At 73.0% G+C, this 54304-nt stretch carries 57 protein-coding genes (1 of these 57 cut by a window edge); 17 read left to right on the top strand and 40 right to left on the bottom strand.

Annotation, left to right across the window (positions count from 1 at the left end; translation table 11 throughout):
• The 17 genes in view from glgB to ACWCSU_RS29885 are tightly spaced (at most 19 nt apart) and all read right to left on the bottom strand, a layout consistent with a single transcriptional unit that may run on beyond the window.
• Positions 1–222, bottom strand: partial view of a 1,4-alpha-glucan branching protein GlgB gene (gene glgB / locus ACWCSU_RS29965; protein ID WP_449939437.1) — the start only. 1674 nt of this gene lie to the left of the window's left edge; only the first 222 of its 1896 coding nucleotides appear in the window; its start codon is at positions 220–222; its stop codon lies off the left edge, out of view.
• On the bottom strand, positions 222–2204 hold the full coding sequence (locus tag ACWCSU_RS29960) for an alpha-1,4-glucan--maltose-1-phosphate maltosyltransferase (RefSeq protein WP_449939435.1): 1983 nt from the start codon (positions 2202–2204) through the stop codon (positions 222–224). Before ACWCSU_RS29960 ends, glgB begins: the two co-directional genes overlap by 1 nt.
• A 3-nt stretch (positions 2205–2207) precedes the next feature.
• On the bottom strand, positions 2208–3515 hold the full coding sequence (locus ACWCSU_RS29955) for a sugar phosphate nucleotidyltransferase (RefSeq protein WP_449939433.1): 1308 nt from the start codon (positions 3513–3515) through the stop codon (positions 2208–2210).
• Complete coding sequence (locus ACWCSU_RS29950) at positions 3512–4684, bottom strand: PP2C family protein-serine/threonine phosphatase (protein WP_357697053.1); 1173 nt, start codon at positions 4682–4684, stop codon at positions 3512–3514. The genes ACWCSU_RS29955 and ACWCSU_RS29950 overlap by 4 nt, the downstream gene beginning before the upstream one ends.
• A 9-nt stretch (positions 4685–4693) precedes the next feature.
• Complete coding sequence (locus tag ACWCSU_RS29945; protein WP_357697055.1) at positions 4694–5125, bottom strand: ATP-binding protein; 432 nt, start codon at positions 5123–5125, stop codon at positions 4694–4696.
• Positions 5109–5429 (bottom strand): anti-sigma factor antagonist, encoded by a 321-nt coding sequence (locus ACWCSU_RS29940; RefSeq protein ID WP_352329001.1) that lies wholly within the window; start codon positions 5427–5429, stop codon positions 5109–5111. The genes ACWCSU_RS29945 and ACWCSU_RS29940 overlap by 17 nt, the downstream gene beginning before the upstream one ends.
• Positions 5430–5448: 19 nt before the next feature.
• Positions 5449–7581, bottom strand: coding sequence for a glycogen debranching protein GlgX (gene glgX, locus ACWCSU_RS29935; protein WP_449939428.1), 2133 nt, complete (start codon positions 7579–7581; stop codon positions 5449–5451).
• Positions 7578–7937 carry an STAS domain-containing protein gene (locus ACWCSU_RS29930; RefSeq protein ID WP_357697059.1) on the bottom strand — a complete coding sequence of 120 codons (360 nt, stop codon included), beginning with the start codon at positions 7935–7937 and terminating at the stop codon, positions 7578–7580. The genes glgX and ACWCSU_RS29930 overlap by 4 nt, the downstream gene beginning before the upstream one ends.
• Positions 7938–7948: 11 nt before the next feature.
• On the bottom strand, positions 7949–9751 hold the full coding sequence (locus ACWCSU_RS29925; RefSeq protein WP_449939425.1) for an AGE family epimerase/isomerase: 1803 nt from the start codon (positions 9749–9751) through the stop codon (positions 7949–7951).
• A gap of 8 nt (positions 9752–9759) precedes the next feature.
• A complete protein-coding gene (locus tag ACWCSU_RS29920) occupies positions 9760–10359 on the bottom strand; it encodes a DJ-1/PfpI family protein (protein WP_449939423.1) in 600 nt (199 codons plus the stop codon).
• Positions 10356–11996, bottom strand: coding sequence for a thiamine pyrophosphate-binding protein (locus ACWCSU_RS29915; RefSeq protein ID WP_449939421.1), 1641 nt, complete (start codon positions 11994–11996; stop codon positions 10356–10358). The genes ACWCSU_RS29920 and ACWCSU_RS29915 overlap by 4 nt, the downstream gene beginning before the upstream one ends.
• A 9-nt stretch (positions 11997–12005) precedes the next feature.
• Entirely contained in the window at positions 12006–12833 is an 828-nt protein-coding gene (locus ACWCSU_RS29910; protein ID WP_449939419.1) for a type 1 glutamine amidotransferase domain-containing protein, read from the bottom strand.
• A complete protein-coding gene (locus ACWCSU_RS29905; RefSeq protein WP_357697069.1) occupies positions 12830–13531 on the bottom strand; it encodes an EthD domain-containing protein in 702 nt (233 codons plus the stop codon). Before ACWCSU_RS29905 ends, ACWCSU_RS29910 begins: the two co-directional genes overlap by 4 nt.
• The gene (locus ACWCSU_RS29900; RefSeq protein WP_449939416.1) at positions 13528–15135 is read right to left on the bottom strand and encodes a GMC family oxidoreductase; all 1608 of its coding nucleotides are present in this window, start codon (positions 15133–15135) and stop codon (positions 13528–13530) included. The genes ACWCSU_RS29905 and ACWCSU_RS29900 overlap by 4 nt, the downstream gene beginning before the upstream one ends.
• A 6-nt stretch (positions 15136–15141) precedes the next feature.
• Positions 15142–16671: a GMC family oxidoreductase gene (locus ACWCSU_RS29895; RefSeq protein WP_449939414.1), complete on the bottom strand. Its 1530-nt coding sequence runs from the start codon at positions 16669–16671 to the stop codon at positions 15142–15144.
• Positions 16668–16976, bottom strand: coding sequence for a Nif11-like leader peptide family natural product precursor (locus ACWCSU_RS29890; protein WP_357697077.1), 309 nt, complete (start codon positions 16974–16976; stop codon positions 16668–16670). Before ACWCSU_RS29890 ends, ACWCSU_RS29895 begins: the two co-directional genes overlap by 4 nt.
• A complete protein-coding gene (locus tag ACWCSU_RS29885; RefSeq protein ID WP_364087616.1) occupies positions 16973–17218 on the bottom strand; it encodes a hypothetical protein in 246 nt (81 codons plus the stop codon). The genes ACWCSU_RS29890 and ACWCSU_RS29885 overlap by 4 nt, the downstream gene beginning before the upstream one ends.
• Before the next feature lie 284 nt (positions 17219–17502).
• On the opposite strand from ACWCSU_RS29885, the gene ACWCSU_RS29880 reads away from it, so the two are divergent.
• Together ACWCSU_RS29880 and ACWCSU_RS29875 are read left to right on the top strand one after the other, a co-directional pair.
• On the top strand, positions 17503–17883 hold the full coding sequence (locus tag ACWCSU_RS29880) for a MerR family transcriptional regulator (RefSeq protein WP_449939410.1): 381 nt from the start codon (positions 17503–17505) through the stop codon (positions 17881–17883).
• A complete protein-coding gene (locus tag ACWCSU_RS29875; protein ID WP_449939409.1) occupies positions 17880–19136 on the top strand; it encodes an MFS transporter in 1257 nt (418 codons plus the stop codon). The genes ACWCSU_RS29880 and ACWCSU_RS29875 overlap by 4 nt, the downstream gene beginning before the upstream one ends.
• A 51-nt stretch (positions 19137–19187) precedes the next feature.
• Here ACWCSU_RS29875 and ACWCSU_RS29870 read toward each other — a convergent pair whose 3' ends face one another.
• The 4 genes from ACWCSU_RS29870 to ACWCSU_RS29855 form a co-directional block, all read right to left on the bottom strand.
• On the bottom strand, positions 19188–20273 hold the full coding sequence (locus ACWCSU_RS29870) for a hypothetical protein (RefSeq protein ID WP_449939407.1): 1086 nt from the start codon (positions 20271–20273) through the stop codon (positions 19188–19190).
• Between the two features lie 109 nt (positions 20274–20382).
• Positions 20383–20844 (bottom strand): nuclear transport factor 2 family protein, encoded by a 462-nt coding sequence (locus ACWCSU_RS29865; RefSeq protein ID WP_357697088.1) that lies wholly within the window; start codon positions 20842–20844, stop codon positions 20383–20385.
• A 25-nt stretch (positions 20845–20869) separates the two neighbouring features.
• Positions 20870–21766 carry an alpha/beta fold hydrolase gene (locus tag ACWCSU_RS29860; protein WP_357697090.1) on the bottom strand — a complete coding sequence of 299 codons (897 nt, stop codon included), beginning with the start codon at positions 21764–21766 and terminating at the stop codon, positions 20870–20872.
• A gap of 174 nt (positions 21767–21940) precedes the next feature.
• A complete protein-coding gene (locus ACWCSU_RS29855; protein ID WP_357697092.1) occupies positions 21941–22432 on the bottom strand; it encodes a GNAT family N-acetyltransferase in 492 nt (163 codons plus the stop codon).
• Positions 22433–22707: 275 nt separating this feature from the next.
• Between ACWCSU_RS29855 and ACWCSU_RS29850 the strand changes: the two genes are divergently transcribed.
• Positions 22708–23394: a 4'-phosphopantetheinyl transferase family protein gene (locus ACWCSU_RS29850; protein ID WP_357697095.1), complete on the top strand. Its 687-nt coding sequence runs from the start codon at positions 22708–22710 to the stop codon at positions 23392–23394.
• Between the two features lie 14 nt (positions 23395–23408).
• On the opposite strand, the gene ACWCSU_RS29845 is transcribed toward ACWCSU_RS29850, so the two are convergent.
• Positions 23409–24032, bottom strand: coding sequence for a flavin reductase family protein (locus ACWCSU_RS29845; protein WP_364087604.1), 624 nt, complete (start codon positions 24030–24032; stop codon positions 23409–23411).
• A 59-nt stretch (positions 24033–24091) separates the two neighbouring features.
• Positions 24092–25261 (bottom strand): mannose-6-phosphate isomerase, class I, encoded by a 1170-nt coding sequence (gene manA / locus ACWCSU_RS29840; protein WP_449939403.1) that lies wholly within the window; start codon positions 25259–25261, stop codon positions 24092–24094.
• Between the two features lie 245 nt (positions 25262–25506).
• Here manA and ACWCSU_RS29835 point away from each other — a divergent pair, with 245 nt between their 5' ends.
• On the top strand, positions 25507–26112 hold the full coding sequence (locus tag ACWCSU_RS29835) for a TetR/AcrR family transcriptional regulator (RefSeq protein ID WP_449939402.1): 606 nt from the start codon (positions 25507–25509) through the stop codon (positions 26110–26112).
• Here the strand turns inward: ACWCSU_RS29835 and ACWCSU_RS29830 are convergent.
• Positions 26052–27140 (bottom strand): hypothetical protein, encoded by a 1089-nt coding sequence (locus ACWCSU_RS29830; protein WP_357697103.1) that lies wholly within the window; start codon positions 27138–27140, stop codon positions 26052–26054. The genes ACWCSU_RS29835 and ACWCSU_RS29830 overlap by 61 nt on opposite strands.
• A 167-nt stretch (positions 27141–27307) precedes the next feature.
• On the opposite strand from ACWCSU_RS29830, the gene ACWCSU_RS29825 reads away from it, so the two are divergent.
• Positions 27308–28036 carry a ThuA domain-containing protein gene (locus ACWCSU_RS29825; RefSeq protein WP_449939398.1) on the top strand — a complete coding sequence of 243 codons (729 nt, stop codon included), beginning with the start codon at positions 27308–27310 and terminating at the stop codon, positions 28034–28036.
• Between the two features lies 1 nt (position 28037).
• Here the strand turns inward: ACWCSU_RS29825 and ACWCSU_RS29820 are convergent, their stop codons facing one another.
• A complete protein-coding gene (locus ACWCSU_RS29820) occupies positions 28038–29012 on the bottom strand; it encodes an NAD(P)-dependent alcohol dehydrogenase (RefSeq protein WP_449939397.1) in 975 nt (324 codons plus the stop codon).
• Between the two features lie 318 nt (positions 29013–29330).
• Between ACWCSU_RS29820 and ACWCSU_RS29815 the strand changes: the two genes are divergently transcribed.
• Together ACWCSU_RS29815 and ACWCSU_RS29810 are read left to right on the top strand one after the other, a co-directional pair.
• Complete coding sequence (locus ACWCSU_RS29815) at positions 29331–31190, top strand: trypsin-like peptidase domain-containing protein (RefSeq protein ID WP_449939394.1); 1860 nt, start codon at positions 29331–29333, stop codon at positions 31188–31190.
• 117 nt (positions 31191–31307) lie between these two features.
• Positions 31308–32360 carry a Glu/Leu/Phe/Val dehydrogenase dimerization domain-containing protein gene (locus ACWCSU_RS29810; RefSeq protein WP_357697111.1) on the top strand — a complete coding sequence of 351 codons (1053 nt, stop codon included), beginning with the start codon at positions 31308–31310 and terminating at the stop codon, positions 32358–32360.
• 27 nt (positions 32361–32387) lie between these two features.
• Here ACWCSU_RS29810 and ACWCSU_RS29805 read toward each other — a convergent pair whose 3' ends face one another.
• From ACWCSU_RS29805 to ACWCSU_RS29785, 5 genes are all read right to left on the bottom strand, one after another.
• Positions 32388–33176 carry an alpha/beta fold hydrolase gene (locus ACWCSU_RS29805; RefSeq protein ID WP_357697113.1) on the bottom strand — a complete coding sequence of 263 codons (789 nt, stop codon included), beginning with the start codon at positions 33174–33176 and terminating at the stop codon, positions 32388–32390.
• 136 nt (positions 33177–33312) lie between these two features.
• Positions 33313–33969 carry a response regulator transcription factor gene (locus ACWCSU_RS29800; protein WP_357697115.1) on the bottom strand — a complete coding sequence of 219 codons (657 nt, stop codon included), beginning with the start codon at positions 33967–33969 and terminating at the stop codon, positions 33313–33315.
• Entirely contained in the window at positions 33966–35117 is a 1152-nt protein-coding gene (locus ACWCSU_RS29795) for a sensor histidine kinase (protein WP_449939391.1), read from the bottom strand. Before ACWCSU_RS29795 ends, ACWCSU_RS29800 begins: the two co-directional genes overlap by 4 nt.
• Positions 35118–35220: 103 nt before the next feature.
• The gene (locus ACWCSU_RS29790; RefSeq protein ID WP_449939389.1) at positions 35221–36039 is read right to left on the bottom strand and encodes an SDR family NAD(P)-dependent oxidoreductase; all 819 of its coding nucleotides are present in this window, start codon (positions 36037–36039) and stop codon (positions 35221–35223) included.
• A gap of 103 nt (positions 36040–36142) precedes the next feature.
• Positions 36143–36619: an NUDIX hydrolase gene (locus tag ACWCSU_RS29785; protein WP_449939388.1), complete on the bottom strand. Its 477-nt coding sequence runs from the start codon at positions 36617–36619 to the stop codon at positions 36143–36145.
• 209 nt (positions 36620–36828) lie between these two features.
• Here ACWCSU_RS29785 and ACWCSU_RS29780 point away from each other — a divergent pair, with 209 nt between their 5' ends.
• On the top strand, positions 36829–37734 hold the full coding sequence (locus ACWCSU_RS29780; RefSeq protein WP_364087582.1) for a glycoside hydrolase family protein: 906 nt from the start codon (positions 36829–36831) through the stop codon (positions 37732–37734).
• Between the two features lie 98 nt (positions 37735–37832).
• Here the strand turns inward: ACWCSU_RS29780 and ACWCSU_RS29775 are convergent, their stop codons facing one another.
• Positions 37833–38783: a sulfotransferase family protein gene (locus ACWCSU_RS29775; RefSeq protein WP_357697124.1), complete on the bottom strand. Its 951-nt coding sequence runs from the start codon at positions 38781–38783 to the stop codon at positions 37833–37835.
• A 217-nt stretch (positions 38784–39000) separates the two neighbouring features.
• Here ACWCSU_RS29775 and ACWCSU_RS29770 point away from each other — a divergent pair, with 217 nt between their 5' ends.
• On the top strand, positions 39001–40026 hold the full coding sequence (locus ACWCSU_RS29770) for a phage baseplate protein (RefSeq protein ID WP_357697126.1): 1026 nt from the start codon (positions 39001–39003) through the stop codon (positions 40024–40026).
• A gap of 57 nt (positions 40027–40083) precedes the next feature.
• On the opposite strand, the gene ACWCSU_RS29765 is transcribed toward ACWCSU_RS29770, so the two are convergent.
• Complete coding sequence (locus ACWCSU_RS29765) at positions 40084–41538, bottom strand: MFS transporter (RefSeq protein ID WP_397039395.1); 1455 nt, start codon at positions 41536–41538, stop codon at positions 40084–40086.
• A gap of 98 nt (positions 41539–41636) precedes the next feature.
• On the opposite strand from ACWCSU_RS29765, the gene ACWCSU_RS29760 reads away from it, so the two are divergent.
• On the top strand, positions 41637–42056 hold the full coding sequence (locus ACWCSU_RS29760) for a MarR family winged helix-turn-helix transcriptional regulator (RefSeq protein ID WP_357697131.1): 420 nt from the start codon (positions 41637–41639) through the stop codon (positions 42054–42056).
• Between the two features lie 225 nt (positions 42057–42281).
• Here the strand turns inward: ACWCSU_RS29760 and ACWCSU_RS29755 are convergent, their stop codons facing one another.
• Positions 42282–42458, bottom strand: a complete 177-nt coding sequence (locus ACWCSU_RS29755) for a hypothetical protein (protein ID WP_189650423.1) — start codon at positions 42456–42458, stop codon at positions 42282–42284.
• A 114-nt stretch (positions 42459–42572) separates the two neighbouring features.
• Between ACWCSU_RS29755 and ACWCSU_RS29750 the strand changes: the two genes are divergently transcribed.
• Both ACWCSU_RS29750 and ACWCSU_RS29745 read left to right on the top strand, forming a co-directional pair.
• A complete protein-coding gene (locus ACWCSU_RS29750) occupies positions 42573–43025 on the top strand; it encodes a MarR family winged helix-turn-helix transcriptional regulator (RefSeq protein WP_387682213.1) in 453 nt (150 codons plus the stop codon).
• A gap of 118 nt (positions 43026–43143) precedes the next feature.
• Positions 43144–44145, top strand: coding sequence for a serine hydrolase domain-containing protein (locus tag ACWCSU_RS29745; RefSeq protein WP_357697134.1), 1002 nt, complete (start codon positions 43144–43146; stop codon positions 44143–44145).
• A gap of 31 nt (positions 44146–44176) precedes the next feature.
• Here ACWCSU_RS29745 and ACWCSU_RS29740 read toward each other — a convergent pair whose 3' ends face one another.
• From ACWCSU_RS29740 to ACWCSU_RS29730, 3 genes are read right to left on the bottom strand one after another with little or no spacing between them, the layout of a single operon-like run.
• Positions 44177–45013 carry an SMP-30/gluconolactonase/LRE family protein gene (locus ACWCSU_RS29740; protein ID WP_449939380.1) on the bottom strand — a complete coding sequence of 279 codons (837 nt, stop codon included), beginning with the start codon at positions 45011–45013 and terminating at the stop codon, positions 44177–44179.
• 60 nt (positions 45014–45073) lie between these two features.
• Positions 45074–45538, bottom strand: a complete 465-nt coding sequence (locus ACWCSU_RS29735) for a Clp protease N-terminal domain-containing protein (RefSeq protein ID WP_449939377.1) — start codon at positions 45536–45538, stop codon at positions 45074–45076.
• Entirely contained in the window at positions 45535–45750 is a 216-nt protein-coding gene (locus ACWCSU_RS29730) for a hypothetical protein (RefSeq protein ID WP_357697141.1), read from the bottom strand. The genes ACWCSU_RS29735 and ACWCSU_RS29730 overlap by 4 nt, the downstream gene beginning before the upstream one ends.
• A 99-nt stretch (positions 45751–45849) precedes the next feature.
• Here ACWCSU_RS29730 and ACWCSU_RS29725 point away from each other — a divergent pair, with 99 nt between their 5' ends.
• Positions 45850–46947: an enolase C-terminal domain-like protein gene (locus ACWCSU_RS29725; protein WP_397039390.1), complete on the top strand. Its 1098-nt coding sequence runs from the start codon at positions 45850–45852 to the stop codon at positions 46945–46947.
• Between the two features lie 18 nt (positions 46948–46965).
• A complete protein-coding gene (locus tag ACWCSU_RS29720) occupies positions 46966–48762 on the top strand; it encodes a glycoside hydrolase family 15 protein (protein ID WP_449939373.1) in 1797 nt (598 codons plus the stop codon).
• Here ACWCSU_RS29720 and ACWCSU_RS29715 read toward each other — a convergent pair.
• Both ACWCSU_RS29715 and ACWCSU_RS29710 read right to left on the bottom strand, forming a co-directional pair.
• Positions 48728–49204, bottom strand: a complete 477-nt coding sequence (locus tag ACWCSU_RS29715) for a hypothetical protein (RefSeq protein ID WP_357697146.1) — start codon at positions 49202–49204, stop codon at positions 48728–48730. The two genes, ACWCSU_RS29720 and ACWCSU_RS29715, sit on opposite strands and share 35 nt — an antisense overlap.
• A 173-nt stretch (positions 49205–49377) precedes the next feature.
• On the bottom strand, positions 49378–49707 hold the full coding sequence (locus tag ACWCSU_RS29710) for a cupin domain-containing protein (RefSeq protein ID WP_357697148.1): 330 nt from the start codon (positions 49705–49707) through the stop codon (positions 49378–49380).
• 112 nt (positions 49708–49819) lie between these two features.
• Here ACWCSU_RS29710 and ACWCSU_RS29705 point away from each other — a divergent pair, with 112 nt between their 5' ends.
• Together ACWCSU_RS29705 and ACWCSU_RS29700 are read left to right on the top strand one after the other, a co-directional pair.
• The gene (locus ACWCSU_RS29705; RefSeq protein WP_449939369.1) at positions 49820–50989 is read left to right on the top strand and encodes an FUSC family protein; all 1170 of its coding nucleotides are present in this window, start codon (positions 49820–49822) and stop codon (positions 50987–50989) included.
• Positions 50990–51052: 63 nt separating this feature from the next.
• On the top strand, positions 51053–51634 hold the full coding sequence (locus ACWCSU_RS29700; RefSeq protein WP_449939366.1) for a GNAT family N-acetyltransferase: 582 nt from the start codon (positions 51053–51055) through the stop codon (positions 51632–51634).
• 7 nt (positions 51635–51641) lie between these two features.
• Here ACWCSU_RS29700 and ACWCSU_RS29695 read toward each other — a convergent pair whose 3' ends face one another.
• On the bottom strand, positions 51642–52238 hold the full coding sequence (locus tag ACWCSU_RS29695) for a TetR/AcrR family transcriptional regulator (RefSeq protein ID WP_357697152.1): 597 nt from the start codon (positions 52236–52238) through the stop codon (positions 51642–51644).
• Positions 52239–52324: 86 nt separating this feature from the next.
• Between ACWCSU_RS29695 and ACWCSU_RS29690 the strand changes: the two genes are divergently transcribed.
• Positions 52325–53350 carry a hypothetical protein gene (locus tag ACWCSU_RS29690; RefSeq protein WP_449939363.1) on the top strand — a complete coding sequence of 342 codons (1026 nt, stop codon included), beginning with the start codon at positions 52325–52327 and terminating at the stop codon, positions 53348–53350.
• Positions 53351–53352: 2 nt separating this feature from the next.
• Here the strand turns inward: ACWCSU_RS29690 and ACWCSU_RS29685 are convergent, their stop codons facing one another.
• Positions 53353–53955: a TetR/AcrR family transcriptional regulator gene (locus ACWCSU_RS29685; protein WP_449939362.1), complete on the bottom strand. Its 603-nt coding sequence runs from the start codon at positions 53953–53955 to the stop codon at positions 53353–53355.
• Positions 53956–54304: the final 349 nt, after the last annotated feature.

Below are 54304 nucleotides of genomic sequence, written 5' to 3'. Positions count from 1 at the left end.
GCGCAGCGCGTGCCCGGCGCCGTCCCAGCCGTTCAGGTCGCCCACGAGGCGCACCTCGCGCGCGCCCGGCGCCCACACGGCGAACGACACGCCCGCCACGCCGTCCACGGTGCGGACGCGCCCGCCCAGCGCCCGCCACAGCTCCTCGTGCCTGCCCTCGCCGATGAGGTGCAGGTCCAGCTCGCCCAGCACGGACGGGCCCCCGCCGGTCAGCACGTCCATCACCTCTCCACCGTCAGGATGTGGGCGGGCTGCCGGGACGGGTCCAGCCGCACGTAGTTGCGCGCCCCCCACTGGTAGACCTCGCCGGTCAGCTCGTCGCGCACCCGGAAGGAGGGCCCGAGGTCGGGCAGGTCCAGCGTCACCGTGGCCTGCCGCACGTGGTGCGGGTCGAGGTTGACCACCACGATCACGGTGTCCTCCCCGGCCTGCTTGGCGAAGCACAGCACGGCGTCGTCGTCGGCGTGCTGGAAACGCAGGTTGCGCAGCAGGCGCAGGGCCGGATGGCGGCGCCGGACCCGGTTCAGCGCGGTCAGGAAGGGCGCCAGCGTGCCGTCCGCCGACCAGTCGCGCGGCCGGTACTGGTACTTCTCCGAGTCCTTGTACTCCTCGCTGCCCGGCGCGGCCGGCTCGCGCTCGCACAGCTCGAACCCGGCGTACACGCCCCAGGTGGGGGAGGCCGTCGCGGCCAGCGCGGCCCGCACCCGGAACGCGGCCGGCCCGCCCTCCTGGAGGTAGGCGTGCAGGATGTCGGGCGTGTTGACGAACAGGTTCGGCCGCATGTACGCCGCCGCCTCCCCGGCCAGCTCGCCCAGGTAGCTCTCCAGCTCCGGCTTGGCGTTGCGCCAGGTGAAGTAGGTGTAGGACTGCTGGAAGCCGACGGCGGCCAGCGTGTGCATGATCGCCGGGCGGGTGAACGCCTCGGCCAGGAAGAGCACGTCCGGGTCGGTGCGGTTGACCTCGGCGATCAGGCGTTCCCAGAAGAACACCGGCTTGGTGTGCGGGTTGTCCACCCGGAAGATCCGCACTCCGTGGCCCATCCAGTGCCGCAGCACCCGCAGCGACTCGGCCAGGATGCCGCCGGGGTCGGCGTCGAAGGAGACGGGGTAGATGTCCTGGTACTTCTTGGGCGGGTTCTCGGCGTAGGCGATGCTGCCGTCGGGCCGGTGCTCGAACCACCGCGGGTGCTCCCGTACCCACGGGTGGTCGGGCGAGCACTGCAACGCGAAGTCCAGCGCCACCTCAAGGCCCAGCTCGCCGGCCCTGGCCACGAAGAAGTCGAAGTCGTCGATCGTCCCCAGGTCGGGGTGGACGGCGTCGTGCCCGCCCGCGGCCGAGCCGATCGCCCACGGCGAGCCGGGGTCGTGCGGCCCGGCGATCGGCGAGTTGCCCGGCCCCTTGCGGTTGGTCAGGCCGATCGGGTGGATCGGCGGCAGGTAGACGACGTCGAAGCCCATCGCGGCCACGGCGGGCAGCCGCGCGGCCGCGGTCCTGAAGGTGCCCGAGCGCGGCGGGTGACACCCCGTGGGGTCGACCACGGCGCCCTCGGAGCGGGGGAAGAACTCGTACCAGGCCCCGAACAGCGCCCGCTCGCGCTCCACCAGCAGCGGCAGCTCCTCCCCGACGGTCACGTGGTCGCGCAGCGGCCGGCGGGCCAGCGTCCGCAGCACCGGCTCGGCCAGCGCGATCGCCAGCCGCGCCTCGGGGTCCAGCTCGCCGTCGCGCAGCGTCGCGGCGGCCACCCGCAGCAGCCGGGCGTCGGCGGGCGGCACCTCGGGCTGGGCGGCGGCCCTGGTCAGCAGCCGGGCGCCGGCCTCCATCGTCACGGCCACGTCGATCGCGGCGGGGATCTTCACCTCGGCCACGTGCAGCCAGGTCGCGACCGGGTCGCTCCACGCCTCCACCCGGAACGTCCACTCGCCCTCCCGGTGCGCCGCCACCTCGGCCGCGTACCGGTCGGAGCCCTGGGACAGGGCCGCCATCGGGATCCAGGCGGCCTGCTTGCCGTCGGGGTCGGTGAGCACGACGTTCGCGCCCACCACGCCGTGCCCCTCCCTGAACAGCGTCGCCGACACCTCGAACGGCTCGCCCGGCACCGCGCGCGCGGGCCGGCACCCGCCCGCCACGACGGGACGGACCCCCACGACGGGCACGCGGCCCGCGACGATCTCGGAGATCTCGGTCAGCACCAGCGTCTCAGTCATGTGTCACGCGTCCTGGAGGTCGGCGAGCGTCTCGATCGAGGTGCCGGCGGCGGCCTCGCAGTGCGCCGGCACGGTCAGCCCCGGGTACACCGTCACCCCGGACAGCCGCACGCCGGCCTGGACCGTCACCCCGTTGCCCAGCGCGCTGTAGCCGCTCAGCACGGTCACGCAGTCCACGAACGACTCCACCGTGGCCATCGTCCCCACGTGGGTGTCGGTGAGCCGGGCCCACGGCCCGATGATCGCGCCGTCCAGGCAGGCCACCCGTTGCAGCCGGCACCCGGTGTGCAGGTCCACGCCGTCGCCGATCGCGGAGTCGGAGACGACCACGCCGGGGCCGATCTCGACGTCCCGGCCGATGTGCACGTTCGGGCCGATCCTGACCAGCCCGGCGCTCATCTTCTCGGCCAGCGTCATGCCCGACGTCGCGTCCCGCTGGCGCAGGGAGGACTCGTGGATGCGCACGTTGCCCGGGTAGGCCCGCAGCATGCCCTTGAGCACGTGCGGGTAGCCGCCGCTCAGCGCGTCGGTCAGCGTGTCGAGGTAGTCGCGCAGGTTGCCCAGGTCGCCCAGCTTGGCGATGGGCGCGATGCCGACCCGGTGCCCGGCGCCCACCAGCCACGGGAGCAGGTCGTGCCCCCAGTCGAGCCGGTCGCGGGCCAGCTCGGCCAGCGCCGGCTCCCCGGCCAGCTTCCGCAGCCGCCCGCAGTCGACCAGGTAGAGCCCGGCGTTGACGGGCACCCGGGCCGGGTCGGCGGCCAGGGCGTGCACCTCGGCCAGCGGCGGTTTCTCCACGAAACGGCGGATACGCCCGGAGGCGTCGGTGACCATCGTCCCGTACTTGCCCGCCACCTCCTCGGCCGGGCGCTCGACCACGGCCACGGTGACCACCGCGTCGCTGTCGCGGTGGCGGCGTACCAGCTCGGCCAGGTCGAACTCGAACAGCGAGTCGGTCGGGAAGACCAGCGCCAGCCCGTCGAGCTCCCAGTAGTCCAGGCTGCTCAGCGTCGCCTCGCCGGAACCGGTGTTGGTCCAGTCCATCCGGGGCCGCGAGTAGCGCACCCGCACGCCCAGCCCCTCGCCGTGGCCGAGCACGTCCTTGGCCTGGTAGCGGTTCTCCCGGCCGTTGGCGATCAAGTAGAAGTCGCTGACCCCCTGGTCGCGCAGGGTCATGATCTGCCATTCGATGACCGGCCGTCCGGCGAAGCAGACCGTGGCCTTGCTCCGCAGGTGGCCGGGGGCCTCCAGGGTGAGCGGCCGGGCCCGGAGGCCCTGTCCGCCCGCCAGTGCGATTCCGGCGATCTCGTTCATTGTCCGTACTTCCCCGTGGGTGTCCTACGTAGAGCGATCATGGTGATGTCGTCGAACTGCTCGGCGGCCCCGATGTGCGCGCTGATCTCCCGTTCGAGCCTGTCCAGCAGGTCGTCCGCCCCGGTGGCGGGCTGCGAGACGAGGGTCAGCATGAGCTCCTCGCTGAAGAAGCGGCCGGACTCGTCCCTGGCCTCGGGCACGCCGTCGGTGTAGGCGAACAGCAGATCCCCCTGGTCCAGGTGGGCCCTGCCGACCTCGAAGACGGAGTCGGGCACCAGCCCCAGCGCCGGTCCGGTGGGACGCAGCAGGGTGTGGCCGCCGCCCGCGTGGCGGATGATGGGCGGGTTGTGCCCGCAGTTGATGTAGACGAGCGCGCCGGTGACCGGGTCGAGCACGCCGAAGAACAGCGTGGCGAAGTAGCCCTGGCGCAGGTGGTTGGCGGTCAGGTAGTCGTTGGTCGCGATCACCGCGCGCAGCAGCGGCGTGACGTCGTCCTGGACGGGCTCGGCCTCGCCGGTCTCCACATGGGCGGCGGTGTGCCGCAGCAGGGTCCTGATCAGGGCCATGAACAGGGCGGCGCCGACGCCCTTGTCGCACACGTCGGCCACCACCAGCCCGATCCGCGCCCCGCCCAGCAGCTCCAGGGCGTCGTAGAAGTCCCCCGCGACCTCCCTGGCCGGCTGGAACCGGACGGTGAGCTGCCACCCGGCGCGGGCCGGCAGCGCGTCGGGCAGGAAGCCCGCCTGGATCTCCCGTCCGATCTGCAGCTCGCGCTCGTACTTCAGCAGCGCCTCCCCCTCGGCGCCGGGGTGGCGGCCGAACACCTGTCCCGCCCGCAGCCTGCGATGCAGCAGCTCCGGCACGAAGGGCGGGACGACGTAGTCCAGCCCGGCCAGCACGTGCGGCGCGAGCTGGCGCAGGTCGCCGTCGGAGAACGCGACCACGACTGGAGGCCGCGCGCCGGCCTGGACGACCCGCGTCACCTCCCGCACCACCTCCACGTCGAGGCTCGCGTTCACCAGCAGCAGGTCGGCGGGCGGAGGCGCCTCGGCCAGCAGTTGCTCGGGAGTGCGCCGGGCCACCGGGGCGCCGTCCGCGGCCAGCAGCAGGCACAGCTCTTCCGCGGCTGGTGAGGGGCCGCTGACGACGAGGGTCGCCTCCGCATCCATCGGCACCTCCTAGACGCGGTTCATGATGATGGTCGTCTCGTTACGACCCGAGCTGTACTCGTAGCGGACCTCGTCGGCGACCGTACGGGCCAGGTAGACGCCCAGCCCGCCCGGCCGGCGCTCGCCCAGCGGCCGCTCCAGGTCGGGAACGGCCTCATAGGCGGTCGGGTCGAACGGCGGCGCCGCGTCGGACAGGCGCAGCCACACCCGGCGCGGTTCGACCCCGCCGGTCAGCTCCAGCTCGCCCGGCCGGTCGCGGTGGCCGTGGGTGATGATGTTGACGATGAGCTCCTCGGCGGCCAGCCGCAGCCAGTGGGCGCGCGTGCGGGTCAGCCCGCCGAGCGCGCTCAACGTCTGCACGTAGGCCATCAGCTCGTCCAGCGACTCGGGCTCGGCGGGGAGCCTGAGCCGCTCCATCGCCTGCCTACTCTGGGATCGCATCGCTGAAGTCCACGCTGTGATGGAAGCCGACCAGCCGGATGGTCTGCTCGATGGCGTCGTTGGCGCCGACCAGCACGATGCGCACGTCGTCGGCCAGCTTCTGCCGGGCGAACACCAGCCCGCGCAGCCCCGCCGAGGACATGTAGCTGAGCTGCGACATCTCCAGCACCAGCAGCTCGGCCGCGGCCTCGGCCGCGCGCTCCACCTCCCTCCTGAAGGTCTCGGCGGTCAGGGCGTCCAGCTCGCCCTCCAGCGTGATCAGTGCGGTGCTGCCGTCGTGGGTCAGGATCGCGTTGAACGACATGGGATCTCCTCCATGGATCTCAGTGATGGGCGCGGCCGACCAACGCGACCGCGGCCCGCGGGCCGACGACGATCCGCCGCTGGTCGGCCAGCGGCGGCTCCTGGCCCGGTGTGTGGACGTCCTCGGGGGCGGCCGCGCCGGTGTCGGCGAACAGGTGCCACACCGCGCCGTCCGGCAGGACGGGCAGCTCCAGCTCCCGCGCCTCCCAGTGGGCGTTGGCGGCCAGGTAGAGGTGCTCGCCGCCGCCGCCGGCCGCCGTGCCGCTGCGCAGCATCGCCACCAGCGCGCTGCCCTCCGACCAGTCGGGCTCGCCGGCCCGCTCGCCGTGCCAGGACACCTGCGGCAGCCCGCCGGCGCCCTCGTCGCCGCACGGGTGGCGGCGGTCGCGCACCATCGGGTGCGCGGCGCGGAAGGCCACGCACTCGCGGACGAACCGCAGCAGCTCGCCGTTGCGCTCGGCCAGGCCCCAGTCGAACCACGACAGCGGCCCGTCGTGGCAGTAGGCGTTGTTGTTGCCGTGCTGGGTGCGGCCGACCTCGTCGCCGGCCAGGATCATCGGGATGCCCTGGCTGAGCAGGAGCAGCAGCATCGCGTTCTTGGCCTGCCGCCCGCGCAGCGCCAGCACCTCCGGGTCCCGCGTCGGGCCCTCGGCGCCGCAGTTCCAGCTCAGGTTGTCGTCGTTGCCGTCGCGGTTGTCCTCGCCGTTGGCCTCGTTGTGCTTGCCGTCGTACGCGAACAGGTCCGCCAACGTGAACCCGTCGTGGCAGGTGACGAAGTTGACCGAGGCGAGCGTGCCGCGGGAGGCGTACAGGTCGGGCGAGCCGACCAGCCGGGTGGCCAGCTCGCCGGCAGAGCCGGGATCGGCCTTCAGGAAGCGGCGCAGCGCGTCGCGGTAGCGGCCGTTCCACTCCGACCAGCGCTGGTAGCCGGGGAAGGAGCCCACCTGGTACAGGCCGCCGGCGTCCCACGCCTCGGCGATCAGCAGGCAGTCGCGCAGCAGCGGGTCGTGGGCCAGCGTCTCGATCAGCGGCGGGTTCGCCAGCGGCGCGCCGTCCTGGCCGCGGTCCAGGATCGCGGCCAGGTCGAAGCGGAAGCCGTCGATGTGGTACTCGCCGGCCCAGTAGCGCAGGCAGTCGAGCACGTAGTCGCGCACCACCGGGTGGTTGCAGTTGAAGGTGTTCCCGGTGCCGCTGAAGTTGTAGTAGTAGCCCTCCGGCGTGAGCATGTAGTACGTGCCGTTGTCCAGGCCGCGGAAGTGGATGGTCGGGCCGTTCTCGTTGCCCTCGGCCGTGTGGTTGAAGACCACGTCCAGCACCACCGCGATCCCGGCCCGGTGCAGCTCCTTGACCAGGTTCTTGAACTCGTCGGCCTGCATCCCGTACCTGCCGGTGGCCGCGAAGCCCGCCTTGGGCGCGAAGAAGCCCAGCGTCGAGTAGCCCCAGTAGTTGTACAGGCGTTCGCCGGTGACCGGGTCGACCCGGCTCATGTCGAACTCGTCGAACTCGAAGACCGGCATGAGCTCCACGCAGTTGACGCCGAGCGCCTTCAGGTAGGGGATCTTCTCGATCAGCCCCGCGTACGTGCCCGGCGCCGACACCCCCGAGGACGGGTCCGCCGTGAAGCCGCGCACGTGCAGCTCGTAGACGACCAGGTCCTCCGGAGCGACGCGCAGCGGCCGGTCGTCCTCCCAGTCGAAGTCGTCGGAGGCCAGCACCGACCGGTAGGGGTAGGGGTCGTCCCAGTCCACTTCGGCGCCCCACACGTCCCGGCCCGACATGGTCCTGGCGTACGGGTCGGCCAGAATTCTGGCCGGGTCGAACCGGTCGCCCGGCGACGGGGTGTCCGGGCCGGTGACGCGGTAGCCGTACTCGACGCCTTCGTGGTCGAGGCCGAACACCGTCATGGCCCACACGCCGCCGATCCGGTACTCGCCGGGGAAGGGCAGCTCGGCGAACGGCTCCCGCTCGCCGTGCCGGAACAGCACCAGCGAGACCGCGCTCGCGCCGCTGGAGTAGACCGAGAAGTTCACCCCGCCGGGCACCAGCGTGGCGCCGAACGGCATCGGATGGCCCGCCCGCACCCCGAACCCGGCCAGCTCGGCCGTCGGGAAGGAGTCGATCCTGCCGGGCACGCCCTGCGCCTCGACGCTCATGTGGCCTCCTCCCGCGGCTCGGCGGCCCGGACGATCTCCAGCGCGTCCGCCACGCAGTCGGCGACGACGAAGAAGCGCAGGAACCCGGTCGCCGCCATCACCCCGCGCAGCTCGGCCGACAGGCCCACCAGGGCGATGAAGCTGTCCACGGTCCGCGCCCGCCGGTAGACCAGCAGCATCGTGCGCAGGCCCGCGCTGGACAGGTAGCCGACGCCGGTCAGGTCCAGCAGCACCGGGCGGCCGGCCGGCAGCAGCGACAGGATGCGCTCCTGCGCGGCCGGCGCCGACCTGCTGTCGAGCTGGCCGGTGAGCCCGATCACGGTGACCGGGCCGATCGTGTCCGTCGTGATCTCCATGGTCGGCACGCTCACTCCTGCACCGGGGTCAGCGTCACCTTGACGCGCAGGGCCTCGGTGGAGTCCGGCAGCTCCACGGTCATCGCCACCGGGTCCAGCACCTCGTACGGCTTGCCGTCCACCTCGGCCTCGGTGAGCAGCACCCGCCCGGCCGGCAGCAGGTCGGGCGCGACGCGCAGGATGCGCTCGGCGTCCGGGCCCGGCTTGAAGTGCAGCGTGAGCGGCTGCCGGTTGACCAGCAGCCGCGTGTAGACGGTCGCCAGATAGCACAGCTCGGAGGAGTGGTACATGCTCATCGAGTGGCTGCCCTTGAACCGCTCGGTCCCGAGCAGGTACGGCAGGCCGTTGGCCAGCACGTTGAAGTAGACCGCGCCCTCGTCGTGGTCGAGGAAGAAGGCGTTGTAGAAGCCCGCCGCCTGGCGGGCCTGCTCCAGGTGGTCGTCGCCGCCCAGCTCGCCGGCGACGATCAGGTAGGCCAGGATCGCCTGCTCCTGCTGCCACCACGCCTTGCGGTCGTGCCAGGCGAAGCGGTGCCACCGCTGGCCCTCGGCCCGGTGCCGCTCGACGACGTCGTACCAGCCGCCGCGCTGCTGGTCGCTGCCGACCGCCGGCATCGTGCGGGCCAGGTGTTCGGCCAGGTCCCGGTAGGCGTCCTTGGGGCGGGCGCCGTTCATGCGCATGAGGTTCCAGGCGATCTTCAGGTTGTGCCCGACGACCGCGCGGTCCTGCTGCCAGCTGTGGGTCAGGTCGTGGCTCCAGTCGTCGTGGAAGCGCTCGTTGACGAACGGGCTCGACGGCTCGGGGAAGTGCTCGACGATGGTGTCGAAGGTGCGCTCCAGCATCTCCAGGTGACGCTCGTCGCCGGTGGCCAGGTAGTAGTTGATCAGGTAGGCCGGGGCGTGGTCGCCGATGGAGTTCCAGTTCTTGCGCGACTGGTTCGGCCCGAGCGACTCGTGGTGCGGGTTGAGCAGGATCGGGTCGACGTGCGAGTAGTAGCCGCCGTGCCGGTGGTCGCGGAAGAACTTCTCGAACAGCCGCAGCGTGGCGTCGACGTCGGAGGCGATGCGCTTGTCGCCGGTCACCCGGTAGGTCTGCGTCGGGCCGGCCAGGGCGTAGATCTGCTCGTACATCGGGATGGCGTCGTAGTCGTCGCCGAACTCCGAGGTGAACAGCTTCTTCTCGTGCTCGCCGTCCACCTTGATGCCGTGGTACCAGTACACGACGTCGTTCTCGGGGTCCACGAAGCGCATGTGCTCGCGCAGGTAGCGGGTGCCGCGCTCGGCCACCTCCAGGTAGGCGTCGTCGCCGGTCAGCAGGTACGCCGAGGCCATGCCGTACACCAGGCGCGAGATCGTGTCGGTCTCCTGCACGTGGCTGGCGGTCTTGTCGCCGCCCAGGCGCAGGATCGTCCGGTAGTCGCGGAAGTCGACCGGCCCCTGCCCGAACTGGGCGCGGCGGTAGAACGCGGCGATCTCGTCGAGCTGGTTGATCCACCAGTCGGGCTGCTCGAACCGGTACTCGCCCGGGCCGCGGCCCAGGAAGATCAGCCGCTTGGCCGAGAAGAGCGGCTCATCGCCTTCGGGGTAGAAGATCCCGTAGACGAACAGGTGCCGGCCCGGCGTCAGCATGTCGCGCACGTGGTCGCCCGCGTCCACGTACGGCTCGCCCAGGTTGCGCAGCACCTCGGCCGAGACCTCGCCGTCCAGGCGCACCTCGACCGCGCGGCCGTCGATGGTCGCCAGCCGGAAGGAGCCGGAGCCGGCGTCGAACCGTTCGACCCGCCCGGCCACGGTGTCCATGAAGGTGAAGTTCATCGTTGCTCCTACAGCGTCTCGGCGAGCTGGCCGATGATGGTGTGGGCGAACAGATGGCAGTGGTACACGCTGCGCCCGGTGATCAGGTTCCCGTCGATGACCACGTCCTGGTCCACGTACTCGGCGCCCATGTTGCGCACGTCGCCCACGAGGTTGTTGTGCGCGACGACCTTGCGCCCGCGCATCGTCTCGGGGGCGGCCGCCATCAGCCACAGGCCGTGGCAGATCACGCCCGTGATGATCGACGGCTCCTCCAGCGCCCGCCGCACGAACGCGGTGGCCGGCGCCAGCCGGTTGACGTCGTCGGTGAAGCGCAGCCGGTCCGAGACGATGCCGGAGGGGACGATCACCGCGGCGTAGGAGCGCAGCTCCCGGTCCGTGAGGTTCTCGAACCCGCGGTCCACGGTGAACGGCACCCGCCACTCGTGGCCGGTGAAGGTGATCGACGGCTGCCCCCACAGGCGCGTCATGAAGTGCACCTCGGCGCCGGCCTCGGCGAAGCGCCGCTCGTAGTAGAAGATCTCCGGCTCGACGTAGTCGCTCTCCATCAGGACGGCGACCTTGCGGCCGTTCAGCGCCGCGCCGACCCGTGGCTCGATGCCGCTCACAATGGCCTCCCCGGTTCGGTGACGAGGTCGATGAGGAAGGGGCCGTCGTGGCCGAGCAGCCGCTCGACGGCCTCTTCGATCTGGTCGGCCTTCTCCACCCGCAGCCCGTCCACGCCGCAGCCCCTGGCCAGGTCGGTGAACTGGAGATCGGGATAGGAGAGGTCGAAGGAGCGAGGGAAACGGTGACCGGGGATGCCCCGGCCGCGCCAGTACTCCTCGATGTTGTTGTCCAGCAGCCGGTAGCTGTGGTTGTTGCAGATCACGAACTTGGCGGCGACGTCGTACCGGACGGCGGTGGCCAGGGCCTGGAAGGTGTACATGCTGCCGCCGTCGCCGGTGAAGCCGATCACCGTGCGGTCCGGGTGGGCGAGCTTGGCCCCGATCGCGCCCGGGATGCCCACGCCCAGCGAGCCGCCGCGGGTCAGGAACCAGCTCCCCGGCCCGCGCGGCGGGAAGTAGGAGCCGATCACGCCGGAGGCGGTCAGCCCCTCGTCGAAGACGATCACGTCCTCGGGGGCCCGCGCGGCCAGCTCGCGCATGAACGCGTTGAGGATGGAGTCCTCGGCCGGCGCCGGGCGCGGCGCGGCCGTCCGCCGGGCCAGCCGCGCCGCCGCCGCCTGCCGGTCGGCCCCGCTCAGGGCGCCCTCCAGCTCCGCCGACAGCGCCGCCAGCGTGAGCCGGGGGTCGGCCACCAGGCCCAGCGTGACCGGGTGGTTCTTGGCGATCTCGTACGAGTCCAGATCGATGTGCACGATCCGCGCGTCCTTGCCGAACGGGCTGCTCAGCGAGGGGAACACCTCGGGGAACAGGTACGTGCCCACCACCAGCACGGCGTCGGCGTCCTTGACGGCGTCCGCGCTGACCTGGCCGAACATGTGGCCGAGCTGGCCCCGGAAGAGCGGGTGGCGGCCGTCCATGTTCGCCTCGGAGAACTCCACGCCCCACACGTCCGCGCCGAGCTGCTCGGCCACCCGGGTCAGCTCCGCCTGCGCGCCGGAGACCGACACGCCGTCGCCGGCCAGGATGATCGGGGACCGGGCGCCGGACAGCAGCCCGGCGGCCCGGCGTACCAGCTCGGGGGCGGGCAGCACGGCCGAGTGCGGCACCACCGACGGCTCGACCGGCTCGTGGTTGGGCTGGTCCAGCACGTCGAGCGGGAGCGCCACGAAGACCGGGCCGCGCGGCGGCGTCATCGCCATCTTCACCGCCCGCCGCAGCACCCGCAGCACCGAGCCCGGGTCGATGACGCGCATCGCGTGCTTGGTGACGGGCCGGGCCATGGCCACGAGGTCGGCGGCCATCTGGGCGTCCATCGCGTCGTAGCCGACCCCGGCCTCACCCGCGACGACCACCAGCGGGGAGTGCCCCCGCTTGGCCTGGTACAGCATGCCGATCGCGTTGCCCAGCCCCACGCCGCTGTGGAGCTGCAGGAGCGCCGGACCGCCCGTGGCGCGGGCGTAGCCGTCGGCGATGCCGGCCGCCACCGTCTCCTGGAGGGTGAGGATGTAGTGGAAGTCCTCGAAGCCCTCCAGCGCGTCGAGGAAGCCCTGCTCGACCGTCCCCGGGTTGCCGAACATGTACGTGATGCCGTCGCTGAGGAACTGCTCGATGATCGCGGTGTTGCCGTCCCTGGCCATGGCCCGCCATCACCAGCCGAAGCGGCGCAGGCCGCCCTCTAGCACTTCGACGATCTTCCGCCCGGTCAGGAACGAGTCGGGCGTGGACCGGCCGGTGACGAACGGGAAGTCCACGATGACCGAGGTCTCCCGGCCGAAGTTGCCGACGTAGCGCCCCTCGGGCCCGGTGGCGTCCCGCAGGATGTACTCCAGCGGGTACGGCGGCGGCCCCATGTTGAAGTCGGGCACGCCGAGGAACCCGGTGCCGTCCTTGTAGTCGTACTCCTTGCAGTGACCGGTGACGCGCTTGCCCCAGATGATGCTCTTGCGGTCCTCCCAGTCGCGGGCGAAGGCCAGGCAGGCCACGCCGTAGCACTCGGCGGCCACCGGCTTGCCCGCCCGGACGAACGCGAGCACGATCTCGTGCACGCGCTCGTTGTTGGCCAGGTCCACGATCGGCCCGCTGCCGCCGACGATCAGCACCGCGTCGTAGGGCACCAGCTCGGCCTCCAGCTTGGCCACCGCCCGGTGGTAGGCCTCCAGCCGGCGCAGGTAGTCGGGGCTGCTGGTGTAGGGACGCTCGGGCGCCCACGCCGACAGGTTGAGCGGGTTGGCCAGGCGGCCGGACTCGTCCAGGTCGCGGGTCAGCTTGGCCACCTCGGGCGTGGTGACCGAGCGGCCGAGCGGCGGGTCGACGTAGTCGGGGTCCATGCTGGGCGGCAGGGCGTGCGGCTGCTTGCCGGTCGGCGTGGCGAACACGACGTCGTAGCCGCGCTCGTCGAAGGCCGACAGCGGGCCGACGAGCTCTTCCCCCCAGTAGCCGAACTCCGAGAGGATCACGAGAACGCGCTTGGTCATGCCGACTCCCCGGGGATGATCCAGTTTTCCTTGCAGGTCATGGAGAACACGTGGGCCGGGTCGGCGATCGCCTCCAGCTCCGGCTTGACCCGGCGGGCGTGGTGGGCCGAGGCCAGTGCGGCGCGCAGCGCGTCCACGTCGTCGAACCAGAGCTGGTCCACGGCGTCGAAGCCGGCCTCGCCGAAGGTGTACGCGCCGTCCACGGTGTGGCAGTGCAGGTGCCTGCGCAGGCCCGGCAGCCCGGCCACCGCGGCGGCGTAGGACTCCAGGGACTGCTTGCGGTAGGTGTCCAGCGGCAGGCCGGGCCGCCGCTTGATCAGCGTGGTGACCTTCACCCAGCTCTCCGGCCGGGGCTTGGGGCCGGGCACCAGCTCGTGGGCGACGGTGTCGACCACGATCGTGGACCAGAACGCCGCCCAGTTGGGCTCGTCCAGCCGGGCGCCCTGGAGGAACTCCTCGCTCTGCAGCGAGGCGAGCTGCTCCTCGGCGTTCCGCAGCCAGATCTCGGCGATGCCCTGGTGCGGCAGCGCCGGCCGGCCGACGTCGCCGTCGAAGGGGATGCGGGTGTCGACCAGGTACTGCCTGATCTGCTTGATCTTGCCGGCGAACTTCACCGCGTGCACGTTGACCCAGTAGTCCTGGAACTGCTGGGCGGTGAAGCCGGGCTTGGGAGCGCCGAAGATGAACTGGTGGATCATCGCGTAGCCTCCTGTCGGGCCGGGCGGAAGTCCGCCGCGACGAACTCGGCGGCGCGCTCGCCGATCATCACGGTGGTCGTGTGGGGGTTGGCCGAGACGATCGTCGGCATGATCGAGGCGTCGGCGACGCGGAGCCCCTCGACGCCGCGGACCCGCAGCCGGGTGTCCACCACCGCGAGGCTGTCGGAGCCCATCTTGCAGGAGCCGGCGAAGTGGTAGTACGAGCCGACGTTCTCCGTCACCCACGCGCTGAGCTGCTCGCGGGTGCGCACGTCCGGGCCGGGCGCGACCTCGGTCAGCCCCCAGTCGCGCCGGAAGGCGGAGCTGGCGTAGATCTCGCGGGCGATCTCCACCATCGTCACCGTGCGCTCCAGGTCCGAGCGCTCGCCGAAGTAGTTCGCGCTGACCCTCGGGTAGGCCGTCGGGTCGGTGCCGGCCAGCCGTACGCTGCCCCGCGACAGCGGCCGGACCAGACCCGGCAGGGTAAGCACGATCTTCGGGTCGACCAGCTCGCGCACCGGCGTGAGCGGCTGCCCGGTCTCCACCCGCTTGATGACGTTGGCGAAGAACTGGTCGCCGAACGGCGCCCGGTGCACCAGGCAGATCTCCATGTCGGGCACCGGCAGCCCCGGCTCCGACCCCCAGAACAGCCCGACCTCGGTCACCTGGCCGCGCGGGTCGGGCGCCGCCTTGTCCATGTACCCGATCGGGCCGATGACCAGCGGGTGGTCGTGGAAGTTGGCGCCCACGCCGGGCAGGTCGGCGACCACCGGGATGCCGAGCGCGGCCAGCTCCCCGGCCTGGCCGATGCCGGACAGCTGCAGCAGCTTGGGCGACTGGATCGCGCCCGCGGTGACGATCACCTCGTGCTCGGCCCTGACGGTCCGCAGCTCGCCGTCCTTGAGGTACTCCACGCCCACGCAGCGCTCGCCCTCGAACAGCAGCCGGGTGGCCAGTGCGCCCACCTCGACGCTGAGCCGCTCCAGCGCGGGCTCCAGGTAGGCGGCGCGCACGCCGCAGCGGGTGCCCTTCTCCACGTCGATGTCGACGTGGTGCCAGCTCACGCCGAAGCTGTCGGCGTTGAAGTCCTCGACCTGCGGGTAGCCCAGTTCCACGCAGGCCTCGACGAACGTCCGCGAGACCGGGTTGCCCATGTCGCGGGCGTTGACGATCCTGATCGGGCCCTCGTGGCCGGCCGTGGGGTTGGTGGCGTCCCGCTGTCCCTCCAGGCGCTGGAAGTAGGGCAGGACGTCGGCGAAGGACCAGCCGGGGCAGCCGTCGTAGGCCCAGGCGTCGAAGTCCGCCGGACGGCCGCGTGTGTGGATCATGTGGTAGACGTTCGAGGTCCCGCCCAGGCCGCGGCCCGCCGCCGAATAGACCTGGCGCCCGCCGAGCCCCGGCTGAGGCTCGCTCATGTACGCCCAGTCCAGCTCGGTCAGCAGCACCTCGTTCCACCGCGCGGGGTCCTCGACCGCGTCGGTGATCTTCGTGTCGCCCGCCTCCAGGACCAGCACGCGGGCCCCGGGCAGCTCGCTCAGCCGGGCGGCGACGACCGATCCGGCCGTGCCGCCGCCGACGACGACGAAGTCGAAGGTCTGTGTCATCTCAGCTCACCTCCGTGCCGATGCGGCGACCAGGTCGGCGGCCTTCTCGGCGATCATGATCGTGGCCGCGTTGGTGTTGCCCCGGGTGATGACCGGCATGACCGAGGCGTCGGCCACGCGCAGCCCGTCCACGCCGCGCACCCGCAGGTCGGGCTCGACGACCGCCTCGCCGTCGCGGCCCATCCGGCAGGTGCCGGCCGGGTGCCACACGGTCGAGGCGCTGGCCCGCACGTACGCGGCCAGGGCCGCCGGGCTCGTCACGCCGGGCCCCGGGGCCAGCTCCCGGCCGCGCAGGGAGTCGAAGGCCGTGTCCGAGACCAGCTCCCTGGCCAGGACGACGGCCTCGGACAGCAGCCGCAGGTCGGCGGCGGCCTCCAGGTAGTGCGGGTCGACGAGGGGACGCAGCGGGTCGCCGGGGCGCAGCCGCACCTCGCCCCTGCTCTCGGGCTGCAGCAGGATCGGCGCGAAGGTGAACCCCGGGCCGTCCGTCCTGTACCGGTCGTCGATGAACTGCACCGGGCCGAAGAAGAACTGCAGGTCCGGCCCGTCGCCGCCCAGGACGTTGGTGAACAGCCCCGCCTCGGCCAGCAGCTCGGGGAAGGGCAGCTCGCGCAGGCTCTCGTAGCCGATGCCGAACAGCACGTGGTCCTGCAGGTCGCGGCCCACGCCCGGCAGGTCGGCGACCACCTCGACGCCGTGCTCGCGCAGGTGGGCGGCCGGGCCGAGGCCCGAGCGCAGCAGCAGCGCGGGCGAGCCCAGCGCGCCGCAGGCCACGATGACCTCCTGCCCGGCGGTGGCCCGGTGCGTACGCCCGTCCTTGACGTACTCCACGCCGCCGGCCCGGCCCCCCTCGACGGTGAGGCGGGTGACCACGGCGCCGGTCTCCAGCGTCAGACCGGGCTCGCCCAGCACCGGCGCCAGGAACGCCTCCGACGTGCTGGACCGCCGGTCGTCCTTGTCCCGGGTGGACTGGTAGAAGAAGGCCAGCCCCTCCTGCCGGGGGCCGTTGTAGTCGCCGGTGCCGTCGGCGCGGCCGCGGGCGATCGCCGCCCGGACGAAGGCCCGCGAGGCGTCCGACGGCGAGCCGTAGTCGACGACCTTCAGCGGCCCGCCACTGCCCCGGTACTCCGGCGAACCGCCCGGGTAGTCCTCCGAACGCCTGAAGTAGGGCAGCACCTCGTCGTAGGACCAGCCGTCGTTGCCCAGCGCGGCCCAGCCGTCGAAGTCGCGGCGGTTGCCCCGCACGTACATCATGGCGTTGACCGAGCTGCCGCCGCCCACCACGCGGCCCTGCGGGATCGGCACGACCCGGCCGCCCAGCTCCGGCTGCGGGGTGGTCGCGTAGTCCCACACGAACTCCGGCGAGCCCCACATCGAGGTCATCGACGGCACGTCGGTGCGGTGCACGGACTCGGCGACGTCCGGGCCGCCGGCCTCCAGCAGCAGCACCCGGCAGCCCAGCGCGTCCAGCAGCCGCCTGGCCAGGACGCAGCCGGCGCTGCCCGCGCCCACCACGATGTAGTCGTAGGCGCTCACGACGACTCCAGCAGCCGGGCCCGCTCCAGGGCGGGCAGCAGGTCGCCGACCAGGAACTCCAGGTAGTGCCGGCCCCACATCGTTCGCCAGAGCGGGAAGGTGGCGTCGAAGGGCTCCCCGCGCAGGTCGGCCAGCCGCTCCTCCAGCTCCCACACCACGCCGTCGAAGTCGGCCTCGGTGAACGGCAGCCCGTGCCCGGCCGCGGCCGCGACGACCTCCGCCTTGCTCTTGGCCTTCAGCGACTCCAGCACGTCGGGACGCGAGCCCGCCAGGCGCAGGAACGCGATCAGGTTCGTCCCGCTCATGCCACCGGCCGCCTCTCGTCGGCCGCGAACCCGCGCAGCTCCTCCTCGCCGAACCTGGCCACCACGTGATCGAGCAGGTAGTCCAGGTACCGCCTGCCCCACATGTGCCGCCAGAGCGTGCTGCCGCCGTCGACGGGCTCGCCGTCCTTGGCGACGATGACCTCGATCTCCAGGGCCCCGACCACCGACACCAGCTCCTCGGCGGTGAACCGGAAGCCCTCGTCGGATGCGTGGAACAACAATTGACTGAGATTTCTCGCGCTATACTCAGCGCGTCTTTGCGGATTCTCCCGGAGGTCGCCGAGGAATCTCACGAATTCGCTCTTCGCCATTGGCACCACCATTTCGTCCGGCGCTACGGGGAAATCATGTCCAGCCGCCGGAAAACGCGTCAACGCGCCGCCCGGTGGTGACCGGGCGGTATGGAGGTAGCCGATCCCATTCCGTCAAGTCCGGGCTCGCATTCACCGGAATTCGGCCGAATGCACTTGACTTGGATCGCGCTCGAAGGGCGACAATGATCGGTATGAGTCAGAGCCTGACGATCGCGGAAGTCGCAGCCGAGACCGGCCTCAGCGCCCACGCGCTGCGCTATTACGAGAAGGCCGGCCTGATGCGGGAGACGCCGCCGCGCGGCGGGAACGGGCACCGCCGCTACACCGAACGTGATCTGGCCTGGATCCGGTTCCTGACCAGGCTGCGGGGCACCGGGATGTCCATCGCCGACGTCCGCCGCTACGCCGAACTCGTCCGCGCGGGCGAGAGCACCGCGGCCGAGCGCAAGCAGATCCTGCTCACCCACCGCGAGGAGGTGGCCAAGCGCATCTCCCGGCTCAAGGACGACCTGGCCGCCATCGACTACAAGATCGAGATCTACGAGAAGCTTGAGGAGAAGTACCAGCTGTGACCGCGCCGCCCCGGCCGGACAGCGAGCCCGGCCAGGCACCCTTCGGCCCCCGCTTCGTCACGGCGGTCTCGGTCGGCTCGCTGCTGAACCCGATCAACTCCTCGATCATCGCCATCGCGCTCGTGCCCATCGCCCACCACTTCGGCGTGGGCGCGGACGCCACGTCCTGGCTGGTGTCGGGCCTGTACCTGGCCACCGCGATCGGCCAGCCGGTGCTGGGCCGGCTGGCCGACCGGCTCGGCCCGCGCCGCGTCTACCTGGCCGGGCTGGTCACGGTCGCGGCCGGCGGGCTGCTCGGCTACTGGGCGCCGACCCTCGGCCTGCTCGTGGCCGCCCGCGTGGTGATCGGCCTCGGCACCTCGGCCGCCTACCCGGCCGCCATGAGCATGGTCCGCCGCAGGTCCGAGCGGTCCGGCGGGGCCGCGCCCGCCTCGGTGATGGGCGCGCTGGCCATGGCCGGGCAGGTCAGCATGGTGCTCGGGCCGCCGCTGGGCGGGCTGCTCGACGCGCTCGGCGGCTGGCGCTGGATCTTCCTGGTCAACCTGCCGATGGCCGCGGCCGGGGTGGTCTCGGCGCTGGTGTGGCTGCCGCGCGACGAGCCGTACGAGCCCGCCCGTACGGGCGGCGGCGGCAGCCTGCGCGACCTGGCCCGCAACCGGCCGCTGCTGGTGACCTACCTGCGCAACGCGGCGACGTTCATGGCCACCTACGGCTTCCTGTACGGCTGGACGCAGTGGCTGGAGCAGGGCAGGGGGCTGACGGCGGCGGTCGCCGGGCTGCTGCTCATGCCCACCTCGGCCGTGGGCGCGGTGGTCTCGGGGCTGGCCGCGCGGGCCGACGGCGCCTCGGGCCGGGCGCGCTGGATGCTGCCGGCCGGCGCGGCGTTCCTGCTGGCGGGCTGCGCCTGGCTGCCGGCGCTCGACGGCGAGGCGTCCATCCTGTCGTTGTGCCTGCTCAGCATGGTCTTCGGGGTGCAGAACGGGCTGAACATCGTGGGCAACCAGGCCGCCATGTACGCCCAGGCGCCGCCGGGCCAGATCGGCATGGCCGCCGGCCTGCTGCGCACCTCGCAGTACGCCGGGGCCATCTGCTCGGCGCTGCTCATCAGCGTGACCTACGGTGAGCGCGCCACCGACGAGGGCCTGCACCGGCTGGGCGTCGTCCTGACGGCCGCCTCGGCGCTGCTGCTGGCCGGCACGCTGCTCGCGGCGGTCCGCGCGGGCCGTACCCCGGCGGCGTCAGGGCGCGCGTGAGCGGGGAGGGGCCTGCCGCCCCTCCCCGCCCGGGGGGCCGCGCCGGCCCGCTCAGCGGGGGCTGATCAGCTCACTGATCGCGAACCCGGTCAGGTTGGTCACGTTGGCGCCGCCCACCGACAGGATCGTGGACGTGCCGGGGACGCGGTCCACCGCGTACGCGCCCGCGTACCCGGCCGACGGGCGGGCCGGGCCGCTGACCCGGGTCCACGAGGTGCCGTCGAAGTACAGGTAGGCGGGGGCGGTGGTGCCGCCGCCGGTGGGGACGACGAGGTGGCCCTCGCCGTCGCCGCTGATGCTCGCCGAGCCGTTGCCGGGGTCGCCGGGCAGCGCCGAGACGGTCCAGCGGGCGCCGTCGTAGCGGGCGATCGCGGGGGTGGCGGGCCGGTTGGGGCGGGGCTGGTAGCCGCTGACCCAGATCCGGCCGGGGCCCTCGACGTACACGCCTCTGGGGCTGAGGCCCGGCCTGCCCAGGGAGCGCAGGGCCGTGCCGTCCCACAGGACGACGCCGTTCTCGGCGGCGAAGACGATCTGGTCGCCGCCGTCGACGGCGCGCAGCAGGCCCAGGTTCTCGGTGCGCGGGTAGACGGTCCAGACGCCCTGGCGCAGGCGCAGGATGTCGGTGCCGCCGGTGTTCCTGAACCTGATCGACCAGAGCGAGCCGTCCTTGGTGGCGGCGATCGGGCCGGTCCACTCGTCGCCGGGCAGCGGGGGTGTCCAGCCGGGCGGCGGCGGGATCTCCGACCAGGCCGAGCCGTTCCAGTACGCCGAGCGCGGCCAGGAGACGTCGGCGATGCTCCGGCTGCCGGTCACGTACACCTGGTCCGGTGCGACGGCCGCGACGCAGCACGGGCTGGGCACGTCGTACCCGGCGGTGAGCGGCAGCCTGCTCCAAGCCGAGCCGTCCCAGCGCAGCACGGAGGTGTCCGGCGAGCCGTCGTAGCCGCGCCAGCCGACGGCGTAGGCGTGGGTGGCGTCCAGCACGTCCACGTTCCAGAGGGTGGTGGGGTCGCCGGGCGGGTCCACGGCCCGGACGGCGGGGGCCAGGAGGGCCTGGGCCGGTGCGGCCGCCGCCAGCGCGGCGGTGACGGCCAGGGCGGCGGCGGATGCGTGGAGGACGCCACGGAAACGGGTCATGTCTTCTCCTGTGGGCGCGTTCCTGGGGAAAAGGGCACAAAGGCGGCGAGGGCCGACCGCGGGCATGAGAAAGCGGGCCGGTCGTCACCGGCCCGCCCGGATTGCCCGCTCAGTCGTCGGATCTGCGCCCGTCGGGGCCGATCGGGCCGAAGAAGGAGCTGAAGTTGGCGGTCCCGTCGCCGAAGATGCCGCCGCGGCCCTCCACGACGCGGCCGTTCTCCCACCGCATCAGGTCCACCCCCTCCATCTGCAGGTGCTCGTAGAAGGAGGTGCCGTCCGAGCCGGTGCGCTTGCGCACGGCGGTGCACCGGTTGACGTCGATGGTGTAGCCGTCCACCGGGTTGACCAGGCAGGCGATCTGCTCCATGCGCAGGGTGCCGCCGGCCAGCCGCTGCCAGGTCTTGATGAAGCCCATGAAGGCGTCGAGGCCGTCGTGCCATCCGGCGTACGGGTGGTTGCCGGGGGACTGGAACCGCACGTCGGGGTGCCAGTACTCCAGCGCGCGCTCGCGGTCGCCGGAGCGCAACGCCTGGTGTGCCGCCGCCAGTCGCTCAGCCGTCAGATCCGACATCGCTCTCCTCTCACTGCGTCGGGTGCTACTGCATCGGGTGTTTGGCGAGGAAGGCCGAGACGCCTTCGCCGACCGCTCTCGGGTTCATGATCTGCAGGCCGTGGGTGGCGCCGACGATGCCGCAGCGCTCGGCCTGGGGCAGCCAGTTCATGAGGAAGTGCTGCGCCTCGCGGAAACCGGGCATGGCCGCCTCGCTGTCCAGGCCCATCACGGCCAGCACCGGCATCTGCGGCTTGTTCGGCACGAGCTGGTCGGCCTTGGACATGCGGAAGCCCCAGCCGCCCAGCGCCGGGAAGTCCACCTTGAACGTGACGTCCGCGCACTCCTCGACCCGCTCCCACACGTCGAGGGGGCAGCTCATGTCGACGGAGCCGAGGTAGCTCGGGCCGCAGACGGCGGCCATGAAGTCGCAGGCGGCGGTGAGCTTGTCGCCCTTGTGCACCAGCTCGATGGCCGTCATCACGGCGTCGTTGTTGGCCTTCTCGGCCTCGGCGCCCTCACGCGGCAGGTACGGCTCCAGCAGCACCGCCGAGTGCGTGCGCTCGGGGTAGGAGAGCATGAACTGGAAGCCGATCACCCCGCCGAAGGAGTACGACATGACGTGCGCCTTGTCGATGCCGAGGTGGTCGAGGAGCTGCTTGGCGTGCTCGGCGCCCTCCTCGATGCTGAGGCTGTCCTTCTCCAGCGTGCTGCCGTTGTAACCGGCACGGTAATAGCTGATGAACTGGTACTTGTCCAGCAGCTCCGGGTTGTACTTCAGGAGCGGCGTGATGAGGCCGTCCGAAATGGAGGTGCAGTGAATGCACAGGACCGGCTCGCCGCGGCCCACGACCGTGTAACGAAGTTCCGCGTTGCTGACCTTGACTCGCTTGTCGTGGTCGAGTTTCCAGTCTCGACCGGCGTACAAAGCATTCGCGCTCATGCCATTCCTCTCACGCGATCACTCGACCGTTTCTCGTGCCCGCTTGGCCATACTCAAGAATGGTTGTCATGGGCCATGGGGACGGTCAACGAAAGAGCCCGCGCCGGGCTGTGCACCGCGAAATACGCCGGGGAACTCTGTCAAGTCGGCGCGCGTGGGAGGAGGGCCGGCGGGTCAGGGGAAGGACAGCTCGTACTCCACCTGCTCGACCGGGTTGCCGTCGCCGTAGTCGTACGCGCGGGTGGCGCCCGACTCGGTGAAGCCGCTCTTGGCGTAGAAACGGCGTGACTGCGGCGTGTCACGCGGCGTCCACAGGTGCACCCGGGTGAAGCCCTCGTCGCGGATGCGGCGCAGGGTGTCGGTCATGAGGGCGGCGGCCACGCCGGTGCCCCAGCCGTCGGGATGGCCGTAGAAGCCGAAGATCTCCGCCGCGCCCGCCCGGGACGGCGAGGGCCCGAAGGAGGAGAAGGCCAGCCGGCGTCCGTCGAGCGCGGCGAGCACCAGGCCGCCCGGCGTCTCGGCGAGCACGTCGTGCCATTTGCCGCGCCGGTGGCTGACGGCCTGGTCGAAGAACTCCGTGGCGAAGAGGCCGGCGTAGGCGGCCTTCCAGGATTCGGCGTGGATCTCTCCCAGCGTCTCACCGTCGCCCGGCGAGGCTGGGAACACTGTGAAAATTCCGGTCACAAGATCACACTAGTCGAGAGGTCCCGCGGGTGTCCGGCGGCGGAGCGCGGGCACGTACGGGGAAGCACGCACGCGGGGCGGCGCCGGGCGCGACCGCCGCCGTACAAGGCGTTCGAGGCGTTCGAGGAGGTGCGGGCGGGGAAGCTGCGCGAGACGGCCGCCCGGGCGTGGCGGCCGGGTCGGTCGATCACGCGATCCCGGCCGCCGTGCCGCGGCCGGAGGTCATCCCTAGCGCTGGAGCGCGGAATGGAGGCTCGATGAGGTGGCTGGCTCGCGGGGAGGGGCAACTCCCGGCGGGAGAGGGCCGGGCGGGCGACGGGCGGCCCGCCGAGCACCCGCTCACCCGCTGGACCGTCAGTCAGGCGCTGCACCTGGTCTGTCCCGGCCCCGCCGGTGACCCGGAGCTGCGGCGGCGTCCCGACGGCGCGGCCGAGGCGTGGCGGGACGGCCGCCCGCTGCCGGTGGGCATCTCGCTCACCAGCCGCGACGGATGGGCGGTGTGCCTGCTCGGACTGGAGCCCGGGACCGTCGGCTGCGACCTGCAGGTGGTCGAGCCGCGCGGCCCGGGGTTCGTCGCCGACCGGTTCACCCGCCAGGAGCAGCGGATCATCGGCAACGATCCGCTGCTGGGCAGCCTGCTGTGGTCGGCCAAGGAGAGCGCGGCGAAGGTGCTGCGCCGCGCCGACAGCCGGGCGCTGGAGGTCTCCCTCGGCTGCGGCCGGCCCTCCGACGGATGGAGCAGGGTGACCGTTCGGGCGGGCGGGCGCGGGGTGACGCACGGGTGGTGGCGCCGGTTCGGCCATCTCGTGCTGACCGTGGCGGCCGACCGTCCCACGCCGCCGCCGCGCGGGCTGGAGGAGCCGTCGGCGCTGTCGGCGGCCCAGTCTCCCGTTCAGGCGGCGGTACGGTCGGCGTACGCCGGTTGCGCCTCGTCGGCCGGCTGATCCGGCGCGGGCCGTCAGGCCGGGTGCGGCGTCTGCGAGCGGTAGGAGTGGCCGAGCTCCGGGCCGAGGCCGAAGTAGTGGCGGAAGTTGTACAGCAGCGGGCTCCACGCGGACGGGTCCACGTGCTGGGTGCCGGGGACGACGATGCGCGGGTCGGCGTGCACCTTGCGCACGACGGCCTCGATGATGACGAAGTCGTCGGACTCGTTCGGCCGGATCTGCGCGGCCACGGCCTCGAACTGGAGGGGGCACTCGGCCACGCGCGGCGGACGTACGGTCTCCGACGGCTCCGGACGCAGGCCCGCCGCGCCGAACTTGTCGGGCTCGAACCGGCAGCCGGCCGCCTTGGTGGCGGGTACCGGGTCGCGTCCGGTGAGCGGCGCCAGGCGTTCCACCTGCGGCCACAGGTGCGGGGCCGGCAGGTTGATCACCAGGTCGGGCCGCTCGGCCAGGTTGCGCGCGGTCTGCCCCTCGGAGCCGAGGCCGAGCACGACGGTGCGGCCGAGCGCCCAGGCCGACGACATCGGGGCCAGGTTGGTCGAGCCGTCCGGGTTCTCCGTGGTCAGCAGCACGACCGGGGTGCCGAAGTAGAGGATGCTGGGTTCGATGGCGACGTGGCCGAGGGTTGCCGTGTTCATGGGGGGAGCCTAGGAAGGCGACGTTCAACCGGCGGCCGAAATGTCGCCGTTGTGCTGATCTACACCGTAAAGGCGCCCGGCTCGGCCACGTACGCCACGCCCTTGCCCGACAGGCCCGCGCCCGCCACGGCCGGGACGAACGCCGACTCGCCCGGCCGCAGCGTCAGCTCGCCGAGCCGGGCCTCGCCCTCCAGGCACAACACGATCCTGGGCGGGCCGGCGGGCAGCTCGAAGGAGTCGGCCCCGGTCAGGTCGTACCGCGTGAGGGCGAACTCGGGGGCCGGAGGCACGTAGCGCCGCTCGCCGCGGGCGGGACGCTCGGGCTCGACCAGGTGCGGCTCGGCGGGCGTGAAGTCGACCACCCGCATCAGCTCGGGCGCGTCGACGTGCTTGGTGGTCAGCCCGCAGCGCAGGACGTTGTCGGAGCTGGCCATGATCTCCACGCCGACGCCGCCCAGGTAGGCGTGCGGCACGCCGGCGCCGAGGTAGAGGGCCTGGCCGGGCAGCAGGTCGACGTGGTTGAGCAGGAGGGCGGCCACCACTCCCGGGTCGCCGGGGCAGGCCGCGGCGATCTCGGCGTACGGCGCCAGCTCTGGGTCGGAGCCGCCGGCGAGGGCGCGTTCGACCTCGGCGCGCAGCGGCGCGGCGGCGTCGTCGAGCATCTGCGCGAAGACCGTGCGCAGGGCCTCGCCGGCGGGCCGGACGGCGAGCACGTCGATCCACGGCTGGAGGGGGGGCAGGCCGAGCCGGGCGAGCAGCCCGGCGGTGACGACGGGGGAGCGGAAGCCGCACAGCCCGTGGAAGGGTGTGATCGCGCAGACCATCTCGGGCTTGTGTGAGCGGTCCTTGTAGGTGCGGGCCGGGTCGCCGATCGGGACGCCGCGCGCCTCCTCGGCGGCGAACCCGGCCTCGGCCTGCGCGATCGTGGGGTGGACCTGGAGCGACAGCGGCCGGGCGACCGCGAGCACCTTCAGCAGGTACGGCAGCGCGGGCCCGAACCTCTCGACCGCCGGGGAGCCGAGGGCGGCGACGGGGTCGCCCGCGATGAGCCGGTCGAGGGGCACCCCGCCGGCGATCGACGGGTCGGCGGGATGGGCGCCCATCCAGAGCTCGGCCTGCGGGCGGCCGGTCGGCTCGGTGCCGAACAGCTCGGGCATGGCGGTGACGGAACCCCAGTCGTAGGGGCGGATCGTGGTGTCCAGGCGCAGGGGCAGTTCGAACGTCGGCACAGGGCAGGAGCGTAGTCGCCGACGGCCGGCCTTGCGCGCCCGGGGCCGAACGACACCGCCCGCCCGCGGCCGGTCCCGCATGGTCGGGGCCGCTCGGTGCTGCACGTACGCGGCCGGTCCCGCGCGGCCGGTCCCGCGCGGCCGGTCCCGCGCGGCCGGTCCCGCGTGGTTCGGGCCGGTCGGTGCTGTACGCCGGTATAGGATGCTTTTTTCGTGAACAGTTCGCTGTACGAATCGGTGGTGCGATGACAACCGTCCAGGACCCGGAGGACCTCACCGCGCGGGCCCGCATCCGCGACGCCGCGATCCGGCACATCGGCGAGCACGGGTTCGAGCGGGCCACGATCCGCGACATCGCCGAGTCGGCGGGGGTCTCGCTCGGCCTGGTACGCCACCACTTCGGCTCCAAGCAGGCACTGCGCGAGGCGTGCGACGAGCACCTGATGAAGACGGTGCGCCGGCTCAACGCCGAGGCCGCAGGCAGCCCGCCGGCCGGGTTCAACCCGGTGGCCGCCCTCGGCCCCTACCGCGCCTACCTGGCGCGGGCCCTGACCGAGGGCTGGGCGGCGCCGCTGTTCGACGAGATGGTCCGGATCGGGGAACGCTGGCTGGCCGCGGCCGACCGGGACCGGGCCGACCCGCCGGACGTGCCGCCGCGGGCGCGGGCGGCCGTGATGGCCGCGATGGCGCTGTCGGTCACGGTCCTGTACCCGCACGTCTGCCGCGGCATGGACGCCGACCTGTCCACGCCGGAGGGCGAGCGCCTGCTGATGCGCACGCTGGTCGAGGTCTACTCCCAGCCGGTGCTCGGTCCGGAGGCCGCCGCCGAGGCCCGTGCCTGGCTCGGCTGAGCCGGGATCAGCGCGGCCCGGCTGCGCTCGTCCGGCCAGACCGAGGACACGTCCACGTACGGGCGCAGCAGGCCGGTCAGCTCCGGGTCGCCGCGGCCGTTGAGCTCCTTGGACGCGATCTTGCGCGCCACCCCCGCCACGATGTCGGCCACCTGGACGCGGGGGTCCAGGTGGGAGGCGACCAGCGTCAGGCTCGTCAGCACCAGCGGGCCTCCGGGGGCGTCCGGGCGGGCCAGCAGCAGCCGGAGCCGTTCGATGCGCTCCTCGGTCAGCGTCGTCTGCCGGTCGTGCACGACGGAGACGGGCCGGCCGCCCGCGCCCCAGTGGGCGACCGCGTGCGCGATGCCCGGGATCAGCGGGTCGAGCGCGGGGAAGAGATGCGGGTCGTCGAGCAGGCGCGCGGTGAAGGCGTCCACGAGCGGCCTGGCGGCCCACAGCTCGTCCATGATCTCGCCGGCCGGGCCGGGCGTCGTGCGCAGGTCGGCGACCAGCTCGAAGACCGAGTCGGCGGAGACCTCTGGGCCCCGGCCGTTCCTGGCTCTGAGCAGGTGGTTGAAGGCGTCGAGGAAGGCCGTCCAGCGTGCGGGGCCGAAGGCGCGGCGGCCCTCCTGGTAGAGGGTGACCGCCATGGCCGCCGACCGTTCGTCCTGGTCGAGGCCACCTAGGACGGAATGGTGGCCGGTCAGCAGGTCGGTCACCTTGCTCACGGCGAAGTACGCCTTGTCGGTCAGGTGCACGCGCGCATGGCCGAGGATCGGGCCCGACGGGCCGAGCAGCCAGACCAGGGTGGCCCGGTTCTTCTCGCGCAGCACGTGCTCGGCCTTGTACTCGGTGACCGGCGAGGGCGCCCGCAGCCGCAGCTCCCGTACGCAGTCGGCCGCGGCGGCCGCGTCGAGGGAGACGCCGGCATGGGCGAACACGTCGGTGTTGCCGCCGACGAGCTTCTCGCCCTCCGCGCCGGACTCGTCGCAGGCGATCTCGACAGGACGGCCGTCCGGTACGAGGGCGGCCTGCGCGGGGCGTGGCATGACTTCCATGGTCACTGGCGAACCTACCCAAACGCTCCTCCCTTCCGCGAGACATTTTCCGCCCGTCCGCCGGCCTCGCCCGTCGGCGGCGCGGGGCTGTGACCCGAGTGCCTGGCGGGTAAGGACCGGACGGTAGGTGCGGCAGGTCCGGAGGGAGAGCATCGCGCGTGAGCATCAACGTGACCGTCTGGGGCGAGAACGTACACGAGCAGCGGGAGGAGGAGGTGCGCCGCCGCTACCCCGGCGGCATGCACGGCGCGGTCGCCGACGGCCTGCGCGAGCACCTGGGGGAGCGGGTGCGCGTGCGCACCGCGACCCTGCAGGACCCCGAGCACGGCCTCGACGCCGCGACATTGTCCGCCACCGACGTGCTCACCTGGTGGGGGCACGCGGCGCACGAGGAGGTCGGCGACGAGGTCGTGGCGCGGGTGTGCGAGCGCGTCTGGGCCGGGATGGGCCTGCTGGTGCTGCACTCGGGCCACTACTCCAAGGTCTTCCGCGCCCTCATGGGCACCACCTGCACGGTCAACTGGCGCGACACCGCCGACCGTGAGCTGGTCTGGACGGTGGAGCCCGCCCATCCGATCGCCGCGGGCGTGCCCCAGCCGCTGGTCATCCCCGAGCAGGAGACCTACGGCGAGCCGTTCGGCGTCCCGGCGCCCGACGAGCTGGTGTTCGTCAGCTCCTTCTCCGGGGGCGAGGTGTTCCGCAGCGGCTGCTGCTACCGGCGCGGCAAGGGCCGCGTCTTCTACTTCAGCCCCGGCGACCAGAACTACCCGGTCTTCCACCAGCCGGGCGTGCGGCGGATCCTGGCCAACGCGGTGGTGTGGGCGGCGCCCGCCGAGGGCGCGGGCGAACCGCTGCGCAACACCCGCGTGCCCGCCGGCGACTGGTGATCTACTCCGTGACGGGCATGACGATGATGATCTTGCCCGTCACGTGCCCCGACCGGAGGTGGTCCATCGCGTCGGGGAAGCCGGCGAGCGGGAAGGCCCTGCCGACGACGGGGGTGAGCTCGCCGGACGCGGCGAGGCCGGCCAGGTGGCGCAGGTCCCGTGGGTCGGTCCTGGCGATCGGGGCGCGCAGGGTGTGCCGGACGAACGGGGACATCGCCGTCGCTCTGAGCTGGCGGCCGGTGCCGTACAGCCAGCGGCCGGAGGCGTTCTCGCCGCCGACGATCACGAGGGTGCCCCGGCGGGTGAGCACGCGCCGCAGGCCCGGCAGGGAACGGTTGCCCGCGGTGTCCAGGACGACGTCGTAGCGGCCGGGCCCGGTGGTCGGGTCCTGGCGGGTGTAGTCGAGGACCTCGTCCGCGCCGAGTGAGCGGACGAGGTCGCCCTTGCCGGGGCCGCAGACGCCGGTGACGTGCGCGCCGTACGCCTTGGCGAGCTGGACGGCGAACGTCCCCACCCCGCCGCCCGCGCCGATGACCAGGACGCGCTGCCCCGGCCGGACGCGGGCGTGGTCGCGCAGCGCCTGGAGCGCGGTCAGGCCGCTGGTCGGGACGGCGGCGGCGGCCTCGAACGACAGACCGGCCGGTTTGCGGACGAGGCGGTCCTCGCGCGCGACCGCGTGCTCGGCCAGCGCGCCGTCGCAGACGCCGAAGACCTCGTCGCCGACCGCGAGGCCGGTGACGCCGGGGCCGACGGCCTCGACGGACCCGGCGACGTCGCGGCCGAGGAGGGGGGAACGGGGGCGGCGCAGCCCGGTGGCGAGGCGGACGGGGTAGGGCAGCCCGGCGCCGAGATGCCAGACGCCGTGGTCGAGGCAGGCGGCGTGCACGCGCAGGAGCGCTTCGCCGGGGCCCGGGGCGGGACGGTCGAGGTCGGTGAGGGCCGGGGGGCCGTAGACGTGCCGGGTGATGGCCTTCAAGGCAGGTCTCCATGTCAAAGAAAGTAGACATGACGAACGTAAAAGAAGGCCGACATGGTGTCAAGTATTTTGGACATCGCCGCGACGGGGGAGCGAAGTGTCGGTGATTTGGGTCGATAACGCGAAATATCGGTATCGCTACCGATAACGGTACGGATGGGGGACGGAGTTACCCTCTGGCCACCCCCCACCACGGCGGGCCGCCTGTTCGCCGGAATCGCCGGCCCCCGCCGGCGCGGCCTACACGCCCGGACCGGGCCCGGCACCCGGCGACCGGCGGCCTGCTTCGGTCACCCCTCACGTGGAGGTGTCCCCCGCATGAGTCCTTCCCGATGGAGAGCGGCGGCCACGGCGTTGATCGCCGCACTGGCCGTCGTCGCGCCGGCGACCCCGGCCCCCGCCCTCGCTCAGGCCCCCGCCGCCGTCCCCCTGAAGGCGCAGATCGACAGCCGGGTCTCCCCGGCCGGCGAGGAGGTTCTCGCCGACCTGTCCCTGCCCTACGGCGGCGCCGGACGGAGCTGGAGCACGCGCGTCACCCGGCCCGGCTCCCGCTACGTCAAGGTGCACTTCGCCGCGCTCACCCTCGTCCCGGGCGACTACGTCACCGTCGCCGCGCCGGACGGCCGCGAGATCCACACCTACTACGGCGACCCCACCCGCGGGCGCTACCCCGCCAACTCCGGCTACACGCTGCACGGCGTGCCCGGCTTCGCCGCGCTCTCCGTGGACGGCGACACGGCGGTGGTCACCCTGCACGCCTCCGGGCCGCGCAACGCCGTCCGGCTGGCCAGGCAGGGCTTCGGCGTACGCGTCGACCGGTATTTCCGCGGCTACACCACCCAGGAGGCCGCGGCCCTGACGCCCAGGACGTTCAGCGTGTGCGGCACCGACGCGCGCCGGGACGTCGTCTGCTACAAGGACAGCAACCCCACCGAGTACGCCCGCAGCCGCGCCGTGGCCCGCCAGCTCCTCAACGGCCTCGGCTACTGCACCGCGTGGCGGGTCGGCAACACCAACCGCATGCTGACCAACAACCACTGCATGGAGAGCGCCGCCGACCTGAGCGCCAGCGAGTTCCAGTTCGACTACGACTGCGCGACCTGCGGCGGCGACAACCCGGGCGCGGGGACGAAGGTCGGCGGCGGGCAGTTCCTGAAGACCAGCGCACTCGAAGCGCTCGACTACACGCTCTTCAGCGTCGCCGACTTCGCCGCGATCCAGGCGTTCGGCACCCTGTACCTCGATCCGCGCACCCCCGTGGCGGGCGAGCGCATCTACATCCCCGGCCACGGCGACACCCTGCCCAAACGCCTGTCCCTGTACGAGGACACGCAGGGCGGCGCGGCCTGCAAGATCGACGTGGTGTCGTCGGGCGTCAACACCGGCTACCGCTGCGACACCTCGGGCGGCAGCTCCGGCTCCCCGGTGATCGCCGCCTCCAGCCACAAGGTGATCGCGCTGCACCACCTCGGCGGCTGCCCCAACTGGGGGACGCGGATCACCGAGGTGTACAACGAGATCTCCGGCATGATCGACAACACCCCGCCAAACGGCGGCGGCGACGACTTCGCGATCTCGCTCTCGCCCACGAGCGGCGGCGTCACGCCGGGCGGGTCGACCACGAGCACCATCAGCACCGCCGTCACCCGCGGCGGGCCCCAGCAGATGCAGTTCGCGGCCTCCGGGCTGCCGGCGGGAGCCGCCGCGACGTTCGCGCCGCCCTCCGTCCCGTCGGGCGGCACGTCCGTCATGACGGTCTCCACCTCCGCGCAGACGCCCGGGGGTGTGTACACGATCACGGTGACCGCGACCGGCCCGGCCGCCACCCACACGGTCGCCTTCGTCCTCTCCGTGGCCGCCGCCGGCGGCTGCTCGGGCTACGAGACCACCAAGACGGGGACGCTGGCCTCCGGGGCGGAGCAGTACCAGCCTGACGGCGGGTATCTCCAGACCACCGTCACCGGCCCGCACCAGGCGTGCCTGGACGGGCCGTCCGGCGCCGACTACGACCTGTACCTGCAGCGCTGGAACGGGTCGTCATGGGCCACGGTCGCCCAGAGCACCGGGGCGGGAGCCGACGAGACGCTCACCTACACCGGCGCGGCCGGGTACTACCGCTATCGGGTGCACTCCTACTCCGGGTCTGGTTCGTACACCTTGGGCTTCAACGCTCCCTGACCCATGGACAGCCGGCCGGGCCGCGTCGAGATTGGACGGTAGGCCCGGCCGGACCGGCGGCCGGGCGGCGTCGAGTCCGGGCGGCGGGCCCGGTTCGCACGGACGCGGGGAGCGTGGATGAGGATCATGGAGCTCGTCTCGGTGGACGGCTGCATCGCCTTCGACCTGGACTGCCAGGTCAGCGCGGGCGGCACCCGGCTGGCGCCGGACGTCACCCGCGAGGAGGCGGGGCTGCTGGCGCGGGCGATGACGTACAAGCTGGCCGTGCTCGGCGAGCGGATCGGCGGGGCCAAGGCGGTGTTGCGGGCCTCGTCCGGCGACCGGGCGGGCACCGTGGCCCGTTTCTGCCGGGAGATCGCGCCGCTGGTGGAGAAGGGCGCCTTCCTCACCTCCTCGGACCTGGGCACGCGGACGCAGGACTTCGCGCCGCTGCCCGGGTACCGGACCGACTCGATCATGCACGGGCAGGTCGGCGGCGAGCTGGTGGACACCGTCGTGACGGGGCTGGGCGTGGTCGTCGCCGCCGAGACGGCGCTCGGCGGGCTGGCCGGGCGGACGGTGGCGGTGGAGGGCTTCGGCAAGGTGGGCAGCGCCGTGGTGCGGGAGGCCGCGCGGCGCGGTGCCCGCCTGGTGGCCCTGTCCACGCTGCACGGGTGCGTGCGCGACCCGGCCGGACTGGACGTCGACGCCCTGGAGGAGCTGCGCGCCGGGCACGGGGACGCGTGCGTGACCCGGCTCGGCCTGCCCGTGCTGCCGCCGGAGGCGTTGTACGAGGTGGCCGCCGACGTGCTGGTGCCCGGGGCGCGCACGGGCGCCCTGTCGGCGCGGCGGGCGGCGGCGGTGCGGGCCGGCCTGGTCGCGCCCGCCGCGAACGTGCCCTACACCGGGGAGGGGCTGCGGACGCTGGGGGAGCGGGGCGTGGTCACGCTGGCGGACTTCGTCTGCGGCGCGGGCGCCACGATCGGTTACCTCGCCGAGCGGGCCGGGACGGTCGCCGACGCGGACGCCGCCCGTGCCCTGGTCGAGCGCCGCGTCGCCGAGCTCACCGCCACCGCTCTGGACCATCCGCAAGGCCCGTACGCCGGGGCGTGCGCGCTGGCCGAGGACTTCCTGGCGACCTGGCAGACCCCGCCCGGCCCGCCCCTGGCCCCCTCCCACCTCCCTCACTGACGTCGGACGGCCCGGCCCGAGCCCCCGTCAGCCGGCCTCTGCGGCCTGGCCGTCGAGAAACTCCTGGACGAGCGCCGCGAACTCCGCCGCCTGGTGCTCCAGCGGGATCACGCCGCCCTTCACCACGGCCCTGGTGCTGTGCGGAAGGGCGGCGGCCAGCCGTTCCAGCTCGGGGAAGGCGAAGGGGTCGTCGGTGGCGCCCACGACCAGCACGGGGCAGCGCACCAGCCCCACCCGGTCCTCCATCCGGTACGCGGCCACCGCCTCGTGCCCGCTCTCCACCTCCGGCAGCACGGTCAGCGCGTCGCGCACGAACCGGGTCAGCAGCGGCCACGGATAGTAGGGGGCCCGCCGGCTCCACAGCTCGCCCAGATGGGAGCCGTCGGCCTGTTCGCGCACGGCGTCGATGGAGGGACGGCCCGCACGACGCTGCCGCCCCTCGGGGTCGATCATCGGCGTGGACGACAACACCAGGGCGGTGACGCGTTCGGGGGCGCGCGCCGCCGTCTCGACCGCGATGACGCCGCCCGTGTGGTGCCCGGCCAGGGCGGCTCGTGGCAGGCCGAGGGCGTCCATCAGGGCCAGCACCCCGTCGGCGTAGGTCTCGATCGAGTGCTCGGGCGGGCGGGCGGAGTTGCCGAAGCCGAGCGTGTCCATGGCGACGGCCCGCCGGGTGCGGCCGAGCAGGGGGAGCACCTCGCGGTACTCGTCCCACGAGCGGGGGGTCTGGTGCAGCAGGAGCACCGGGTCGCCCGTGCCGCACGAGGCGTGGTGGATCTGGCCGAGCGGGGTGTCGGCGTAGCCGAATCTGATCATGGCGTCTCCTCTGGCCCCCTGACAGGGCGATCGCCGGCCGATCTCACGCCCTCACGATCGCAGACGGGACGCCGCCGCGCATCAGCCCGTGGTCCGACGTCGAGCCGGAGCATCCGGGACGCGCCGGACGACCCCGTCAGCCGATCCGGTAACCGACGCCCGGCCTGGTGGCGATCACCGGTGGATCGCCCAGTTTGCGGCGCAGACGGCCGACGGTGACGGTCACGGTGTTGGTGAACGGGTCGGCGTGCTCGTCCCAGACCTGTTCGAGCAGGGACTCGGTGCTCAGGAAGCCGGGCGAGACGCGCAGCAGCGCCGCCAGCACGGCGAACTCCTTGACCGACAGCTCCAGCGGGCGGCCGTCCCGGGTGACGGTGTGCCGCAGCGGGTCGAGCTCGATCCCGGCCGCGCGCAGCGTACGCGGCCGGGCGGCGGGACGGCGGCGTGCCAGCGCCCGTACCCGCAGGACCAGCTCGGGGAAGTGGAAGGGCTTGGCCAGATAGTCGTCGGCGCCCAGGGTCAGGCCGCTCACCCGGTCGCCGGGCGAGCCGGCCGCGGTCAGCATCAGGACCATGGGACGTTCGTCCTGGTCGGTCAGCATCTGGCAGAGCGTGTCGCCGTGGATGCCCGGCAGGTCGCGGTCGAGCAGCACCACGTCGTAGGGGTTGAGGTCGAGCTTGGCCGCCGCCTCCAGCCCGTCGTGGGCGACGTCCACGGCCATGCCCTGGTCGCGCAGGCCCTCGGCGAGCACGGCGGCCAGCGGCCGCGCGTCCTCCACCACCAGCACCCTCATGCCGGCAGCCGCACGGTGGCGCGCAGCCCGCCCTCGGGGCGGGCGGCCAGGTCGAGGCCGCCGCCGTGCGCCTGTGCGACGGCCGCGACGATCGACAGGCCGAGCCCGGAGCCGTCCCCCGATCCGGTACGGTCCGCGCCGAGCCGCTGGAACGGCCGCCCCAGCCGGGCCACCTGCGCCGGGTCCAGCAGGTCGCCGCCGGACTCCACGACCAGCCGCGCCCACCGGCCGTCGGCCACGGCCTCGACCCTGATCCAGCCGCCGCCCCGGTTGTGCACGATCGCGTTGTCGATCAGGTTGTGCACCAGGCGGGTGACCAGCGCCACGCTTCCCACCGTCCGGACCCCGTCCTGGACGCCTTCGTCGTCCACGGCGAGCCGCCGGGCCGCGAGGTCGGCGGCGCGGGCGTCGAGGGTCCGCGCCACCAGGTCGCCGAGCGCGATCGCGGCGGCGTCGGGCAGGCTGCCGTGCTGGGCGCGGGCCAGCGCGAGCAGGCCCTCCAGGAGCCGGTCGACCTGGTCGAGGTCGGTGCGCAGCCGGTCGGCCAGCGTCAACGTCTGCGCCGGTACGGGCTCCGGCTTGGCCACGGCCACGTCCAGCCGGGCCCGCATCGTGGCCAGCGGCGTGCGCAGTTCGTGCGAGGCGTCGGCGACGAACCGGCGTTGCGCGGCGAAGGCGCCCTCCAGCCGGGCGAGCAGCCCGTCGATGGTGTCGGCGAGATCCTTGACCTCGTCGGCCGGGCCCGGCACGGCCAGGCGCTCGTGCAGGTTGTCGGCGGAGATGCGGCGGGTGGCGGCGGTGATCGTCCGCAGCGGCCGCAGCACCCGGCCCGCCACCACCCGGCCGAGCACGATCGACACCACGGCCATGACGGCCAGCGCGAGCACCGACCCGGCCAGCAGCTGGCGCGACTGGGTCGCGTGCACGTCGGCGAGCTGGGCCTGGAGCAGGGCGACGTGCTCCTGGGCCTGGTCGAGGGCCGTCCCGCCGCCGGAGGGACCCGGCGCGGGCTCGGTCCGCGACATCGGCAGGCCGACGAGGTTGACCAGGACCAGCAGGGCCGCGCCGGAGGCCAGGAACAGCCCGCCGTACAGGACGGTGAAGCGCAGCCGTGCCGTGCGGGCGGGCAACCTGGGACGTGGCGGCATCTCTCTCCTTCCGGGGCCTCCAGGATGCCGTGCCTGACCTAACACCGGCATGACGGGGTAGGAAGTTCAGCTCTTGGCGCCGACGAAGAGGAGCGAGGAGTGGTCAGGCGGTCTCGACGAGGGCCTGGCTGCGGTCCCAGAGGCGGCGTGCCAGGTCGGCGTCGTCCGCCAGGCGGTGGACGGCCGAGGGGCGGCGCTTCTCGTAGTGACCGCCGGGGGTCCAGTCGGCGCCCGGCCGCGCGGTGGCCAGCCAGACCAGGGTGTCGGCGCCCTGCTCGGGCGTGAGCAGGAGCCGCTTCAGGGGCGTGTGGTAGAGCAGGCGCGCCGTGCTGTCGCCGCCGCCGGAGAAGTTGGTGGCCACCACGCCGGGGTGGAAGGAGGCCGCGGCCAGGCCGTCCGCGCCGTGGCGGCGCTGCAGCTCCCGGGTGAACAGGATGTTGGCCAGCTTGGAGTTGGCGTAGGCCCGGCTGCCCGAGTAGCGGCGGACGGCGTCGAGGTCGTCGAGGTCGAGGCGGGCACGGGTGTTGACCAGGCTGGAGGTCGTGATGACCGTGCCGCCGGAGGCCAGCAAGCGGGGCAGCAGCGACGTGGTCAGCAGGAACGGCGCCAGATGGTTGACCTGGAAGGTCGCCTCGTGGCCGTCGGGCGTCGTGGTGCGCGAGCCCATGATGGCCCCGGCGTTGTTGACCAGCACGTCGATGGCCGGATGGCGGTCGAGCAGGGTGGCCGCCAGGGCGCGTACCTGCGACAGGCGCGCGAAGTCGGCCACGTGGTGGTCGGCCTCCAGCTCCTTGGCCAGCGCCTCGGTCTTGCCTGCCGAGCGGCCGACGACGACCTCGTCGCCCCGCTCCCGCAGGGCGCGTGCCGCGGCGCGGCCGATGCCGTCGCTCGCGCCGGTCAGGATGATGGTCTTTCCCGCCATGGGCCCGATCCTTCCGCATCCGCCCACCACCATAGATCGCTCGACGGCGCCCCCGCCACGCCACCGCCCGGAGCGTCGCCGAAGGGATCCGTCCGGCGCGGGGTCATGGGGCGGTGGTGCGGAAGCGGGCGGCCGGGTCGTCGGTGAGGGCGGCGTCGAGGCGGGCGCGCATCTCGGCGGTCAGGTCCGGCAGGGCTCGCAACGGGAACCAGCGGGCCTCGCTGTTCTCGCCGTCCGCCGGGTACGGGTCGCCCGACCGCCAGGCGCAGCGGAACACCAGGTCGAGGTAGCGGGCCCGGTCGCCGTTGGGGTAGGTGACCTCGCGCGTGACGTCCACCAGGGCCAGCCGTTCCGCGACGGCCCGTACGCCGGTCTCCTCGGCGACCTCGCGCAACGCGGCGTCGGCCGGCTGCTCGCCCGGGTCGATGATGCCGGTGACCGGGGTCCAGGCGCCGGTGTCGGCACGGCGGACCAGCAGCACCTGGTCCTCGCGCAGCACGACCGCGGTCACCCCGGACAACCACAGCGGCTCGGTGCCGATCTTCTCGCGCAACGCGAGGACGAACTCAGGGGTTGGCATCCGCCCAGCATATTCGTCATTGATCACCCGAGCCCGGCCCCCGAGGAGACCCCGGTGGCGGGCGGGAGGGCTGAGAAGCCGGGGCCTTCCGGCGTGCCGGGCATGCGGCGGGACGCCATAACCCCATAAAGTCTATAGGTAATAAGGATAATCCCAAGGAGAGGTAAGCAGCCATGTCCGGCTCCACGTCCTGGCCTAGCCTCGGTTCCATGCCGATCGACGAGAACGCCCTGCTGCCCGATCCCGGCCGCGCCGTCGTGGCGGTCGAGCCGCCGGTCCCGGCGCACGGCCATTGGGCCGGGGCGCCGAGCGCCGTGGCCGCCGACGGCCTGATCTACCTCGCCTACCGCCTGCGCCGCCCGGTCGGCGAGGGCCGCGGGTACGCGGTCGTGGTCGCCCGCTCCGCCGACGGCGAGCGTTTCGAGCCGCTGACGACGATCACCCGCGAGGAGATGCACGCCGAGTCGCTGGAACGGCCCGCCCTGGTCCGCACCCCCGAGGGACGCTGGCGGCTGTACCTGAGCTGTGCCACGCCGGGCACCAAGCACTGGCGGGTGGAGGTCGTGGAGGCCGACGACCCCGCCGCGTTCGACCCGCGCACCCGGACGACCGTGCTGCCCGGCGACCCCAAGACCGGGGTCAAGGACACCGTGATCGTGCGGCGCGGCGACGTGTGGCACCTGTGGGCCTCCTGTCACCCGCTGGCCGACCCCGACGAGGCCGACCAGATGGTGACCGACTACGCCACCAGCGCCGACGGCCTGGACTGGACCTGGCACGGCACCGCCCTGACCGGCCGCCCCGGCCTGTGGGACGCGCGCGGCGTCCGGATCAGCGCGGTGCGCTTCGACGGCGACCGGGTCGTGGCCTTCTACGACGGCCGGGCCAGCGCCGAGGAGAACTACGAGGAGCGCACCGGCGTCGCCGTGGGCGCCGACCCCGACGCGCTGACCGCCCTGGGCGACCGGCCCGCCGCGATGTCGCCGCACCACGGCGGGGGCCTGCGCTACCTCCACTTCGTCGACCTGCCCGACGGCCGCCTGCGCCTCTACTACGAGTACACCCGCGCCGACGGCGCCCACGACCTGCGCACGGAACTACGCCCGGCCCCCTGACCGCGACCCGCCCGGCCTCGGCCCCGACCCCGGCGCCGGGCCGGGCCGGGCCGGAGTGCGCCGACCCCGACCCTCTGGCCCCGGCCCCCGGCACCCGGTCAGTGGGCGCGGCCGTTTCTGGCCTGGCGCTGGCCGGGTGGCCGGCTGCCGACCAGGCCGCCCGAACGTTCCCGGGGCCGCAGCCAGTCGCTGAAGTCCTCGCCGGTGACCTGCTGGAGCAGCTCGACGTCCGCGGCGAAGTAGCGGATCAGCCGCTGCCGCTGCTCCCACTCCAGCGGCCGGCGGGCCCGGCCGCTGCGCTGGAGCAGCCGCTCCAGCGGCCCGGACAGGGGCGCGGGCAGGGTGCGGCGCAGGATGGACAGCAGCGCGTGCCGCGCGCCGGGGGCCGGATGCGCGGTCACGTTCTCCCTGGGGACGCCGTCGAGCAGGCCCTGCCGTACGCCGAGGAAGCCGCAGATGCGGTCCAGGGTCTCGGCCGGCCGGTCCACGATGTCCCGGTAGCGGAAGATCAGCACCTGGTCGCGCGGGAACAGGGTGAACAGGTGGGCGAGCTGCCCGCCGTACCGGCCGAGGCCGGTGTAGTGCCAGAAGTGCGCCCATCCGGCCGCTACCCGGTCCGGCTCGGCCTCGCAGGCGCGGACCAGGTCGCCGATCGGCTCCAGGCCGGCCGACCACAGGTGGGTCCAGTTGGAGTGGGCGCGCTCGACCGGGTCGCGCAGGCTCACGATGAGCCGGACGTGCGGGATCGTCTCGCGGATGCGCCGCTGGGCGTCCAGGTCGTACAGGTAGAAGGGGGTGGACTCGCCGGCGAGCGTGCCGGGGGGAGCGGCGGCGAACAGCGCTTCGTAGTCCGCGCGCCGCCAGACGTGTTCCCGGTAGGTCTCGGCGTCGCCCGGTCCGCCCCGGCCGGGCGGTGGCCCGTCGGTGAGGAAGAACTTCGGCTCCTTGATGGGCGACAGGAACAGGTCGGGGTGCGGGTGCAGCGCGGTGTGCAGCGCCGTCGTCCCCGCTTTGGGCACTCCCGCGATCAGGAAATCAGGCAAGGGCACCGTTTCCTCCCAGTGACGAGAACCGCTATTGCCTTACTTTCCTACCAACAGTGTCGGAAATTCAAGAGGTCGGAGCCGCTCCGCTCGTCCGATTGCCGTCTCTGTCTTCGACGCCCTCGGCCCGACCGCTAGGTTGATCATGATCCACCACAACGGCCGAACGACCAGCAGGGTGATGCACTTGCGTGAAAATCCCCACATCAGCGGAACATCTGCCGTGAGCCGTCGCGCGCTCCTCAGGACCGGGGCGGGGATGGCGGCCGCCGCCGCGGGCGGCGGCCTGGCGCTCTTCGCGGCCGAACCGGCGTACGCGACCGTCCCGGCGTCGCAGCGTTTCGTCTTCGAGGGGGCCGGCGGCGACCCCGTCGTACGGGCCACACTCCACCAGCCCTACTGGGCGATGCAGTCCTTCGCCTTCGACCACGTCCACGGGCACATCTACTTCGTGCAGACCAAGGTCGGCAGCACGAACGGCGACCTCTGGGTGACCAGGACCGACCTGCACGGCAAGGTGCTGGGCGCCATGGCGCTGCACGGGTTCGATCACGGCTCGTCGATGGCGATCCAGCCGGACACCGCCGAATCCCCCTACATCTGGCTCGCGGGCGACTGGAGGAGCCTGTCCGCCGGCACGGCCCCGAACAGCCACACGATCTGCCGCGTCAAGTACAGGGACGGGGGCGCGCTCGGCTACAAGGACGCGGGGGTTCGGAACTTCCCGATCGGCCTCTCCGACTTCCGGGACTGTCCGAGGCCCTCGATCGATCCCTACACCAACCGGTTGCTCGTTCGGTACATGGGGACGACGAGCCCGTGGCGCCTGGCGCTGTTCGACCTTCCCGCCGTCATCGGCAAGGGCATCGGCGACACCACTCCCGCCCTCGCCAAGCGCGCTCTCCCGACCAACGCCGAGCTCGGCCTCTCCGAATCCGACCACTTCCAGGGCGTGACCTCGTACGGCCAGTACGTGTACCTCTCCTACGGCGGCCCGCCCGCCAAGCCCTCGGACCCTGCCAAGCCCTCCTATCTGGTCCGTCTCGACATGAACAAGGCCGGGGCTTCGGTGGAGGAGGTCTACCGGACGAGGGCGGGCGAGTCCCTGCCCGGTCGTGAGCCTCAGGGCATGGCGATCTGGCGATCGTCGGACGGGCCGCGTCTGGCGTTCGGCTTCTCCAGCAAGATCAGCGGCAGTCCCGACGAGTTCCGGGCGACCGTCTTCTACAAGAGCGACCTCACCGGCTGAGCCGTCCGAACCGCCGCGGCCCCGACAGCCGGCCGCGGCGACCGGCCCGTCCCGCCGTCAGCGGCGGGCGGGCGAGACGGGTGCGGCGGCCTCGTCCCCGGCCGCGTGGTCGCCGGGACGGGCGGGCAGTGCCATGGTGACGGCCGCCGCGGCCAGCGCCGCCCCGCAGCCGACCAGCATCCCGACGCGGAACCCGGCCTCCGACGGCAGCGTGTGCGCGCCCAGCCGGATCGTCATCTGTGACAGGATCACGCCGACGACCGCGGCCGAGACCGTCGTCCCGATCGAGCGCATCAGCGTGTTGAAGCTGTTGGCCGCGGCGGTCTCCGACCGGGGCACCGCGCCCATGATCAGGGCGGGCATCGCCCCGTAGGCCAGGCCGACGCCGAGGCTGCACACGCAGGTGACGACCAGCATGCCCCAGGCCGAGCCCAGCAGGGCCATCGAGGAGCCGTACCCGAGCGCCATGACCAGGCTTCCGGCGATCAGGGTGACCTTGGGGCCGCGGGCGGCCGACAGCCGCGCGCCGAGCGGCGAGACCGCCATCATCATCAGGCCGGAGGGGGCCATCCACAGCCCGGCGGCCAGCATCGACTGGCCCAGCCCGTAGCCGGTGGCCGCCGGGAGCTGGAGGATCTGCATGACGATCAGCGCCTGGGCGTACATCGAGAAGCCGACCACGATCGAGGCCAGGTTGGTCAGCAGCACCTGACGCCGGGCGGTCACCCGCAGGTCCACCAGCGGTTCCCGGACCCGCAGCTCCCACCGGCCCCACACCAGCAGGACCAGCACGGCCGCGCCGAGCAGCCCGAGCGTGGTGCCACCGGCCCAGCCCCAGTCGGCGCCCTTGGACACCCCCAGCAGCAGGCACACCAGCCCCGCGCCCAGGCCGAGCGCGCCCGGCACGTCGAGCCGCCCGGCCGCGCCCTCGCGGGGCAGTGGGGGAGTGGGCGGGACCAGCAGCCGGATCAGCACGGCGATCAGCACGCTCAGCACGGCCGAGCCCCAGAACAGCACCCGCCAGCTCGCGTACTCGGCGACCGCGGCCGAGACCGGCAGGCCCAGCGCCCCGCCGATGCCCATGGACGAGCTCATCAACGCGATCGAGGGGCCGAGCCGGTCGGGCGGCAGCAGGTCGCGCAGCGCGCTGATGCCGAGCGGGATCAGGCCCATGCCCATGCCCTGTAACCCGCGGCCGACGATCATCGGCGTGAGCGACCCGGCCAGCGAGCAGATCACCGACCCCGCGATCAGCGGCGCCGTGCAGACGAGCATCATGCGGCGCTTGCCGTACAGGTCGCCGAGGCGTCCGGTGACCGGCGTGGTGACGGCGCCGGCCAGCAGGGTGGCGGTGATCACCCAGGAGGCGTCGGAGGCGGTGCTGTGCAGCAGCCGCGGCAGCTCGCCGACCAGCGGCACGACCAGGGTCTGCATGAGCGAGGCGACGATGCCGGCCACCGCCATCACGCTGACGATGCCGCCGGGGCGGGCGGTGGATGTGGAGCCCCCCACGTTGTTCTCCCGTCGTCGAAGGATGTGCACGCTACACATCATGTGTTACGTACACAATTCATGTAAGGTGCACATACCTCGCGAAAGGGGGGATTGGGATGGAAAAGCCCACACATCTCATCGAGTTCGAGACGATGCTGCTCGGCCGGCACCGGCACTACGACCGCAGTGCCCACCTCCTGCTCAGGCGGCTGCACAGCTCGGGCCCGATGTCCATCGGGCAGCTCAGCGAGGCCTTCGGACTGGACGCCTCCACCCTCAACCGGCACACCTCCGCCCTCCTGCGCGCCGGCCTGGTCGAACGCATCCCCGACCCCGAGGGCGGCATCGCCCGCAAGTTCCGGCTCACGCCGGAGGGCGAGCGGAGCCTTGTCGAGGAGCGGGCGAAGAACGTGCGCGGGCTGGAGAAGGTGATGGCCGACTGGTCGCCGGAGGACGTCACCGCCTTCGCCGACTACCTCCGGCGCTTCAACACCGACATCGAACGCCTGGCCGGCCGCCCCTGGCCCCGTTCCTGACCCGGTCGCCCCGCCGGGGCCCGGGACGCGCGAGGGCCCCCCGCCGGGACGGGCGGGGGGCCCTCAACGCGTGCGTACCGGTGTGCGTGTCGCCTCTCGGCGAGGGGCACAACGCGGCTCCAGCCGAACGGTAGTCCGCGAAGGCGATAGGTGAGGCCCGGGGACACTGGGCACACCGGCCACGATGGATGTAACGGCACCCGCTTCCGGGATGTTCCCGGCAGATCAGGCGAAGTGCATGACGATGGCCAGGCCGACGAGGTGCGTGACCACCACCACGACGAGCAGCGTGACGAACACGAACTTGGCCGGGCCGTGCTCGAAGTGCTTGCCCTCCTTCAACGGAGGCAGCTTGGCCTGGCGCTCGGCGATGCGCTCCTCCAGGGGCTTGCGGTGAAACATGAGGCGTCCCTCTTTCGGCGGCCCGGCCACGGGTACGATTTGTGTGGCATCGATTTGCAGGCTATTAGTTTGTACACAAAGTAAGTTACCAGACGGCATCGGAGGCGGACACGCATGGAGCCTGTGACAGAGGCGACAGACCTGCTGGCGCTCGACCGGCAGGTGTGCTTCGCGCTCAGCATCGCCTCGCGCAGCGTGATCGGACTCTACCGGCCGCTCCTGCAGCCCTTCGGGCTCACCCATCCGCAGTACCTGGTGATGCTGGCGCTCTGGCAGCACGAGCCGCTGTCGGTCAAGGAGCTGGGCGAGCTGCTGCAGCTCGACCCCGGCACGCTGTCCCCGCTGCTCAAGCGGCTGGAGGCGCTGGGCTACGTCCACCGCGAGCGCAACAGCAAGGACGAGCGCGCCCTGGCCGTCACCCTGACGCCTGCCGGCCGGCAGCTCAGGGCCGAGGCGGAGAAGATCCCGCCGGCCATCGTCGCCCGGCTCGGCATGGACCTCGACGAGCTCCAGGACCTGCACGCCGCGCTGATGCGGCTGATCGCCTCCGCCCGCCGCGACGCCTGACCCTCTGCGGCCTCCAGGGCCTTCCGCGCCCGCGATAAGCAACCGTGGTTGACTGTCTGCCGAATAGTCAACTACGGTTGCTCGCGTTCGTCGATCCCTTCCTGTCGCTGGAGGCAACATGTCCATGGTTCACGCCGATCGTCCGAGGCTGCGGCGGGTGATCGACCGGCTGGTGGCCGACGACCGCGGCCCCGGCCTCGTGGTCGAGGTCCGGAACGGCCACGAGCCGCCGTGGTCGGGCGCCGCGGGCGTGGCCGACCTGGAGACCGGCCGCCCCCGCAGGCCCGGGGAGCACTTCCGCATCGGCAGCTTCACCAAGGCGTTCGTCGGGACGGTCGTGCTCGGCCTGGCGGCCGACGGCGAACTGGACCTGGACGCCCCGGTGACCACCTGGCTGCCCGGCGTCGTCGAGCAGTACTTCCCCGACGCCGACGCCGGCCGCATCACCCCGCGGCTGCTGCTCAACCACACCAGCGGCCTGCCGGACGCGATCCCCGGCCAGGAGACCCCGCCCGCGGAGGAGCCCGGCGGGCGGTTCGTCTACTCCAAGGTCAACTACAACCTCGCCGGGATGATCGTCGAGGCGGTGTCCGGTTCGACGCTCGCCGCGGAGATCGACCGCCGCGTCGCCGGCCCGCTGGGGCTGACCGGGACGTACCTGCCCGGAGCCGGCGAGGGGCTGCGCGACCCGCACGCCCGCCACTACTCCGGCCAGGACGAGACGGGCCAGGACGTCGGCCGCCACGACGTGACCGACGCCGACCTGTCCTGGGCCTGGGCCGCCGGCGGCATGGTCTCGACCACGGCCGACCTGCACCGCTTCCTGGCCGCCCTGCTGGGCGGGCACCTCCTCCCGCCGGCGCAGCAGGAGGAGATGTTCACCACCGTGTCCACCGAAGGCGCCGGCTGGGTGCCCGACGCGCGCTACGGGCTCGGCGTCTACTCCCAGCGCTTCCCGTCCGGGGTCACGCTCTGGGGCGGCGGCGGGTTCATCCAGGGGTCGATGACGTACGCGATGGGCGACCGCCGGGGCACGCACACGCTGACCGCCAACGTGAACGGCGACTGGGGCGACTTCCTGGGGACCTGCGCCGACCTGTTCCAGGCCGAGTTCCATTGACCGGCCGGCGCGGCCCCGCCGGGGAACCGGCTCAGACGAGCCCCGGGACGGTCACCGAGGCGGTCCGGACCTCGCCCGTGCGGCCGGCGAACATCTCCGCCATCCGCTCGACGCCCGGGAACACCGCGACCGTCATGAACAGCGTCCGGCCGTCCGGGCCGCCGAGGGCGCCGGCGAAGCAGGCCCGGTCGAGGTCGATCCGGTCGGTCACCTCGCCGCCCTCGCGCACCCGTACGCAGGCGGCCCCGTCCTCGTCGTCCACCTGGGTCCAGATCGCGCCCTCGGCGTCCACGCAGATGCCGTCGCCGCCGACGGGGGCCCACACCCGGCGGCCGGACAGGCCGCCGTCCGCGCCGATGTCGAACGCCGTCAGCCGCCGCGTCCAGGACTCGGCGACGACCAGCGTGGAGCCGTCCGGGGTCACCGCCATCCCGTTGGGGAAGTGCAGGTCCTCGGCGACCACCCGGATCTCGCCGTCCGGGCCGACCAGGGCGATCACGCCGGGCGCGAAGTCCTCCCGGCCGAAGGCGAAGCCGACGCAGTTCACGTAGACGCGGCCGCGGCCGTCCACGACCACCTCGTTCGGCCCGGCCGGCAGCTTGCCCAGGTCGGCGTGGACGGCCGTCGTCCCGTCGGGGTCCAGGCGCAGCAGCTCGCGCTCGCCGGTCACCAGCAGGCGGCCGTCGGGCAGCCAGGCGAGGCAGAAACCGGCAGGTTTCGGGCCGCGGGCGATCACCTCGCGGTCGCCGTCCGGGGTGACGGCGAGGATCTCCTGCTCCCCCCAGTGGGAGAACCACAGCCTGCCCTCGTGCCAGCGCGGCGACTCGGCCACGCACAGTCCGGTCACCAGGGTCTTCGTCTCGATCATGTCGTCATGCCTCCTTTGCCCCCTACACGAACGGCGGGGGGCCGGATCGACATCACCGGGTCACAGAAGTTCGCGGGCGCGCTCGGCCAGCGCGGCGCGGTCGACGCCCGCCAGGGCCAGCGCCCGCGGCACCGTGCCCACCTCGGCCTGAAGGACGCCGAGCAGTACGTGAATCGGCCGCAGGTCCTTCTTGCGATGCGTGGAGGCCAGCCGCTCAAGCGCCAGCTTGACCGACGCCCCCACCTGCGGACGGCGTTCGGGATCGGGCGTCGAACGCAGGTCGAAGGCGGTCGCCGACACCCCCGCCGCCGCGAGGCTGTGCTCGAACTCCCGGCGCAGCGCCGCCCGCACCCCCGCCTGGTCGAGCCCGGCGGCGGACAGGATCGCCCGCGCCCCGGTGTCCTCCGGCGCCGCCATGGCCAGCAGCAGGTGGTGGGCCTCGATCGTGGCCGAGCCCTCCGCCCGCGCCTCGGCCTGCCCCCGCATCAGCACCTCGTGCAGGTAGGTGTCGAACGCGCCGCTCACGCCCGCCTCCTCAGCTCGACCCCGGCCGCGATGAGCCGCTTGGCGTGCTTCTTGTGGACCGCCTGGCGGGTGATGCCCAGCGCCTCGGCCACCTGCGGCCAGCTCCAGCCCGCCCGCATCGCCTGCTCGACGGCGGCGTCCTCCAGCTGGTCGGCCAGGCGGCGCAGCGCGACCACGGCCGCGAGCGCGTCCGCGGGCTCCTTGACTGACATTCCAGCCACCCTAGGCGTCCGTCGCGGGATCAGGCAATCCAGGTTGCCTAAAGGGGGCGAGGCGTCATGCGGGATCCACCGGGTAGGGCCAGGGGTGTCATGAGCACGATCGAGAACGTGGGGGCCGCCGCCTACCGCGTCCCCACCGACCGGCCCGAGGCCGACGGGACGCTGGCCTGGCGGTCCACCACCATGGTCGTCGTCACCCTGACGGCGGCGGGCCTCACCGGCACCGGCTGGACGTACGCCCCCGCCGCCGCGGTCGCGGTCGTCACCGAGATCCTGGCCGGCGTCCTGACCGGCGCGGACGCCGCCGACATCCCCGCCCTGCACGGCGAGATGGTCCGGCAGGTGCGCAACGCGGGCCGTCCCGGCGTCGCCGGCTACGCCGTCTCGGCCGCCGACGTGGCGCTGTGGGACCTCAAGGCGCGGCTGCTCGGCCTGCCGCTGACCCGCCTGTTCGGCGCCGCCGGGCCCGAGGTCCCCCTGTACGGCTCGGGCGGCTTCACCACCTACGACGACGAGGCCACCACGGCCCAGCTCGCGCACTGGGTCCACGAGCAGGGCATCGGCCGCGTCAAGATCAAGATCGGCGAGTCGTCCGGCACCCGCCCCGACCGCGACCTGCACCGCGTGGCCCTGGCCCGCCGCGTCATCGGCGACCGGGCCGAGCTGTACGTCGACGCCAACGGCGGCTACACCGCCAAACAGGCGATCCGCCTGGCCGGACGCATGCGCGAGCACGACGTGACCTGGTTCGAGGAGCCCGTCTCCTCCGACGACCTGCCGGGCCTGCGCCTCGTACGCGAGCGGGCCGTCCCCGACGTCACCGCCGGCGAGTACGGCTGCGACCCCGCCTACTTCACCCGCATGTGCCAGGCCCAGGCCGTCGACTGCCTGCAGATCGACGCCACCCGCTGCGGCGGCTACACCGGCTGGTTCGCCGCCGCCGCGATCGCCGCCGGCCACAACCTCCAGGTGTCCGCCCACTGCGCGCCCAACCTGCACCTCCCGGCCGCCGCGAGCACCGCCAACCTGCGCCACGTCGAATGGTTCCACGACCACCAGCGCATCGAGTCCGAGCTGTTCGACGGCGCCGCCGACCCCTCCGGCGGCCTGGCCCGCCCCCGGCCCGACGCCCCCGGCCACGGCCTCGAACTGCGCGCCGCCGCCGCCGAACCCCACCGCGTGGCCTGACGGAAGGAGCGGGCGCCGATGCGGATCGAGGACTACGCCCTGATCGGCGACATGCACACCGCCGCGCTCGTCGGCCGCGACGGCTCGATCGACTGGCTGTGCCTGCCCCGCTTCGACTCGCCCGCCTGCTTCGCCGCGCTGCTCGACGGCCCGCGCGCCGGACGCTGGCTGCTGGCCCCCGCCGGCGGCGGCCGGGCCACCTCGCGCGGCTACCGCCAGGGCATCCTCATCCTGGAGACCACCTGGGACGGCCCCGACGGCAGCGTCCGGGTGGTGGACTTCATGCCGCCCCGGGGCGAGGCCCCCGACGTCGTGCGGATCGTCGAGGGTGTGCGCGGCAGCGTCGAGATGACCATGGAACTGGTGCTGCGCTTCGACTACGGCAACGACATCCCCTGGCTGCGGTACGAGCCCGGCGTCCTGGCCGCGGTCGCCGGCGGCGACGCCACCTGGCTGCGCACCCCCGTCGAGCTGTGTCCGGACGACGACGAGCACCGCACCACCGCCTCGTTCACCGTCGGGGAGGGGCAGCGGGTGCCGTTCGCGCTGACCTGGCAGCAGTCGTGGCTGCCGCGCCCCGAGCCGGTCGACCCGCCCGAGGCCCTGGCCGACACCGAGCGGCTGTGGCGTGAGTGGGCCCGCCGCTGCGGCTACCGCGGCGACTACGACGAGGCCGTCCGCACGAGCCTGCTCACCCTCAAGGCCCTCACCTACGCCCCCACCGGCGGGCTCGTCGCCGCCGCCACCACCTCGCTGCCCGAGCAACTGGGCGGCCCGCGCAACTGGGACTACCGCTACTGCTGGTTGCGCGACGCCAGCTTCACCCTCCAGGCCATGATGACCGCGGGCTACGACGCCGAGGCGCGCGCCTGGCGCGAATGGCTGCTGCGGGCCGTGGCCGGGCACCCCGCCGACCTGCAGATCATGTACACCGTCGAGGGCGGCAGGCGCATCCCCGAGTGGACCGCGGACTGGCTGTCGGGCTACGAGGGGTCCGAGCCCGTACGCGTCGGCAACGCCGCCTCCGGCCAGCTCCAGCTCGACGTCTACGGCGAGACCCTCGACTGCCTGCACCTGGCCCGCCGGTCCGGCCTGGCGATCGACGACCAGGCCTGGGACCTCCAGACCACCCTGATGAACTACCTCGAAGGCATCTGGGACCAGCCCGACAACGGGCTGTGGGAGACCCGGGGGCCGCGCCGCCAGTTCGTGCACTCCAAGGTGCTGGCCTGGGTCGCGGCCGACCGCATGATCCAGGCCGTCGAGGCGTTCGGCCGCGACGGCCCCGCCGGGCGCTGGCGCGACCTGCGCGAACGCATCCACCACGACGTCTGCGCCCACGGCTACGACGCCGAACGCAACACCTTCACCCAGTACTACGGCTCGACCGCCCTGGACGCCGCCCTGCTCCTCATCCCGCGCCTCGGCTTCCTGCCCCCGGACGACCCGCGCGTCGTCGGCACCGTGGACGCGGTCGCCCGAGACCTCGTGCACGACGGGCTGGTCCTGCGCTACCGGTCCGCGGCCGGGGACGTCGACGGCCTGCCCGGCGGCGAGGGCACCTTCCTGGCCTGCTCGTTCTGGCTGGCCGACGCCCTGGCCGCGACCGGCCGCCGGCGCCACGCCGTCGAGCTGTTCGAACGGCTGCTCAGCCTGCGCAACGACGTCGGCCTGCTGTCGGAGGAGTACGACACCGTCAACGACCGGCAGGTCGGCAACTTCCCGCAGGCCTTCAGCCACGTGTCGGTGATCAACACCGCGACGGTGCTGTCGGGCCGGTTCAGGCCTGGGCGCCCTCGGCATCAAGCCGGGTGAACGTGGCGCCCTGAAGGACGGCGCGGGCGCCGAGCACGTGCCCGTCGCACATCCTGGTCACCGTCCCGGCCTGGTCGGTCACCTTCCACCGGACCAGCTCCTGGCAGGGCCTGCCGAGCCGGTCCTGCGGCCAGGTGCGGTGGCAGACGCGGCACTCGGTGATGTTCGCCCGGTAGGACAGGGTGTTGCCGTGTTCGGGGCAGACGCCCCACGGCATGCCGCAGACCTGCTCGCGCTGGGCGCGGAGCCTGGCCAGGTCGCCCGCCGACCGTTGCAGGTCCTCCCCGCCCCGGTCCAGCCAGTCGGCGGCGTGCCGCGCCGCCCTGAGCTGGTCCCCCTCGGGAGATCCGGCGGGCTCGGCGTCACACAGGGAGCGGACCTCGGCGGCGAGGTCCTGGGCGCGGCGCGCGAGGTCGCGCAGCTGGGCGGGGGTGACAGTCATGAGGGCTCTCATCTCGTCAGGGCCGGGCGGCAACGGTTACACGCACGGGGACGGCCGCTCGCGCCGCTCCCGTTCTCCAGTCTCGTCAGCCTTCCGCCCGCGTGGCGCGGTCGCGGCCCACGAGTTCGCGCCTCCGGGGACGGACCGTCCTCTCCGGCCGTCGCCCGCGGGGGCTAGGCCTCCGGGACGCCGCTGTAGGCGGGGCCGAAGAACACCAGCGTCACCAGGTCCTCGGTGACGTCGTGGAAGCGGTGCTCCTCGCGGGCCGGGACGAACAGCGTGGTGCCGGGGCCGACCTCGACCGTGACGCCGCCCGAGGTGAACGAGGCGCGCCCGCCGGTGACGACGTAGATCTCGTCCTCGGCGTGCGGCGACTGGCCGTCGGTCGCGCCGGCCGGGATGGAGTAGGTGCCGAAGCTGAGCGCGGGCACGCTCAGGTGTTCGGCGAAGTGGGCGGAACCGTCCGGGGCGGGCTCGAACCGGCCGCTGTCGATGATCTCCATGGCCCGTGATCCTCTCATGTCGCCGCGTGCTCGGACTCGCGCGGGGGAGTGCTTGCGGCTCGTCCTAAATGTGAGTAAATGTCACGTCATGTGGCGTGGCTGGGGTGACCGGATGTCCGCGGCTGTCAGGCGTGAGGTGTCGTACGTCCGGGGGCAGGCCGCCGGGCTGGCCAAACCCGGGTCGTACCAGCGGCTGCAGGCGCTCCAGATCGCCAAGGCGACGCTGGCGGCGGTGCTGGCCTGGCTGACGGCCAGCAGGCTGCTGGCGCTCGGCGCCACCTGGATCGCCCCGGCCACCGCGGTGATCATGGTCCACGCCACCGTGTACCGCACCCTCACCAACGGCCTGCGCCGCGTGGCCGCGGTCGGCGCCGGGGTCATCCTGGCCGGCGGCATCGGGCACCTGCTCGGCCTGGGCGTGCTCAGCCTGGTCCTGGTCGTGCCGCCCGCCCTGGTCGCCGCCCGCTGGCACCGCATGGGCAACCACGGCTCGGACGTCGCCACCACGGCCGTGCTGCTGCTCTCCTTCGCCGCCGCCTCCCAGGAGCGCTACCTGCTGGCGTACGTGCTGGCCACGGCCATCGGGGCGCTGAGCGGGGCGTTGGTCAACAGTGTGTTGTGGCCGCCGCTGTACCGCGACCGGCCCGGCGCCGCCGTCCGCCGCCTGGCCCGCGAGACGGCCGCCCTGCTGACCTCCGTCGCCGAGGGGTTACGGGACGAGTGGAACCTCTCGGCGCTGCCCGACTGGGAACGCCAGGCCGTCCGGCTGGACGAGCGCCTGGCCGACGCGGCCGCCGCCGTGGCCGACGGCGCCGAGAGCCGCCGCTACAACCTGCGCCACAGCCTTCATCCGGCCGCCGCCGGGCAGGACCACGACCAGATCCTGCGCCGGTTGACCACGCTGGCCGCGCACGCGCACACGATCGTGCACGCGCTGTCCCACCTCGAACACCACGACGGGCCCTCGACCGACGTCAGCCCCGACTACGCCCGCGACTACGCCGACCTGCTCGATCTGCTGGGCGACGCCCTGACCGCCACCGTACGCCGGGACCCGGACCCGTCCAGGGCGCGCACTCTGCTCGGCCGGGCGGAGGCGCAGGCGGGCCGCATCCACGAGCAGATGACGACGGAGATCCAGAAGGGCGAGGTCGTCCATCCGGCGGGCTGGGCCCTGAGCGGCAGCCTGCTCACCGACGCCGAACGCATCCTGGCGATCCTGACCTCCGTCCTGGCGGACACCCCCGGCAAGCCTCCTGCCACACCCCCACCCAACCCCTGACCACCGCCGTCCTCCGGGAATCGGTTTGCCTCGCGCGGCCGTCGCCGGGCACACTCGGGAGCCATGCTCATCAGGTCGTTCCCCGAGCCGGACATCCCCCTGGAGCTGCTGGCCCAGCTGCGCGACCTGCAACGGGAGGCCTGGCCCGGCCACTCCTTCCCCGCGCCCGACGGCGGGGGCCCCTCCCACGACCCGGCCCTCGCCCCCCGGTCCATGATCCTTCTCGACGGGGACACGGTCGTGGCCGCCCTGGACATCCTGTCCAAACCCCTCACCCACGCCGGCCACCGGTTCCGCGCCGCCGGTCTGAGCACCGTGGTGACCAGGAAGGCGGCCCGCGGCCGGGGACACGGCCGCCACCTGGTGACCGCCGCGCACGAGGCCATCGCCGATGCGGGCTTCGACCTGGCCCTGTTCACCTGCGACCGCCCGCTCCAGGGCTTCTACGAGAGCGCCGGCTGGTCGGCGATCCCCGGCGCGGTCCTGGTCGGCGGCACCCCGCAGGCGCCGTTCCCCAGCGACCAGCCCGGGTTCGACAAGGTCACCATGGGCGACTTCCTCTCGTCCGAGGGGCGGGCGCGCCGGCTGTCGTTCCACCACGCGCGCATCGACCTCCACCCGGGAGAGATCGACCGGCTCTGGTGAGCCTTCCTCACGCGCCCTGACGCCGCCGGACCAGCGGCAGGAAGACCTGGTCCACGATCTCCACGAGCACGTCGTCCGGCGCGCTGGGCGCTCCCCGCACCACGAACTCGTTGCGCAGCAGCACGATGGCCACCGTGGCGACCCGCGGGCGCAGCGCCTCGGGGGCGGCCTCGCCGCGGGCCACCGCCCGTTCGAGGACGGCCAGCCAGGGCGCGGCCACCGCGTCGTCCGACTGCTCCTGAAGCTGGGCCAGGAGCTCGGCGGCGCCGCCGGCGGCGGCGATCAGGTCGCGCAGGATCGCGCCGAGGGGCGAGCTCCAGTAGCGGTTGGCCCGGCGCAGCAGCTCCAGGACGTCGCCGCGCAGCTCCCCGGTGTCGGGCGGCGAGACCGTCGTGGCCAGCCGTTTGTAGGCGGCGACGCCGAGGGCCAGGCGGTTGGGCCAGCGGCGGTAGATGGCGTTCTTGTTGGTGCCGGCGCGGGCGGCGACCTTGTCCATGGTCAGCCCGGCGTACCCGGACGCGGTCAGCTCGTCGGCCGCCGCGCCGAGGATCGCCTCCTCCAGCGCGGCGCCGCGCCGCCGCGTCCGCCCGCTCGCCTCGGTCATCGCCCGCCCTCCTCGGCCTGAGGGTACTGACCGTACCGCAAGTCGGTTAGGGTACGTTCAGTACCGTAAATGGAGAGGACGCCATCATGCGAGCCAAAGGCATCAGCTACGACACCGGCTTCGTCGTCAACGGATCGATCGGCCACCCCGGGTTCGACCCCGACGTGGTGGCGCGCGAGATGCGCATCATCCGGGACGACCTGCACTGCACAGCCGTCCGCGTCATGGGCGGCGACCCCGAACGCCTGGAGATCGCCGCCGGCCACGCCGCCGACCTCGGCCTGGAGGTCTGGTTCTCGCCCTACCCGCTGGAGCTGACCGAGGAGGAGATGCTGGCGCTGTTCGCCGACTGCGCCGAACGTGCGGAACGGATCAGGCGGCGCGGCGCCGAGGTCGTCTTCGTCACCGGGGCCGAGCTGTGCCTGATGAACAAGGACTTCCTGCCCGGCGACGACATCGACGAGCGGGTCGCCCTGCTGAGCCGTCCGGAACGGGTGCGCGAGCTGGTCGGCGGGGTCGGCGCGCGGGTCAACGACTTCCTCGGCCGGGCCGTGGCCGTGGTGCGCGAGCGGTTCGGCGGCCGGGTGACCTACGCCTCCGTGCCGCTCGAAGCCGTCGACTGGACGCCCTTCGACCTCGTCTCCGTGGACCTCTACCGGTCGGCCGAGATCGCCGGCGTGTTCGAGCAGGGCGTGCGCACCCTCGTCGCGCAGGGCAGGCCGGTCGCGATCACCGAGTTCGGCTCGGCGACGTACCGGGGCGCGGGTGACCGGGGCGCGCTCGGCCTGGAGATCGTCGAGTACGAGAAGGGCACCCGCGCACCCCTCCGGCTGACCGGCGAACACGTCCGGGACGAGGACGGGCAGGCCGCGTACGTGCGCGAGCTCCTGGAGATCTTCGACGCCGCCGGCGTGGACGGCGCCTTCGTGTTCACCTTCGCGCTGCGCGACCACCCGCACCGCCCCGACGGCGACCCGCGTGACGACCTGGACCTGGCCTCCTACGGCATCGTCAAGGTGTACGAGGACCGCCTCGGGACCGCCTACCCCGGCCTGCCCTGGGACCCCAAGGCCGTCTTCGCCGCCGTCGCGGGCCACTACGGCGAACACTGACCTCACCTTCCGGGTGGCCCCGCGGGCACCACGCAGGACAGCGCCTCACGCAGCAGGTCGGCGAAGGAGGCGGTGGTGCCTGGCGCGAGCCAGCGGCGCCCTGCCACGCGGACCGCGCCCGCGACCGCTGCGGCGGTGACGGCGGGGAAGAGGTCGTGCTCGGCGTCGGTGCCGGTGCGCGCCGCGATCGCCTCGGCGAGGGCTCCCTCCGCCACGCTGAACGCCTTCAGCGCCTCGCCCTCCAGCTCCGGCGTGGACATAATCATGCGCAGCCCGGCCTTGTCCGGCTCCGGGTCGGTGTACAGCTCGACGACGGCCGCGATGACGGCCTCGTCGAGCGGCTCGCCCGCGGGCCGGGCGCGCAGCGCCTGCCCCGCCCGCCTGGACTGGTCGGCCTGGAAGGCGCAGATCGCCTCCTCCCTGCTGGAGAAATAGTTGTTGTACGTGCGCGGCGACACGCCCGCGGCCGAGGCGATGTCGTGTACGCGCACCAGGGCGAGCCCGTGGGGGCCCTGCTCGATGGCCAGGCGCAGCGCGGCGTGGCTGATCGCCTCACGGGTGGCCTGCTTGTGGCGCGCCCGGAGGTCGACGGCGTCGTCGTTCATGCCCGCACTCTACCCCCTGTTGCGCGTCGCGCATGTTGTGCGTGGCACGCAAGTTGTGTGTAGAGTGCTGGAGGCGCCTGGCACTCGCGCCCGGACAGTGCCGACCACAGGCGCGCGCCGGGGCGGCGGGGCCCGCATGCAGGGCCTTTCCGTCGCGGGCGCCGTCCCGGCCCGACCCCCGACTACAGCGAGGAGCAGCAGTGGCTTCGAAAATGATCATGTTCGACGAGGACGCCCGGCGCGGTCTCGAGCGTGGTATGAACCAGCTCGCCGACGCCGTCAAGGTGACCCTTGGTCCCAAGGGGCGCAACGTCGTGCTGGAGAAGAAGTGGGGCGCTCCCACGATCAC

It is taken from the genome of Nonomuraea sp. NPDC001699 (assembly GCF_053596455.1).
This window is presented reverse-complemented; position numbering and strand designations above follow the sequence as displayed.

Bases quoted from the DNA above. Each gene is read 5' to 3' on its own strand.
- ACWCSU_RS29960 (WP_449939435.1), bottom strand. From the start codon at position 2,204: ATGACTGAGACGCTGGTGCTGACCGAGATCTCCGAGATCGTCGCGGGC.
- ACWCSU_RS29955 (WP_449939433.1), bottom strand. From the start codon at position 3,515: ATGAACGAGATCGCCGGAATCGCACTGGCGGGCGGACAGGGCCTCCGG.
- ACWCSU_RS29950 (WP_357697053.1), bottom strand. From the start codon at position 4,684: ATGGATGCGGAGGCGACCCTCGTCGTCAGCGGCCCCTCACCAGCCGCG.
- ACWCSU_RS29945 (WP_357697055.1), bottom strand. From the start codon at position 5,125: ATGCGATCCCAGAGTAGGCAGGCGATGGAGCGGCTCAGGCTCCCCGCC.
- ACWCSU_RS29940 (WP_352329001.1), bottom strand. From the start codon at position 5,429: ATGTCGTTCAACGCGATCCTGACCCACGACGGCAGCACCGCACTGATC.
- glgX (WP_449939428.1), bottom strand. From the start codon at position 7,581: ATGAGCGTCGAGGCGCAGGGCGTGCCCGGCAGGATCGACTCCTTCCCG.
- ACWCSU_RS29930 (WP_357697059.1), bottom strand. From the start codon at position 7,937: ATGGAGATCACGACGGACACGATCGGCCCGGTCACCGTGATCGGGCTC.
- ACWCSU_RS29925 (WP_449939425.1), bottom strand. From the start codon at position 9,751: ATGAACTTCACCTTCATGGACACCGTGGCCGGGCGGGTCGAACGGTTC.
- ACWCSU_RS29915 (WP_449939421.1), bottom strand. From the start codon at position 11,996: ATGGCCAGGGACGGCAACACCGCGATCATCGAGCAGTTCCTCAGCGAC.
- ACWCSU_RS29910 (WP_449939419.1), bottom strand. From the start codon at position 12,833: ATGACCAAGCGCGTTCTCGTGATCCTCTCGGAGTTCGGCTACTGGGGG.
- ACWCSU_RS29905 (WP_357697069.1), bottom strand. From the start codon at position 13,531: ATGATCCACCAGTTCATCTTCGGCGCTCCCAAGCCCGGCTTCACCGCC.
- ACWCSU_RS29900 (WP_449939416.1), bottom strand. From the start codon at position 15,135: ATGACACAGACCTTCGACTTCGTCGTCGTCGGCGGCGGCACGGCCGGA.
- ACWCSU_RS29890 (WP_357697077.1), bottom strand. From the start codon at position 16,976: ATGAGCGGGACGAACCTGATCGCGTTCCTGCGCCTGGCGGGCTCGCGT.
- ACWCSU_RS29880 (WP_449939410.1), top strand. From the start codon at position 17,503: ATGAGTCAGAGCCTGACGATCGCGGAAGTCGCAGCCGAGACCGGCCTC.
- ACWCSU_RS29870 (WP_449939407.1), bottom strand. From the start codon at position 20,273: ATGACCCGTTTCCGTGGCGTCCTCCACGCATCCGCCGCCGCCCTGGCC.
- ACWCSU_RS29865 (WP_357697088.1), bottom strand. From the start codon at position 20,844: ATGTCGGATCTGACGGCTGAGCGACTGGCGGCGGCACACCAGGCGTTG.
- ACWCSU_RS29860 (WP_357697090.1), bottom strand. From the start codon at position 21,766: ATGAGCGCGAATGCTTTGTACGCCGGTCGAGACTGGAAACTCGACCAC.
- ACWCSU_RS29850 (WP_357697095.1), top strand. From the start codon at position 22,708: ATGAGGTGGCTGGCTCGCGGGGAGGGGCAACTCCCGGCGGGAGAGGGC.
- ACWCSU_RS29845 (WP_364087604.1), bottom strand. From the start codon at position 24,032: ATGAACACGGCAACCCTCGGCCACGTCGCCATCGAACCCAGCATCCTC.
- ACWCSU_RS29835 (WP_449939402.1), top strand. From the start codon at position 25,507: ATGACAACCGTCCAGGACCCGGAGGACCTCACCGCGCGGGCCCGCATC.
- ACWCSU_RS29830 (WP_357697103.1), bottom strand. From the start codon at position 27,140: ATGCCACGCCCCGCGCAGGCCGCCCTCGTACCGGACGGCCGTCCTGTC.
- ACWCSU_RS29815 (WP_449939394.1), top strand. From the start codon at position 29,331: ATGAGTCCTTCCCGATGGAGAGCGGCGGCCACGGCGTTGATCGCCGCA.
- ACWCSU_RS29810 (WP_357697111.1), top strand. From the start codon at position 31,308: ATGAGGATCATGGAGCTCGTCTCGGTGGACGGCTGCATCGCCTTCGAC.
- ACWCSU_RS29805 (WP_357697113.1), bottom strand. From the start codon at position 33,176: ATGATCAGATTCGGCTACGCCGACACCCCGCTCGGCCAGATCCACCAC.
- ACWCSU_RS29800 (WP_357697115.1), bottom strand. From the start codon at position 33,969: ATGAGGGTGCTGGTGGTGGAGGACGCGCGGCCGCTGGCCGCCGTGCTC.
- ACWCSU_RS29795 (WP_449939391.1), bottom strand. From the start codon at position 35,117: ATGCCGCCACGTCCCAGGTTGCCCGCCCGCACGGCACGGCTGCGCTTC.
- ACWCSU_RS29790 (WP_449939389.1), bottom strand. From the start codon at position 36,039: ATGGCGGGAAAGACCATCATCCTGACCGGCGCGAGCGACGGCATCGGC.
- ACWCSU_RS29785 (WP_449939388.1), bottom strand. From the start codon at position 36,619: ATGCCAACCCCTGAGTTCGTCCTCGCGTTGCGCGAGAAGATCGGCACC.
- ACWCSU_RS29780 (WP_364087582.1), top strand. From the start codon at position 36,829: ATGCCGATCGACGAGAACGCCCTGCTGCCCGATCCCGGCCGCGCCGTC.
- ACWCSU_RS29760 (WP_357697131.1), top strand. From the start codon at position 41,637: ATGGAAAAGCCCACACATCTCATCGAGTTCGAGACGATGCTGCTCGGC.
- ACWCSU_RS29755 (WP_189650423.1), bottom strand. From the start codon at position 42,458: ATGTTTCACCGCAAGCCCCTGGAGGAGCGCATCGCCGAGCGCCAGGCC.
- ACWCSU_RS29750 (WP_387682213.1), top strand. From the start codon at position 42,573: ATGGAGCCTGTGACAGAGGCGACAGACCTGCTGGCGCTCGACCGGCAG.
- ACWCSU_RS29745 (WP_357697134.1), top strand. From the start codon at position 43,144: ATGTCCATGGTTCACGCCGATCGTCCGAGGCTGCGGCGGGTGATCGAC.
- ACWCSU_RS29740 (WP_449939380.1), bottom strand. From the start codon at position 45,013: ATGATCGAGACGAAGACCCTGGTGACCGGACTGTGCGTGGCCGAGTCG.
- ACWCSU_RS29730 (WP_357697141.1), bottom strand. From the start codon at position 45,750: ATGTCAGTCAAGGAGCCCGCGGACGCGCTCGCGGCCGTGGTCGCGCTG.
- ACWCSU_RS29725 (WP_397039390.1), top strand. From the start codon at position 45,850: ATGAGCACGATCGAGAACGTGGGGGCCGCCGCCTACCGCGTCCCCACC.
- ACWCSU_RS29720 (WP_449939373.1), top strand. From the start codon at position 46,966: ATGCGGATCGAGGACTACGCCCTGATCGGCGACATGCACACCGCCGCG.
- ACWCSU_RS29715 (WP_357697146.1), bottom strand. From the start codon at position 49,204: ATGACTGTCACCCCCGCCCAGCTGCGCGACCTCGCGCGCCGCGCCCAG.
- ACWCSU_RS29710 (WP_357697148.1), bottom strand. From the start codon at position 49,707: ATGGAGATCATCGACAGCGGCCGGTTCGAGCCCGCCCCGGACGGTTCC.
- ACWCSU_RS29705 (WP_449939369.1), top strand. From the start codon at position 49,820: ATGTCCGCGGCTGTCAGGCGTGAGGTGTCGTACGTCCGGGGGCAGGCC.
- ACWCSU_RS29700 (WP_449939366.1), top strand. From the start codon at position 51,053: ATGCTCATCAGGTCGTTCCCCGAGCCGGACATCCCCCTGGAGCTGCTG.
- ACWCSU_RS29695 (WP_357697152.1), bottom strand. From the start codon at position 52,238: ATGACCGAGGCGAGCGGGCGGACGCGGCGGCGCGGCGCCGCGCTGGAG.
- ACWCSU_RS29690 (WP_449939363.1), top strand. From the start codon at position 52,325: ATGCGAGCCAAAGGCATCAGCTACGACACCGGCTTCGTCGTCAACGGA.
- ACWCSU_RS29685 (WP_449939362.1), bottom strand. From the start codon at position 53,955: ATGAACGACGACGCCGTCGACCTCCGGGCGCGCCACAAGCAGGCCACC.